The organism is Paraburkholderia lebeckiae (assembly GCF_014201005.1).
GTDB lineage: Bacteria > Pseudomonadota > Gammaproteobacteria > Burkholderiales > Burkholderiaceae > Paraburkholderia > Paraburkholderia tuberum.
On record NZ_JACHDK010000029.1, the window covers coordinates 1 to 57671 of the forward strand.

General features: G+C 61.9%; 40 protein-coding genes and 9 pseudogenes (1 of these 49 running past the window's edge). 32 read left to right on the top strand and 17 right to left on the bottom strand.

The window, feature by feature from the left end; translation table 11 throughout:
• Positions 1-583 precede the first annotated feature (583 nt).
• Positions 584-1327: an EAL domain-containing protein gene (locus HDG39_RS30895; RefSeq protein ID WP_184011527.1), complete on the top strand. Its 744-nt coding sequence runs from the start codon at positions 584-586 to the stop codon at positions 1325-1327.
• 109 nt (positions 1328-1436) lie between these two features.
• A pseudogene (locus HDG39_RS35960) lies at positions 1437-4697 on the top strand (ESPR-type extended signal peptide-containing protein); the annotation flags it as partial.
• A gap of 8 nt (positions 4698-4705) precedes the next feature.
• Here HDG39_RS35960 and HDG39_RS30925 read toward each other — a convergent pair.
• Complete coding sequence (locus tag HDG39_RS30925) at positions 4706-5137, bottom strand: hypothetical protein (protein WP_184011529.1); 432 nt, start codon at positions 5135-5137, stop codon at positions 4706-4708.
• Positions 5138-5333: 196 nt separating this feature from the next.
• On the opposite strand from HDG39_RS30925, the pseudogene HDG39_RS36075 reads away from it, so the two are divergent.
• Positions 5334-7247 (top strand): annotated as a pseudogene (locus HDG39_RS36075) (YadA family autotransporter adhesin); the annotation flags it as partial.
• Here the strand turns inward: HDG39_RS36075 and HDG39_RS36080 are convergent.
• Positions 7199-7888 carry a hypothetical protein gene (locus HDG39_RS36080; protein WP_184011533.1) on the bottom strand — a complete coding sequence of 230 codons (690 nt, stop codon included), beginning with the start codon at positions 7886-7888 and terminating at the stop codon, positions 7199-7201. The pseudogene HDG39_RS36075 and the gene HDG39_RS36080 overlap by 49 nt on opposite strands.
• Positions 7889-8048: 160 nt before the next feature.
• Between HDG39_RS36080 and HDG39_RS36085 the strand changes: the two are divergent.
• From HDG39_RS36085 to HDG39_RS31035, 15 genes and pseudogenes are all read left to right on the top strand, one after another.
• Positions 8049-11339 (top strand): annotated as a pseudogene (locus HDG39_RS36085) (beta strand repeat-containing protein); the annotation flags it as partial.
• A gap of 36 nt (positions 11340-11375) precedes the next feature.
• Positions 11376-11696: pseudogene (locus tag HDG39_RS36090) on the top strand (YadA-like family protein); the annotation flags it as partial.
• Positions 11697-11878: 182 nt separating this feature from the next.
• A complete protein-coding gene (locus HDG39_RS30975; protein WP_260328388.1) occupies positions 11879-12481 on the top strand; it encodes an OmpA family protein in 603 nt (200 codons plus the stop codon).
• 138 nt (positions 12482-12619) lie between these two features.
• Positions 12620-13759 (top strand): DUF2827 family protein, encoded by a 1140-nt coding sequence (locus HDG39_RS30980; RefSeq protein WP_184011539.1) that lies wholly within the window; start codon positions 12620-12622, stop codon positions 13757-13759.
• Complete coding sequence (locus HDG39_RS30985) at positions 13756-14859, top strand: DUF2827 domain-containing protein (protein WP_184011541.1); 1104 nt, start codon at positions 13756-13758, stop codon at positions 14857-14859. The genes HDG39_RS30980 and HDG39_RS30985 overlap by 4 nt, the downstream gene beginning before the upstream one ends.
• 33 nt (positions 14860-14892) lie before the next feature.
• Positions 14893-16011, top strand: a complete 1119-nt coding sequence (locus HDG39_RS30990; protein ID WP_184011543.1) for a DUF2827 domain-containing protein — start codon at positions 14893-14895, stop codon at positions 16009-16011.
• Between the two features lie 14 nt (positions 16012-16025).
• A complete protein-coding gene (locus tag HDG39_RS30995) occupies positions 16026-16910 on the top strand; it encodes a peptidylprolyl isomerase (RefSeq protein ID WP_311667820.1) in 885 nt (294 codons plus the stop codon).
• On the top strand, positions 16907-18775 hold the full coding sequence (locus HDG39_RS31000) for a tetratricopeptide repeat protein (protein ID WP_260328389.1): 1869 nt from the start codon (positions 16907-16909) through the stop codon (positions 18773-18775). The genes HDG39_RS30995 and HDG39_RS31000 overlap by 4 nt, the downstream gene beginning before the upstream one ends.
• 293 nt (positions 18776-19068) lie before the next feature.
• Positions 19069-19782: a hypothetical protein gene (locus HDG39_RS31005; RefSeq protein WP_260328390.1), complete on the top strand. Its 714-nt coding sequence runs from the start codon at positions 19069-19071 to the stop codon at positions 19780-19782.
• 355 nt (positions 19783-20137) lie between these two features.
• The gene (locus tag HDG39_RS31010; protein WP_221305928.1) at positions 20138-20680 is read left to right on the top strand and encodes a (2Fe-2S)-binding protein; all 543 of its coding nucleotides are present in this window, start codon (positions 20138-20140) and stop codon (positions 20678-20680) included.
• Complete coding sequence (locus tag HDG39_RS31015) at positions 20677-21687, top strand: FAD binding domain-containing protein (protein WP_184011547.1); 1011 nt, start codon at positions 20677-20679, stop codon at positions 21685-21687. Before HDG39_RS31010 ends, HDG39_RS31015 begins: the two co-directional genes overlap by 4 nt.
• A complete protein-coding gene (locus tag HDG39_RS31020; RefSeq protein ID WP_184011549.1) occupies positions 21684-23825 on the top strand; it encodes a xanthine dehydrogenase family protein molybdopterin-binding subunit in 2142 nt (713 codons plus the stop codon). Before HDG39_RS31015 ends, HDG39_RS31020 begins: the two co-directional genes overlap by 4 nt.
• A 196-nt stretch (positions 23826-24021) precedes the next feature.
• Entirely contained in the window at positions 24022-26316 is a 2295-nt protein-coding gene (metE, locus tag HDG39_RS31025) for a 5-methyltetrahydropteroyltriglutamate--homocysteine S-methyltransferase (RefSeq protein ID WP_184011551.1), read from the top strand.
• A 495-nt stretch (positions 26317-26811) separates the two neighbouring features.
• Positions 26812-27423, top strand: a complete 612-nt coding sequence (locus tag HDG39_RS31030; RefSeq protein WP_184011553.1) for a recombinase family protein — start codon at positions 26812-26814, stop codon at positions 27421-27423.
• A gap of 247 nt (positions 27424-27670) precedes the next feature.
• Positions 27671-27874, top strand: a pseudogene (locus HDG39_RS31035) (SDR family oxidoreductase); the annotation flags it as partial.
• 47 nt (positions 27875-27921) lie between these two features.
• Here the strand turns inward: HDG39_RS31035 and HDG39_RS31040 are convergent.
• Positions 27922-28938, bottom strand: coding sequence for a UDP-glucuronic acid decarboxylase family protein (locus HDG39_RS31040; protein ID WP_184011555.1), 1017 nt, complete (start codon positions 28936-28938; stop codon positions 27922-27924).
• 51 nt (positions 28939-28989) lie between these two features.
• Positions 28990-29648 (bottom strand): annotated as a pseudogene (locus HDG39_RS31045) (glycosyltransferase); the annotation flags it as partial.
• Here HDG39_RS31045 and HDG39_RS31050 point away from each other — a divergent pair.
• Positions 29647-29781: pseudogene (locus HDG39_RS31050) on the top strand (phophatidylserine decarboxylase associated domain-containing protein); the annotation flags it as partial. The pseudogenes HDG39_RS31045 and HDG39_RS31050 sit on opposite strands and share 2 nt — an antisense overlap.
• 205 nt (positions 29782-29986) lie before the next feature.
• Here the strand turns inward: HDG39_RS31050 and HDG39_RS31055 are convergent.
• Together HDG39_RS31055 and HDG39_RS31060 are read right to left on the bottom strand one after the other, a co-directional pair.
• On the bottom strand, positions 29987-34069 hold the full coding sequence (locus tag HDG39_RS31055) for a CheR family methyltransferase (protein ID WP_184011557.1): 4083 nt from the start codon (positions 34067-34069) through the stop codon (positions 29987-29989).
• 104 nt (positions 34070-34173) lie between these two features.
• Positions 34174-35163, bottom strand: a complete 990-nt coding sequence (locus HDG39_RS31060) for a chemotaxis protein CheB (RefSeq protein ID WP_184011559.1) — start codon at positions 35161-35163, stop codon at positions 34174-34176.
• A 191-nt stretch (positions 35164-35354) separates the two neighbouring features.
• Between HDG39_RS31060 and HDG39_RS35400 the strand changes: the two genes are divergently transcribed.
• Positions 35355-35480, top strand: coding sequence for a hypothetical protein (locus HDG39_RS35400; RefSeq protein WP_260328391.1), 126 nt, complete (start codon positions 35355-35357; stop codon positions 35478-35480).
• 5 nt (positions 35481-35485) lie between these two features.
• Here the strand turns inward: HDG39_RS35400 and HDG39_RS31065 are convergent, their stop codons facing one another.
• Entirely contained in the window at positions 35486-36565 is a 1080-nt protein-coding gene (locus HDG39_RS31065) for a glycosyltransferase family 4 protein (RefSeq protein WP_184011561.1), read from the bottom strand.
• 139 nt (positions 36566-36704) lie between these two features.
• Between HDG39_RS31065 and HDG39_RS31070 the strand changes: the two genes are divergently transcribed.
• The 3 genes and pseudogenes from HDG39_RS31070 to HDG39_RS31080 all read left to right on the top strand — a co-directional run bounded on the left by HDG39_RS31070 (position 36705) and on the right by HDG39_RS31080 (position 38010).
• A complete protein-coding gene (locus tag HDG39_RS31070; RefSeq protein WP_184011563.1) occupies positions 36705-37268 on the top strand; it encodes a hemerythrin domain-containing protein in 564 nt (187 codons plus the stop codon).
• Positions 37269-37303: 35 nt separating this feature from the next.
• A pseudogene (locus HDG39_RS31075) lies at positions 37304-37522 on the top strand (alcohol dehydrogenase catalytic domain-containing protein); the annotation flags it as partial.
• A 215-nt stretch (positions 37523-37737) separates the two neighbouring features.
• Positions 37738-38010, top strand: coding sequence for a DUF6723 family protein (locus tag HDG39_RS31080; protein WP_184011565.1), 273 nt, complete (start codon positions 37738-37740; stop codon positions 38008-38010).
• 20 nt (positions 38011-38030) lie between these two features.
• On the opposite strand, the gene HDG39_RS31085 is transcribed toward HDG39_RS31080, so the two are convergent.
• A complete protein-coding gene (locus HDG39_RS31085; protein WP_184011567.1) occupies positions 38031-38258 on the bottom strand; it encodes a hypothetical protein in 228 nt (75 codons plus the stop codon).
• Between the two features lie 88 nt (positions 38259-38346).
• Between HDG39_RS31085 and HDG39_RS31090 the strand changes: the two are divergent.
• Together HDG39_RS31090 and HDG39_RS31095 are read left to right on the top strand one after the other, a co-directional pair.
• A pseudogene (locus tag HDG39_RS31090) lies at positions 38347-39108 on the top strand (cytochrome c oxidase subunit II); the annotation flags it as partial.
• 204 nt (positions 39109-39312) lie between these two features.
• On the top strand, positions 39313-39591 hold the full coding sequence (locus HDG39_RS31095; RefSeq protein WP_184011569.1) for a DUF2934 domain-containing protein: 279 nt from the start codon (positions 39313-39315) through the stop codon (positions 39589-39591).
• A 15-nt stretch (positions 39592-39606) separates the two neighbouring features.
• Here HDG39_RS31095 and nadE read toward each other — a convergent pair whose 3' ends face one another.
• Entirely contained in the window at positions 39607-40467 is an 861-nt protein-coding gene (gene nadE / locus HDG39_RS31100; RefSeq protein WP_184011578.1) for an NAD(+) synthase, read from the bottom strand.
• Positions 40468-40481: 14 nt separating this feature from the next.
• On the bottom strand, positions 40482-41006 hold the full coding sequence (locus HDG39_RS31105) for a CinA family protein (protein ID WP_184011580.1): 525 nt from the start codon (positions 41004-41006) through the stop codon (positions 40482-40484).
• A 331-nt stretch (positions 41007-41337) separates the two neighbouring features.
• Between HDG39_RS31105 and HDG39_RS31110 the strand changes: the two genes are divergently transcribed.
• The 3 genes from HDG39_RS31110 (at position 41338) to HDG39_RS31120 (ending at position 45139) form a co-directional block, all read left to right on the top strand.
• Positions 41338-43368, top strand: a complete 2031-nt coding sequence (locus HDG39_RS31110) for a protein-L-isoaspartate(D-aspartate) O-methyltransferase (RefSeq protein ID WP_184011582.1) — start codon at positions 41338-41340, stop codon at positions 43366-43368.
• Positions 43369-43462: 94 nt separating this feature from the next.
• Positions 43463-43783, top strand: coding sequence for a hypothetical protein (locus HDG39_RS31115; RefSeq protein ID WP_184011584.1), 321 nt, complete (start codon positions 43463-43465; stop codon positions 43781-43783).
• A gap of 51 nt (positions 43784-43834) precedes the next feature.
• On the top strand, positions 43835-45139 hold the full coding sequence (locus HDG39_RS31120; RefSeq protein ID WP_184011586.1) for a cation:proton antiporter domain-containing protein: 1305 nt from the start codon (positions 43835-43837) through the stop codon (positions 45137-45139).
• Positions 45140-45342: 203 nt separating this feature from the next.
• Here the strand turns inward: HDG39_RS31120 and HDG39_RS31125 are convergent, their stop codons facing one another.
• From HDG39_RS31125 to HDG39_RS31140, 4 genes are all read right to left on the bottom strand, one after another.
• A complete protein-coding gene (locus tag HDG39_RS31125; RefSeq protein WP_184011588.1) occupies positions 45343-46077 on the bottom strand; it encodes an ABC transporter substrate-binding protein in 735 nt (244 codons plus the stop codon).
• A gap of 217 nt (positions 46078-46294) precedes the next feature.
• The gene (locus HDG39_RS31130; protein ID WP_184011590.1) at positions 46295-47584 is read right to left on the bottom strand and encodes an MFS transporter; all 1290 of its coding nucleotides are present in this window, start codon (positions 47582-47584) and stop codon (positions 46295-46297) included.
• A gap of 52 nt (positions 47585-47636) precedes the next feature.
• Positions 47637-48965: an MFS transporter gene (locus HDG39_RS31135; protein WP_184011592.1), complete on the bottom strand. Its 1329-nt coding sequence runs from the start codon at positions 48963-48965 to the stop codon at positions 47637-47639.
• 72 nt (positions 48966-49037) lie between these two features.
• Complete coding sequence (locus HDG39_RS31140) at positions 49038-50312, bottom strand: glucarate dehydratase family protein (RefSeq protein WP_184011594.1); 1275 nt, start codon at positions 50310-50312, stop codon at positions 49038-49040.
• A 204-nt stretch (positions 50313-50516) separates the two neighbouring features.
• Between HDG39_RS31140 and HDG39_RS31145 the strand changes: the two genes are divergently transcribed.
• The 3 genes from HDG39_RS31145 (at position 50517) to HDG39_RS31150 (ending at position 52228) form a co-directional block, all read left to right on the top strand.
• On the top strand, positions 50517-51221 hold the full coding sequence (locus HDG39_RS31145; RefSeq protein ID WP_026226114.1) for a GntR family transcriptional regulator: 705 nt from the start codon (positions 50517-50519) through the stop codon (positions 51219-51221).
• A gap of 256 nt (positions 51222-51477) precedes the next feature.
• Complete coding sequence (locus tag HDG39_RS35725; protein WP_311667807.1) at positions 51478-51735, top strand: hypothetical protein; 258 nt, start codon at positions 51478-51480, stop codon at positions 51733-51735.
• A 145-nt stretch (positions 51736-51880) separates the two neighbouring features.
• Positions 51881-52228, top strand: coding sequence for a hypothetical protein (locus HDG39_RS31150; RefSeq protein WP_084754269.1), 348 nt, complete (start codon positions 51881-51883; stop codon positions 52226-52228).
• A gap of 97 nt (positions 52229-52325) precedes the next feature.
• Here the strand turns inward: HDG39_RS31150 and HDG39_RS31155 are convergent, their stop codons facing one another.
• Entirely contained in the window at positions 52326-53339 is a 1014-nt protein-coding gene (locus HDG39_RS31155) for a Gfo/Idh/MocA family protein (protein ID WP_184011596.1), read from the bottom strand.
• Positions 53340-53515: 176 nt separating this feature from the next.
• The gene (locus tag HDG39_RS31160) at positions 53516-55180 is read right to left on the bottom strand and encodes an alpha-amylase family protein (RefSeq protein ID WP_184011598.1); all 1665 of its coding nucleotides are present in this window, start codon (positions 55178-55180) and stop codon (positions 53516-53518) included.
• 48 nt (positions 55181-55228) lie between these two features.
• On the opposite strand from HDG39_RS31160, the gene HDG39_RS31165 reads away from it, so the two are divergent.
• Complete coding sequence (locus tag HDG39_RS31165; protein ID WP_184011600.1) at positions 55229-56860, top strand: alpha-amylase family glycosyl hydrolase; 1632 nt, start codon at positions 55229-55231, stop codon at positions 56858-56860.
• 104 nt (positions 56861-56964) lie between these two features.
• Here the strand turns inward: HDG39_RS31165 and HDG39_RS31170 are convergent, their stop codons facing one another.
• Positions 56965-57671, bottom strand: the 3' portion of a protein-coding gene (locus HDG39_RS31170; RefSeq protein WP_184011602.1) for a helix-turn-helix transcriptional regulator. Its footprint extends 151 nt past the window's final position; only the last 707 of its 858 coding nucleotides appear in the window; its start codon lies beyond the right edge, outside the window; it ends in the stop codon at positions 56965-56967.

The window sequence follows — 57671 nt, forward strand, 5'->3', positions numbered from 1 at the left end:
TCTACTTGTCGTTTCCCGGCCATTCTGCTCGCGCGCTCGTCATGACGCACGCCAGGTTACCAGGATTCATTGTAGAAATGTGGGTAATTGAAAGAGCGAAAAAAAGGCGTACTTCATCCATCTGTCAGTCAATAAGAAATCCACAAAGCTTTTGGTGCGAGCGCACAGCTTTGCCATCGCGGTTGCTCTGTACTTGTCTATGTTCGCGTGAGCCGCAGAAGTGTCAGACATTGCAAGATCTGAACGCATTCTACTGGACAAAAAGGAACCATTCTGTCCGCCCCATTTTGGCTGCTTGTAGTCCTCGCCTGACGTGCCTGTAAGGCTTACCTGACGCCGCCGTAGGGAAGCTAGAAGAACTTTTTTAGCAATTTGGCACAAAGGTTCCTTTTTGACCGCCTCTAGACGAAGGGTTGACAGTGTTTCGTAAATTGAAGTCGACGACCGTCACCGATAGATCGGGGCGATCTGTGCGTGCGGGGTCCGCCCGAAAAAGAATCAGAATTTTTGACACTTAAACCTGTGATTCGAGTGCTGTCCGCTCAAAAAAAGAAGTACGGAATTGACCGGTCCGGAGAAGAAGATGGACGACAAGGGTTTGGCGGGGGAAGTGTTTAGCGCGATGATCGACTCGCGTGTGAAGTTGCACCGTGAACCGGTGTGCAACGTCACAGGCAGCGAAAACGTGCTCTATCACGAGTGTTCCGCGACAGCGACTGATGCCCGCGGCAACGAATTGAATCCGGCTCTTTTCATGTCGGCGCTTGAGCGCATGTCGCTCGTCCGTCTGTTCGACCGGTACGTCGTCAAACAAGCCATCGCGGCCTTGCGCGGTTCTGCCACTCTGAGGCTCGGCATCAACATTTCCGTTCAGAGCGCGGTCGCAGATGTCGTGTGGCATGCGATTTTTCATCTGCTCGAAGAGGCGCCCGAAGTGGCGCAACGGCTGGTGATCGAATTTCCGGAGCCCGCCTGGTTCGACGCCCATGACAACGCACAGCATTTCGCATATCGCCTCAAACAGGCCGGTTGCAGGATCGCGATAGACAACTTCGGAATCGAAACCGCTATCGGCATCCGTACGCCTGACATCATCAAAATCGATGCGTCCTTCGTCGCCGCTGCCCGCCACGGCGAAAAACACGTTGCCCGCCTCGCGCGATTAGTACGCCTCGCAGCAGAGCAGGCTGACGATGTAGTGATCCAGGGCGTTGATGAGCCGATGGATTTACTGCACGTCCACGAGTGCAGGACGAAATGGGCCCAGGGTCATTTCGTCAAGGCACCTGACGCCCTGAATTGGGTTGCCAGTAACTTGCAATTGTAGTTTTCGATTTAACAACTGGAACTACTAATCGCCTTGGCGAGGGATGTCCATGCGGAGATGTGCCTGTGTCGATGTTTAAAGAAAAACCTTTGAAAGAGGCGGGCTGAAGATGAACATAAGTTATCGAACGATCTGGAATGAATCGTTAGGGGCTTTCGTCGCGGTGTCTGAGCTAGACACCGCGCACGGGAAGGGGAATGGTGGGGTCACGAGCAGCGTGGTGAAGGACGTGCCATATAGAGTGAATGGCGTGCCGCTCACCATCATGGCCGTTGCAATGACGGTTATGTTTGGCGGCTCGTTGATGAATGCAGATGACGCCGAAGCGCAAACCGTCAATATTCCTGGTACGGGATGTACTGACGCGACGACAACCGGAGCGTTTCTGACTGTCGGAGTTGGCTGCGGCGTAACCGCTTCGGCATCTGGTGCGACTGCTGTCGGTGCAGACTCCACGGCATCAGGCACGAACGCTACAGCGGTCGGTATTTTTTCGACAGCTTCAACACAAGGTTCCGCAGCTTTCGGTACAGCGTCACGGGCAACAGGTCTGAACGCCGTTGCGTTCGGCTCGGGTTCGCGGTCAAGCGGAACTGCCAGTTCGGCTATTGGTATGGCGTCGAACGCCTCGGGCGACGCTAGCGCGGCCATCGGCCCGAGTTCGAATGCTATCGGCAACAACTCGCTCGCGGTCGGCTCTATTGCCACAGCATCCCAGACGCAAGCGGTTGCGCTGGGAATGCAGTCGTTGGCTTCTGGAGTCGGAAGCATGGCGCTTGGCGCAACTGCGACCGCGAGCGGAGCAAATGCAGTCGGAATCGGGTCTACAGCTACCGCTTCAGGCAATCGGGCCGTTGCGCTTGGTTACGGTTCGACAGCTTCAGGTATCAATTCTTTTGCGTTCCTGGGAACTGCATCGGGCACCGGCTCTATGGCTTTCGGCAATAGTTCTACAGCGTCCGGCACAATGGCAGCACTGTCGTTGGGTAATTTCTCTACGGCATCCAACACCAATGCGTCTGCTTTCGGCGTGTTCTCCATCGCAGCGGGCGCAGCCTCGACCGTCGCAGGGTCGGGTGCATACGCAAAAGGCGACTTCTCAACGTCAGTAGGCGCTAATGCAGGGGCTGACGGATTAAATAGCACTGCCGTTGGCAGAACAGCAAGAAGTGTCGGCGATGATTCAACAGCTTTGGGCGAAAAGGCCACGGCTTCAGGTGCCGGTTCGATGGCATCCGGTTTCGGCGCAATAGCTAACGGGGCGAATTCATTTGCGGGTGGCACAAACGCAATTGCGGGCGTAGCCGGTAGCACAACAATCGCTAACGATGTCGCGCTTGGCAACGGTGCTTCGGCTGTCGGAGGAAATTCGGTTGCAGTCGGCACGTCGTCTACGGCAAGCGGTGTCGGTGCGATGGCAATCGGTCAGGGCGCAATCAGCAGCAACACGAATTCCGTCGCTATTTCCAATGGCGGGGCGGCGACTGGAATCAATGCGGTGGTCATCGGCACGAATTCCACGGCAGCAGGCACGAACGCCACGGCAATCGGCGCGGCGGCGGTTTCGGCGGCCGCGCGGGCAGTGACTATCGGTTCGGGAGCTAAAGCGAACGGCACGGATTCCTTTGCAGCAGGAACCAATTCGGTCGCGGGCATAGATAGCAACACAACGATTATCAATGACCTTGCGCTCGGAAACACCGCATCGGCTGTCGGCGGAAATTCCGTAGCAATTGGCACGGCGTCGGTCGCTTCAGGTGCTAGTGCAATGGCACTCGGTCAGAGCGCAACCGCTGCGAACGCCAACAGCGTTGCATTGGGAACCGGTTCGGTTACGGCTGCTGCGAACCCCACGCCGAGTGCATTAATCGGCGGCAAGTCGTATGCGTTTGCCGGACCTGCGCCGACGAGCGTCGTTAGCGTTGGCGCAAAAGGCGCTGAGCGTCAAATCACGAACGTGGCCGCAGGTCGCGTTACAGGCGCGAGCACGGATGCAATTAACGGCTCGCAGCTTTTCGCAACGAATTCGGCAATTGAAACTCTCTCGACTTCTACATCGACGGCTGTATCGAGCCTGAGCACAGGCGTTTCGTCGCTGAGCACTTCTGCATCAACTGGCATTTCTTCACTCAGCGCTTCGGCTTCGACCGGTTTGTCTACGGTCGCGAGCGGCGTAGGCTCTCTTTCGACCGGGCTGTCCACTACAAATAGCAATGTGTCGTCGCTTAGCACGGTCGTGTCCACAACGCGCACGCACTACGTCAGCATCAACGACAACGGCACGCAGCAAGGTAACTACGCGAACGACGGCGCGAGCGGCGTAAATGCAATTGCCATAGGTACAAATACCACGGCAGCGGGCGCAAGCGCGGTGGCTCTCGGCGATGCAGCGAACGGCGCAGCATCAAATTCGGTCGCGATTGGTCAGAAGGCGACGGCAACAAATCCGGGCGATGTGGCTTTGGGTTCGGGTTCAGTAACTGCGGCAGCGAATCCGACTTCGAGCGCAACTATCGGCGGAAAATCGTACAGCTTTGCGGGCGCAGCCCCGAAAAGCGTCGTCAGCGTTGGCGATAAAGGTGCTGAACGGCAAATCACGAACGTTGCGGCAGCCCAACTGAACGCAAATTCGACGGATGCCGTCAACGGTTCGCAGCTTGACGCGACGAACCAGGCAGTTGAATCGCTTTCGACAAGCACCTCGACCGGAATTTCGAGCCTCAGTACTGGCGTGTCGTCGCTTTCAACGGGCGTGAGTTCCTTATCGACTGGCGTGTCGTCGTTGAGCACGGGTCTTTCTTCGTTGAGCACTTCCGCGAGCACGGGCCTTAGCTCTTTGAGCGCGTCCACTTCGACGGGTTTATCTACCGTGACGAGCGGCATCGGTTCGCTTTCGACCGGCTTGTCCACGACAAACAGTAATGTGTCGTCGCTCAGCACTATCGTTTCGGCGAGCAAATCACACTACGTCAGCATCAACGATAACGGCACGCAGCAAGGCAATTACGCGAACGACGGCGCAAGCGGCGTAAATGCAATTGCTGTCGGCACGAACGCTACAGCGGCAGGCGCAAGCGGTGTAGCGTTGGGCGACGCAGCAAATAGCAGGGGCGCGAATTCGGTCGCGGTGGGCGCAAAAGCAGTTGCGACAAATGACGGCGATGTCGCCCTGGGTTCGGGTTCGATCACTGCCGCAGCGAATCCGACAGCGAACGCCACCATCGGCGGAAACACTTACGCGTTCGCAGGCGCAAAACCAGCGAGCGTCGTGAGCGTCGGCGCAAAGGACGCGGAGCGTCAGATCACGAATGTTGCAGCGGGGCGGCTTGCCACAGACAGCACGGACGCCGTGAACGGTTCGCAATTGAACGCAACGAATCAAGCTGTTGATTCGCTCAGCACGTCCGCGAGTACCGGAATTTCTAGTCTGAGCACGGGCGTATCGTCACTTTCGACCGGTGTTAGCTCACTGAGTACTGGCCTGTCTTCCCTGAGCACTTCGACTTCCACGGCAGTTTCTAGCCTGAGCACGGGCGTGTCGTCGTTAAGCACGGGCGTTTCTTCATTGAGTACCGGCCTGTCGTCGCTCTCGACCTCCGCGTCGACGGGAATTTCATCGCTCAGTACCGGCGCGTCGCAATTGTCGGGTTCGATTTCGACCGTCGCTAGCGGGCTCAATTCGTTGAGCACTTCGACATCCACGGTGAGCAGTTCGCTGTCTACCGGCCTTTCGTCGTTGAGCACTTCCGCATCGACGGGAATTTCGAGCCTCAGCACGAGCGCATCGACCGGCATCGGCAGTTTGTCCACGGGTCTGTCAACAACGAATAGCAATGTCGCTTCGTTGAGCACCGTTGTTGATGCCAATAAAACGCACTACTACAGCGTGAACGACAACGGCGTTCAGGGAGCAAATTACGACAACAAGGGCGCAACCGGCGTAAATGCAATTGCCGCAGGTGTCGCTGCATCGGCAGGCGGTGCAGGTACAACGGCAGTCGGTTACAACTCGCAGGCGCTGGCGGATTCGAGTGTGGCAGTCGGCGATAGCAACACGGTCGCAGCGACTGGCGGTCCTGGTTCCGTAGCGATTGGTTATAAATCCCAGGCGCTCAACGGTAGTGCAGTCGCAATCGGAAATCAGCAAACCGCAAGTGGTGATGGCGCAGTTGCAATCGGCGATCCGGGTTCGTCGTCAGGTACTGGCGCAGTGACGGTCGGCGCAAACAATAACGCGAACGGAACGGGCGCAGTCGCAGTCGGCAATTCAAACAGTGCGACGGGTACGGGTTCACTTGCCATCGGCAGCACTTCGACTGCTGCGGCGGATGGCGGGATTGCATTGGGCTCGGCTGCTGTCGCGACGAATGCAGGGGACGTTGCACTCGGCAGCGGCTCTGTTACGACGGCTGCAAATCCGACTCCGAACGCAACGATTGGCGGAAACTCCTATAACTTTGCAGGCCAAAATCCAACGAGTGTAGTCAGCGTCGGCGCGAAAAATGCGGAACGTCAAATCACGAACGTTGCAGCGGGTCAACTCAATACGGACAGCACGGATGCCGTAAATGGTTCGCAGCTTAATGCGACGAACCTCGCGCTTGATTCGGTTTCGACAAGTACCTCGACGGGAATTTCTTCGTTGAGCACCGGTGTTTCTTCATTGAGCACGGGCGTTTCTAGCCTCAGTACTGGCGTGTCGTCACTGAGCACAGGCGTATCGTCTTTGTCCACATCGACTTCGACCGGCATCAGTTCCTTGTCGAATTCGGTTTCGACGGTCGCAAGCAATGTGGCTTCGCTCTCGACGGGCGTATCGTCATTGAGCACGTCCGCATCGACTGGCCTTAGCTCTTTGAGCACGTCCACATCGACTACCGCGAGTTCGCTTTCGACCGGTTTGTCCGGAGCGGTCAGCAACATCAGTTCGCTTTCGACGGGCGTGTCGTCATTGAGCACGGGCGTTTCGTCGTTGAGTACGTCCACGTCCACGGCAAATAGCTCGCTGTCTACCGGCTTGTCCGGTGCCGTCAGCAACATCAGTTCGTTGAGCACTTCGACATCGACGGCAAATAGTTCGCTTTCGACGGGCCTGTCCGGCGCTGTGAGCAATATCGCATCCCTCAGCACGAGCGCATCGACCGGCATCGGCTCACTTTCGACGGGCGTCGGTAGTCTCAGCACGGGCGTTTCGTCGCTGAGCACTTCGGCTTCGACAGCAGCAAGCTCGCTCTCGACGGCAATTTCCGCAAGCAAAACGCATTACTACAGCGTGAACGACAATGGCGTTCAGGGAGGGAATTACAACAACGACGGTGCGAGCGGCGTAAATGCAATCGCTGCGGGCGTCGGTGCTGTAGCACAAGGAAATGCATCGGCGGCAATCGGTTACAACACAAGCGCGCTTGGTGATGGCGCAGTTGCAGTCGGAAACAGTGCACAAGCAAACGGAACCGGTGGCGTTGCAATCGGACAGAATTCGGTTTCGAGCGGCAACGACTCGACCGCGTTGGGCCATGGCGCGACAGCATCCGGCGATGGCGATGCAGCCTTCGGAAATAACGCATCGACATCCGGAAACAATTCGGTTGCAGTCGGCAGCGGCGCGGTTGCTTCGACCGATGGCGCAATAGCGTTTGGCGGCAACGCGCAGGCAAAGACGCAAAATTCAATTGCTATCGGAAATGGCGCAACCGCATCGACTGCAAATTCTGTTGCGCTCGGCAACGGAGCTTTGACGAAAAATGCCGTTGCGACTTCGAGCGGCACAATCGGCGGCACGACGTACCAATACGCGGGCACGAATCCGACAGGCGTTTTCAGCGTGGGGACGAAGGACGCAGAACGTCAGGTGACGAACGTTGCAGCCGGTCAGGTGAACGCGAGCAGCACAGACGCGATTAACGGCTCGCAATTGGACGCGACGAACCTCGCTGTAGATGCACTTTCGACAAGTACCTCGACGGGAATTTCTTCGTTGAGCACCGGCGTGTCGTCGCTGTCCACGAGCACGAGCACGGCAGTTTCTAGTCTCAGCACCGGCGTTTCCTCGTTGAGCACGGGCGTATCTTCACTCTCGACCGGTTTGTCGTCGCTTAGCACTTCTGCATCGACGGGGATTTCTAGCCTCAGCACTAGCGTGTCGTCGCTTTCGACGGGTGTTTCTTCGTTGAGCACAGGCGTGTCGTCCCTTTCGACCGGCGTGTCCTCGCTCTCGACTTCTGCAAGCACCGGTATTTCCTCGTTGAGCGCTTCGACAAGCACTGGTCTTTCGACGGTCGCGAGCAATGTGGCCTCGTTGAGCACAGGCGTAAGCTCACTTTCGACTGGCGTGTCGTCGCTCAGTACCGGCGTTTCGAGTTTGAGCACTTCGGCTTCGACCGGCCTGTCGTCACTGAGCACTGCAACTTCGGCCAGCCTGTCGACGATCACGAGCGGCATCGGTTCCGTGTCGGTATCGACTTCGACGGGCCTGTCTACCGTGACGAGCGGCATCGGTTCGCTTTCGACCGGCCTGTCCAGTGCAACGAGTTCGCTGTCTACAGCGATTTCGGCAAGCAAGACGCACTATTACAGCGTCAACGACAACGGCGTCCAGGGCGCGAATTATGAAAATGACGGCGCAACGGGTGTAAATGCACTCGCGGCAGGCGTAGGCGCAACCGCAGCTGGTGCAGCAGGCGTTGCAGTCGGAAATACTGCGAATGCGACGGGCGCAAACTCAGTGGCCGTTGGTTCGGGCGCTGTTGCGAAAAATACCGGCGATGTAGCTTTGGGTTCGGGTTCCATCACTGACGTTTCGCATCCGACTGCAAGCGGTACGGTCGGCGGTGCAACGTATCAATATGCAGGTGCAAATCCTTCGAGTGTCGTTAGCGTCGGCGCTCCGAATGCGGAACGTCAGATTACCAACGTTGCGGCAGGCCAGGTCACGCAAAACAGCACGGACGCAATTAATGGTTCGCAACTGTACGCGACGAACACGGCAATCGATGCGGTCAGCACGTCCACGAGCACTGCGGTTTCTTCGCTGAGCACGGGTATTTCGTCGCTTTCGACTTCCACCAGTACCGGTTTGTCCACGGTAACGAGCGGCATCGGCTCACTCAGCACGGGCATTTCTTCGTTGAGCACGTCCGCTTCGACAGGTCTGTCAACGGTGGCGAGCAATGTCGGTTCGCTTTCGACTTCGACTTCGGCGGCGGTATCGAGTTTGAGCACCGGAATTTCGGGCGCCACGAGCAGCATCGGTTCGCTGAGCACGGGTATTTCGTCGCTCTCGACCTCGGCATCGACCGGAATTTCGAGCGTCAGCGCAAGTGTCTCCACCGTCGCGAGTGCAGTTGATTCGTTGAGCACGTCCACGAGTACCGGTTTGTCCACGGTAACGAGCGGCATCGGTTCGTTGAGCACGGGCGTAAGTTCCCTTTCGACCGGTATGTCATCGTTGAGCACGTCGGCATCGACGGGAATTTCGTCGCTCTCGACTTCGGCCTCGACTGTCGCAAGTTCGCTTTCGACAGGCGTAAGTTCGTTATCGACGGGTCTTTCGACTGCGGTCAGTGACATTTCTTCGTTGAGCAGTTCGACTTCGACGGGGCTCAGCACTGTGACAAGCAGTGTCGGTTCGTTGAGTACCGGCGTGTCGTCGTTGAGCACGTCTGCATCGACGGGCATGAGTTCCTTGTCCACATCGACTTCGACTGCAATCGAAGCCGCAAAGACGCATTACTACAGCGTCAACGATAACGGCGTGCAGCAAGGCAATTACGCGAACGATGGCGCGACAGGTCTGAACGCAATTGCGGCAGGTACGAACGCCACAGCCGCGGGCGCAAGCAGCGTTGCAATTGGCGACGGCGCAAATGCTGCAAACGATAATTCGGTTGCAGTTGGCGCAGGCTCGATTACCGACGTTTCGCATCCGACTCCGAGCGCAGTTATCGGCGGCGCGACGTATCAGTTCGCCGGTGCAAATCCTGTCGGCGTAGTGAGTGTTGGTGCGCCGGGTTCGGAACGTCAAATCACGAACGTCGCGGCGGGTCAAATCAACGCGAACAGCACGGATGCAATCAATGGTTCGCAGCTTTATCAAACGAACCAGGCGATTGATTCGCTGAGCACGTCCACGAGCACGGGAATTATTTCGCTCTCGACAAGCACATCGACGGCTGTATCGAGCCTGAGCACGGGCGTATCGTCGCTGTCCACCTCGACTTCGACGGGCTTGTCCAGTTTGAGCACCGGTCTTTCGACTGTCGTCAGTGACGTAAATTCGTTGAGCACTTCGACTTCGACAGGCTTGTCGTCGCTCTCGACATCCACGAGCACGGGACTTTCGTCGTTGAGCACGTCCACGAGTACGGGCCTCAGTTCGTTGAGCACGGGTCTTTCGACGGTCGTCAGCAACGTCGATTCCCTCAGCACGTCCACGAGCACGGCAATCGGTTCGCTCTCGACCTCGACTTCGACGGGACTGTCTTCGCTCAGCACTTCGACTTCGACGGGTCTGAGTTCGCTCAGCACCGGCGTTTCGTCACTGAGCACGGGTCTTTCAACTGTGACGAGCAGCGTCGATTCCCTGAGCACTTCCACGTCGAGCGGCATCAGCAGCTTGAGCACCGGGGTGTCGTCGCTTTCAACGGGTCTTTCGACTGTGACGAGTAACGTCGATTCGCTTTCGACCTCAACTTCGACTGCCATTTCGTCGTTGAGCACATCGACTTCGACGGGCCTGTCCAGTTTGAGCACGGGCGTTTCGAGCCTTTCGACTTCGACATCGACAGGCATCAGCAGCCTGAGCACGGGCGTTTCGTCGCTGAGCACTTCGACTAGCACCGGAATTTCGAGCCTCAGTACGGGCCTGTCTACCGTTGTTAGCAATGTCGATTCGCTTTCGACATCGACTTCGACGGCTGTATCTAGTCTGAGCACGGGCGTTTCGTCACTGTCTACTTCGACTTCGACCGGAATTAGCAGTCTTAGCACGGGCATTTCGTCGCTAAGCACTTCGACTTCGACGGGTCTCTCGACTGTGACAAGCAGCGTCGATTCGCTCAGTACGTCTACGTCAACCGGCATCGGCTCTCTGTCAACCGGTCTGAGTTCGCTCTCGACAGGTCTGTCCACCGTGACAAGTGGAATCGATTCGTTGAGCACTTCGACTTCGACGGGAATTTCGTCGCTCTCGAGTTCGACTTCGTCCGGAATCAGCAGCTTGAGCACCGGTGTGTCGTCGCTTTCGACGGGTCTTTCGACTGTAACGAGCAACGTGGATTCGTTGAGCACGTCCACGAGCACGGCAATCGGTTCGCTCTCGACGTCCACGAGCACGGGCATTTCGAGCTTGAGTACCGGTATTTCGTCGCTGTCCACTTCGACTTCGACAGGTATTTCGAGCTTGAGCACTGGACTTTCGACGGTCACGAGCAATGTGGATTCGCTTTCGACTTCGACTTCGACTGCAACGAGTTCGCTCTCTACTGCAACGAGTTCGCTTTCGACTGGCGTGTCGTCGCTCAGCACGTCCACGAGCACCGGTTTGTCGTCGTTGAGCACTTCGACTTCGAGCGGACTTTCGACTGTGACGAGCAGCGTCAATTCGCTTTCGACGGGCCTGTCCACGACGAACAGCAATGTGTCTTCGCTGTCCACGGTGATTTCGACCCTGAAACCGTCGCACTACTTGAGCATCAACGATGACGGTGTGCAAGGCGGGAACTACAACAACGATGGTGCAACAGGCACAAATGCTATCGCTGTTGGCGTGAACGCGACTGCCGGGGGTACGAACTCTTCGGCTTATGGCAACAAGGCAAATGCTGCCGGAAACGCCGCGACGGCGGTCGGCTACAACGCGAATGCCACCGGCGTGAATTCGAGCGCTATGGGTGTCGGTTCGACTGCATCCGGAGATAACGCAACTGCGGTTGGTGCGGGTGCCATCGCGAGCGGGCGCAATTCCGTTTCGCTTGGCAAGGATTCGGTTGCGGATGAGGACAACACCGTTTCCCTCGGTTCGGCTGGTAACGAACGTCGCCTGACGAACGTCGCGCCGGGTATCAATCCGACCGATGGCGTGAACATGTCCCAACTGCAAGGCGTGCAGAACAGCCTGAACAACAGCATCAATTCCGTTGCTCGCAAGGCATACGGCGGCGTTGCTGCGGCTACGGCTCTCACGATGATTCCGGATGTCGATCAAGGCAAGACGCTGTCGGTCGGAATTGGTGGGGCGAGCTATCAGGGCTACGGTGCGACCGCAATCGGCTTCACCGCACGCATTACGAGCAACTTGAAGGTTCGGGGCGGTGTGGGCATCAGCAGCGCAGGTAGTTCGTATGGCGTAGGCGCGTCGTATCAGTGGTAACGCCTGGTTGATGCGTTGAAAAGTGCGCGGGACGGATCTCACAAGGTCTGTCCCGCGCAGAAAAAAGCCGATCAAAAAACGAGGAAAAAATGTCAGCAAAAATTCTATTTGTTGCTTTCGCCGCCGCATTGCTCGCGGCGTGTTCGTCGCAAGGTCCGACCTGGAATGCGTATCGGGTCAGCATGCCGAACGGTCAGCAGGCGTACCGCGTCGATTGTCATGGTCTTTTCGAAGGTCAGGCCGCGTGCTTTTCTCAGGCGAAAGAAATCTGCGGCAAAAAGCAGATGCAGCCTATCGAGCAGGTTGCGCCTTTGGGCGACGATCAAAACCCGCGTGACGTGCGCATTCTCACTTTCCAATGCGCGACGCCGCCGCAACCTGCGCAACCCGTTGTAGCGAAGCCTGCGCCTGTTCCTGCGCCTATTGTTGCACCGGTTGCTCCACCGAAACGCATCACGCTCGACAGTGACGCGAATTTCGACACGGATAAATCGACGCTGAAAGCGGAGGCGCGCGAAAAACTTGACGTTCTCATTGAAGCTGCGAACGGGACGGTTTTCAGGGCGATCACCATTAACGGCTACACGGATTCGACTGGCTCCGTTGAACACAACCAGGACCTATCCGAACGGCGCGCGCAGTCGGTAGAGAAGTATCTGCGCGATCACGGCTTGAGGGCGGAGAAATTCAACGTGCACGGCTACGGCGAAAGCAGTCCGGTCGCGAGCAATGCGACAACCGCAGGCCGTGCGAAAAATCGGCGGGTGGACATCACGCTCGAATGAAAAAATGCTGCACAGGTACTACCGCAAATGCGCTGTTCGCGCGAGCGTTCGAATGAACAACGACGCTCGCGCATAAAAAGAAATGAGCACGCTTTAGCGCGAAAGGACCAACAGACTAAAAAAGAGGGAAAACGGGAAATGAAGATCGGGATTTCTGTGCTCACGCACGCGGGGCAGAGCATATGGGAAAACGGGTTAGGGCAGAACATCTTTTACTTTGTGCAACTGCTGCGCGAGTTGCCTTTTGTGACAGATATTGTGCTTCTGAACTGCGGCGATCAGCCGTGTTTGCCGCCAGAAGCCGAAGCACTTGCAAGCGGCGTGCCGCTCGTCGCCCCGCGTGAGCTGGCCGAACTGCCGGATGTGATTTTCGAAATGGGCGGGGGCCTCGATGTCGAATGGCTCGACTACGCTCGCGCGCGCGGTTCGAAAGTTGTCTTTTTCTGCTGCGGTCAGCCGTATGTGGGCCTGATCGAACCAAGCGTTTTCAAACGTGACGGCTATTTCTCGCGCGCCACACGTTGCGATGAAATCTGGATTCTCGGCAAGGATCGTGCGTTGATTCCGATGATGCGCACGCTGCATCGCTGTCCGGTTGTCGAAGTGCCGTTTCTGTGGGACAGCACATTTATCGAGCAGCGAATCACGGCCGTCGAAAAAGCCGGACTCAAGTTCGGCTACGAATCGCGACCTGCCCTTGGCGAGCCGATACGTCGCAGTCTGAGCGTGGCCGTGTTTGAGCCGAACATTTCAGTCGTCAAATGCTGCGTGATTCCAATGTTGATCGCTGAAGCAGCCTTCCGCGCGGAACCGGATGCCGTCACATCCCTGCACGTCTTGAACAGCGTGCAGATGCAGGAACATCCATCGTTCTCCTTTCTGCTCGGCTCGATGGATTTGAACCGGCAGGAGCGTGTGCGGCTCGATGGGCGGCACGATTTCGCTGGCTTCATGAGTCAGCACGCCGATGCCGTCATCGCGCATCAATGGCAGAACGACCAGAACATTTTGTACCTCGATGCGCTGTACGGTGGGTATCCGCTTATCCACAATTCGCCGTGGCTCGAAAGATACGGCTACTACTATCCGGATTCAGACATCGAAGCCGGGGCGGCGCAGCTTCTTCGCGCCCGCTCACACGACGCGCACCACAAATATTACTTGCAGCGTTCGCGCAGCTTCCTCGCGTCGCTGTCACCACATGCACCGCCCAACGCTTCAGCGTACGCGCGGCTGCTGCTCGCCCTGACTGCCAGAAAGGCGGGGGTGGCAGTATGAAAAAGCTAAAGGTCGGCGTGACCATTTATCTGCGTCAAGGCCAGCAGTCCATTTGGGAAAACGGCATTTTTCAGAACTGCTATTTCCTGGCGATGCTGCTCAAGCATTCGCCCAACGTCGAAGCCGCGTACCTGGTCAACGGCGGCGACGGCGATCCGGCAGCAGCAGCGCAATTTCTCGAATTCGCACCTGTGCCCGTAATCGACCTCGATACGGCGCGAGAAAAGCTCGACGTGATCGTCGAACTGAGCGCGCAGCTTAATCCGGATTGGGCGCGCAGTTTCTGCGAAAAAGGTCGTCATGTCATCGGCATGCGCGTAGCAAATGATTACGTGATCGACATAGAGCGAATGATGTTCGGTCTGCCGCATGGAATGCTCGTGTCAGGCACCCCCTACAGTGCAATCTGGACGTTGCCTGCGTTCGAAAGAACCTGCGCGAGCTATTACGAAACGGCACTGCGTGCGCCAGTGAAGGCGATGCAACACCTGTGGAGCCCTGCGCTTGTTGAGCGTGCGGCAAATGGTGCGTTCGGATACAAGCCGGGTCGGTCGAATTGGCGGCTCGCCGTGCTCGAACCGAATATCTGCATGGTGAAAACGTCGCATATTCCGATGCTGCTCGCAGACCTTGCGCATCGGCAGCAACCGGGCCTGATCGACTACGCGCGTTTCTTCAACACGATGCATCTGAAAAATGATGCGCAGTTCGTCGGTTTTGCTCGCAGCCTCGATCTCGTCACGCAGGGCCGCGCGACATTCGAGCCGCGTTTGCCGGTCCACGAAATTCTCACGCAGCAAGCGGACGCCATCGTTTCGCACACGTGGGAGAACACACAGAACTACGTCTATTACGAAGCGCTGCACGGCGGTTATCCGCTGATTCACAACTCGGATTTGTTGGGCGGCTGCGGCTATCGGTACGGGGATTTCGATTGCGAAGGGGGAGCCCTCGCGCTGCGTGAAGCGTTCGCCGTTCACGACGCAAGCCTCGATGACTACAGGGCAAAAGCACAGGCATTTCTCGCGACGCTCGATCCGCTTGCGCCCGCAAATATCGAACAGTACAGCGCGGCAATCGCGGCGGTCGTCACTGCCTGAACCGTTTGACCTTATAAAAAGTAGGAGGGAAGTATGAATCGAAAATTACGAATCGGTATCACGATTGGGCTTCACCACGAAGCTGAAAGTCTGTGGGTCAACGGCATCAAGCAGAACGCGCTGTATCTGGCGAAGCTGTTTCAGCATTCGCCGCTGCGTCACGAGGTAACGCTCGTCAACACAACGAACGTGGCCGTTACTTCCGCGCTGCCGTGGGATTTGAACCGCTTCCCCACACGTGCGTTCGCGGATGCAAAAGACAGGCTCGATGTGTTGATCGAGCTGGGCGGCCAGATCAGCAACGAGCAGACGGCCTATCTCAAAACACGTGGTACGAAGATCGTCAGCTACTGCTGCGGGCCTGAATACGTGCAGATGACTGAGGCAATGATTTTCGGGCGGCGTCTGACCGATCACGTTTTCATCAACCAGAACTATGACCAGGTTTGGGTGATTCCCCAGGTGATGGGGACAAGCGCAGGCTTTCTCGGCGTGCTGCGGCGTCATAAAGTCGTCCCTGTGCCTTTCGTGTGGGACTCGATGTGCCTCAACATGCGTACAGAAGAAATGCCGTTCGCAGGCGAATACAGGCCGGGTAAGGGGCCTGCACGCATATCGATCATGGAACCGAATATCGACGTGCTGAAGTTCTGCCTGAATCCGCTGCTGATTGCAGAAAGTGCGTATCGGCAGGTTGGCGAAAAACTCGGCTACGTGCACGTGACGAACGCAGAACATCTGGCGCGCTCGTGTCCTGAATTTGTCGGCATCGCGCATTACCTGGAGCTGGTGCGCGACAGCAAGGTCAGCTTCGTTGGCCGTCATGACACGCCGCAATTTCTGGCTGAGCATACGGATATCGTCGTGTCGCATCAATGGGGCCTCGCGCTGAACTATTTCTATTTCGATGTGGCCTGGAACGGATATGCGCTCGTCCATAACGCGCATCTGTGCAAGGAAGTCGGATACTTCTATCCGGAAAGCGATCTGGATGCAGGTACGCAGCAGCTTGTGGACGCGATAAAAAACCATAACGGCAATTGGGAAACGTATCGCGCCCGTCAGCGCGCAGCGATCAAACCTTTCCTTGCCACGCACGAACCGCTTATTGCCCGTTACGACGAATTGCTCGCGGCGCTAGTCGCGGCCTAACCAGAAAACCACACGTGAGAAAAACACAGATGAGGAAAACACAGATGAGGAAAACACACATGCAAAACGTACGTACCCCGCGCGTGATGGGTTTGATGGTTCTGGCAATCGTCGCGGCTGGACTTCACGTGCCGACGGCGCTCGCAGCTTCTGATGATGCCGTGGCGACGGTCAACGGCGTGGCCGTGCATCGCGTCGAATTAGAGGAAGCGATGACAGGCCGTCCCGAAACGATGCGACCGGAAATTCTGCAAGGGCTCGTTGCGCGTGAATTGCTGCGTCAGGCAGCGGAGCGCGAAGGCTTGGGCAACACGGAAGCGGTTCGCGCCGCAATGCAGAAAGCGAAAATCGATACCGAAAATCGGCTGTACGTTGCGCGGCATCTGTCCGCTGAACCGGTCACGGATGCCGAGGTGCGCCAACGCTATAACGAAATCATCAGCGAACTTGGGCCGTATCAGTATCAGCAAAGCCAGATGGTGTTTGCCGATGAGCCGACAGCACGATTCGCGTTGATGCTGCTTCAGAACGGCAATTCGTTTGATCAGGTCGCCGCACGCACGCAGGCCAGTGCTGTGCAAACGGCATGGGTCAGCTTCAAAACTCCGATCACAGAAGGTCACACGCAAAGTGTGCCGGTGCCGCTCGCGCATGTTATCGCGACGTTGAAGACCGGGGAAATCACGCGCACGCCTGTTCGCGTCGGCGACAGCTTTATCGTTGCGCGCCTCAACGATCGACGCGCTACGGTGGTTCCGTCTTATGACGAAGCACGCGAACCGATGCGCAAAGCGATGCAGGGCAAAAAGAACGATGACGCTTTTGCAGGGCTGATTGGTCGGCTTGCGGAGAAATCGGCCATCCGTCCGCAACAGACTTTCCGGAGCGCATCGAAATGACGCTGACACAAGTGACGGGGAAGCAAGTGACGGACGCGCAAATGAAATGGCTCGGTGATGTCGAAAATAAAATCACGCGCAGCGATCTGATTGGCGCGTCACGACTGCTCGATGCGCAGCGCGCGATGGAGTCAGATGAGCCGATAGTGTTGATCGCGTGCAGCCGCTTGATGATTCTGCGCGGGCGGCTCGTGCAAGCACAGCAACTGCTCGATCAGGCGCTCAGCATCAAACCGGACAACGTAGATGCGCTTGTCGAACGTGCGCGCGTGGCGATCAGGTTCGGCAACGATGCCGATGCGCAGGAATGGTTTCAGCGTGCGTGGAGCACCGGCGCGCGTGGCGATGTGTGGCTCATCGACTGGTTTGATTCTTTATCGCGCATGGGGCGCGGCGATGACGCGATAAATATCGCGATCATTCTTTGTGAGCATTTCGGCGCCGATGCCGGGAACTGGTTTCGCCTCGGGCTCGCGTATCAGCAGACGCGACGCCATGCGCAGGCGCTCGATGCATACCAGAAGGCCCTCAGCCTGGACACGAAATTGCCGATGCTGCGCAACAACCTCGGCGCTGCCTATCTCGAATTGAACCGGTACGAGGAGGCGCGTCAGCTTTTCGAAGCGACGCTTGCTGAAGACCCGGATCACGCCTTTGCGTGGACAAATCTCGCGTCTGTGCTGCTCAAAACCGGCAAGCTCAATGACAGCCTGGTCGCAGCCGAACGGGCGTGCGCGCTCGCGCCGAATCTCGTCAGCGCATTGCAGACATATTCGTACGTGCTGCGCGAGTTGCAACAGTTTTCCGCTGCACTCGAAATCGCGCAGCGGGCGTTGACCTTCAATCCGGAAAATCCTTCACTGATCTGGACTATCGCCATGCTGCAATTGCTGCTCGGCGACTACGAAAACGGCTGGCGAAATCACGAGGCGCGCTGGAGCGGTTCGCCGGAACTGCGTGATGTCGTGCCGAATATCCCCGCGCCACGTTTGAACGGCGAAGCGCTGAAGGGTAAAACGATTTTCGTTTGGGGCGAGCAGGGGCACGGCGATGCATTGCAGTTTGTGCGTTTTGTCCCGGCTGTCGCTGAATTCGTGGAACAGCAGGGCGGCAAGCTGGTTTATTGCTGTTTCAGCAGTCTGCAAACGCTTTTTGCACGCAGCCTCGGTGATGAAGTGCCGACAATCATTCCGCACGATCAGCGTCCGCTGCCGCATTTCGATTTTCATTTGCCCGTGGGCAGTCTGCCTTTTCTACTCGGTGTGACGCTCAACGATTTGCCCGACGAACCGTATCTGAAAGCCGATCCGCAGAAGGTTCAGACGTGGAGCAAGTATCTGCCGAACGACCGGAAATTGCGTGTTGGCCTCGCGTGGAGCGGCAGCAAAACGCATCAGCGCAACGGACTGCGTTCGGTCGATCCGCTGAATTACGCACGCGCCTTTGCAGGCATGAGCAATGTCACGTTCGTGAATCTGCAGATGGACGCGGAAACGGACGTGCAGCATCTGCGCGGCGCGGGCCTGACTGTCGCCAATCCGGCTGCGGAATTCTCATCGTTTGACGACACAGCGGCAGTCGTCAGCGGCCTCGATCTCGTCATCACTGTGTGCACGTCGATTGCGCATCTGGCGGGCGGCCTGGGCGTGCCTACGTGGGTCCTGCTCGACGTTAATCCGCATTGGGTCTGGATGACGGACCGCACGGATAGTCCGTGGTACGCAAACACGCGCCTTTACCGGCAATCCACATACGGCGACTGGACGCCTGTCTTCGAAGCGCTGACGCGCGATCTTGCTGTGCTCGCGCTCAGTCACGAAACGCAGGTTGAGCAAACGGAAAATGCAATGGGGAGCCTGCATTGAAACGGATCGATCTTTCCGCCGCACTGAGCGCGTGCGCTGACGACCTCGTTCGTCAAAAAATCGCGATGAAAATCGGACTGCCTGCGCTGACCATCGCGGACGTTTTCAGCCGTGCCGGATCGATTCTGATTGCCGCGCTCGCGGCGCGATCATCGGAAGGGCGCGAGGAAACCGTCATGGTATTCGGCGCGTTGATGTCGCGCGATATCAACCCGCGCATTGACGACGAGTGCGCAAAGCTGGTCGATACGACCGGTCAACTGAAAGAGCTTGAACACGCGGGCTTCACGTTCGTGGCTCACGCGACCGGCAGAGATGCGAGCGTGCTGAGTGATCACGTCGCCACGCAAATTGGCGTACCGGAGCAGGCTACGTGCGCATTGACATGCATTTGCGCCGCGATTCTCGGCGGATTAATCAAGCATCACCTGCTGATCGAGCAGGCCGATATTTCGGAATTGCCGGGGCTGTTCGCGTCGCAGCTTGCGACGATTGCGGACCATCTGAATGAAGGATCGATAGATGCGCTCGGCTACCTTCAACCAGATGTGCAGGTTTTTCTCGACAGGGTATCTGCGCGACTCGCGGTTGTAGCTGCGGACTTCGAACCGCAGCGGCCACGCGTGAGCGCTGAACGCGTGAGCGCATCAAGCGCCAATGAAGAAGCAAAACCGGCGCAGCAGCCGCAAGTTCCGCCGCACAACCGTTTCGAAGCCGGGAAAGTGTTCGTGAACGACATCCGCTTCACGAGCACGATCAAACCGTCTTCATCAATTGCCGCAGCACTCGCTGCTGCGAAAGACGAAAAACCGCGATCAAGGCGCGCGTGGAAAGTGTTCGCGCTGACTACAGCGTCCGTGCTGATCGCGGCTTTCGTGTGGATGAAATGCTATCACTGGCCGGAAGTCGTTTCCTTCGTGAATCAGCTGGCAAATTCGACGCAGCACGGTAGTTCAGGGGTATCCGGTCCTGTCTCGTCAGGCGTGCGCGTCGTGAGCAGCAAGTAATTTTTTAATCAAGGTTTGGCCCTCCTGTCCCGGCGACCCTCGTAAAGCCGGGGCATTTTCGGTCGGCGAGGTTTGTTCGCCTCGCCGACTCTTTTTTGGATCAATCGTCAGGCGTCTGTTCTTCAGGCTCCTGCAATGTTTTTGGTGCTCCGCTCGGTCGCACCACAGGCTTCAAATGCGGCCCGATGCGCGCAAGTGTCGAGCGAGTGCATGCGAGCAGCTCGGCGTTGCAGTTCGAGCCGGATCGATTCTTTGGGAGACGTTGCGGAAGCAGGAGGGATATCGTCCCTTGATATCGACTCCATATGGTCTATATACAAGCAGAGTGATTGTTGAAACCGGCAAGGAATTGGCAATGGACGACGCTACTTTCGGGGAGCAATCAGGTCCAGATGGAGACGCCGGGCTGCATTGGTCAAGCAGCGTCACGGTGACGATGCGTGTGAACGGCCAGCCGCGGGTCGCAATGGTGAACCCGCGCGTCACGCTGCTGGACTGGTTGCGCGAAGACTCGGGTCTCAGCGGCGCCAAGAAGGGCTGTAATGAAGGCGCATGCGGTACCTGCACCGTGCTGGTCGACGGCAAGCGGATGAACAGCTGTCTGACGCTCGTCGTGCAATGTGACGGCTGCGAGGTCATCACTGTCGAAGGTCTGGCCGCCTCCGACGGGACGCTGCATCCGGTACAGCAGGCATTTATCGAGCACGATGCCTTTCAGTGCGGCTATTGCACGCCCGGGCAAATCGTCTCCGCGGTCGCCTGCATCGCTGAAGGGCACGCGACCGATGAGGCGAGCGTTCGCGAATGGATGAGCGGCAATCTGTGCCGCTGCTCTTGCTATCCGCAGATCGTGGCGGCCGTGCTCGATGCCGCCGGCGCGGCCGGGGACGAACGATGAAAAACTTCGAGTACGCGCGTGGCGCAACCGCGCAACAGGTAGTCGCGTCGTTGGCGGCGGGCAACGTGGCGATCATCGCGGGCGGTACGGAGCTGCTCAACTGGATGCGGCTCGGCATCGCAGCGCCCGATCGCGTCATCGATGTCGGTGGACTCACAGGTCTCGTTCGTATTGTGCGCGAGCGTGACGATCTGGTGATCGGCGCGCTGACGGACCTGAACGTGATCGGTGAAGACGCGCTCGTCGGCGCCCACGCGAGCGCGCTGGCTCAAGCCTGTCTGCTCGCCGCCTCGGCGCAGGTGCGCAACCGCGCGACGCTCGGCGGCAATGTGATGCAAAAGACGCGATGCGCTTATTTTCGTTCGGAAACGCCGTTGCCATGGGGCTGCAACAAGCGCAATCCCGGGTCGGGCTGCCCCGCGCGCAACGGCATCAACGAACGGCATGCAATTTTTGGCTGGACCGATGCATGCGTCGCGGTTCAACCGTCCGATCCGGCGGTGGCACTGGCTTGTCTGGATGCGACAGCTGAGGTCATCGGGCCGAACGGCGTTCGAATGATCAAGATGACGGAGTTCCACCTGACGCAGCAGGAAGCGGCCGGCATGGGCGGCGATGCCGCCCGGCTCGAGACGAGACTGGCTGCCGACGAAGTGATCGTCTCCTTTCACATACCCATCCGCGCGGACGCACGATCCGCCTACGTAAAAGTCCGCGAGCGCGCCAGCTACGAATATGCGCTGGTCTCGGCAGCCGCATCCGTGGAGCTCGATCGGGATCGCATCGTGTCGGCGCGCATTGCACTTGGCTCGGTGGCGCAACGCGCGTGGCGCCTTCCAGCCGCGGAGGTGTCGCTGGCCGGGCAGGCGCCGAGCAAGGAAGTGGTCACGCCGATTGTCGACGCGGCAATGAGCGACGCCCGGCCGCTCGCTCACAATGGCTACAAGGTGACGATGGCGCGCAATGCCGCGGTGCGTGCGTTACTGACGGCAGCAGGGCGAACATGAGCATCGGCACGGCGGTCTCCCGCGTGGAAGGCCTGGCGAAGGTCACGGGACAGGCGAAATTCGCGGCTGACAATACGCCGCCCGGCACGCTTCATGCGGCGTTGGTCGGCGCGCCCGTCGCGTCGGGCCGGCTGCTCGACGTGGATGCCACCGCGGCACTTGCCTTACCGGGTGTGGTGCGGGTGCTTACCGCGCACGATATGCCGCGATTCGGTGCGGTGCAGCCGCCAGCGGCGGTGCTCGCACTGCCGTTGCAAAACGACGCGATTCGGTACGAAGGCGAGCCGGTCGCAATCGTGCTTGCGGAATCCATCGAGGCGGCGGAAGCCGGCCGCGATGCCGTGCTTGTCCGTTGCGAGCGCGACGACCCCATCCTTCCCGGCACCGCGACGCGCGAGCCGCCGCCCGAGCCACGCATGCTCGGCGACGATCTGGAAATGGGCGACGTCGATGCGATTCTCGGAACCGCACAGGCAAGCGTGGCGGCGACGTATATTCAAGCCGCGCGTCACCACAATGCGATGGAGACATCGGGCACCGTTGCGCGATTCGAGCACGGCAAGCTCACGCTGTGGGATGCGGTTCAGGCGAGCGAGAATGTGCCGCTTGTCGTAGCCGCGGCACTCGGCATGAGGCCGGACGACATTCACGTGATCGCACCGCACACGGGCGGCGGGTTCGGCTCGAAGGGATATGTGTGGCCGCACCAGATTCTTGCCGCCGCCGCGGCACGCGTCGCGGGGCGGCCCGTGAAGCTTCATCTGCGGCGTCACGATCAGTTCGTCTGCGTCGGCTATCAGCCGTGGATGAAACAGGACATCAAGCTTGCGGCAACGGCGGACGGCCGGCTCAGCGCCATCGATCACGAAATCGTCAATTCGAGCGCGATTGCGGACACGCACCTGGAGCCCGCAAGCGAAGCAAGCAAGACGCTTTATGCGTCGCCCGCCATTCGCACCAAGCAGTGGCTGGAGCGGCGCAACATCAACGTGCCCACGCCAATGCGCGCGCCGGTGGAAGGTCCGGGGCTATGGGCGCTCGAAAGCGCGATGGACGAACTCGCCGTGGCGCTGAAGATCGATCCGCTCGATCTACGACTGGCGAATTACGCCGAGGTCGATCCGCATACGAACAAGCCTTGGTCCTCAAAAAAGCTTCGCGAGGCGTATGAGGAAGGCGCGCGGCTTTATGGCTGGCGCACGCGCGGCGAGGCGCCACGACGAGACGGAGATTGGCGCATCGGACATGGGATGGCGACGAGCTCAATGGGCAATTTCCGCTTTCCCGGCGGGGCGCGCGTGCGCCTGAGGTCCGACGGCACGGCGCTGATCGAGGCGAACACGCACGATATCGGCACCGGCACGCAGACGGTCTTTTGCCAGATCGCGGCCGAAGAGCTGGGCTTGCCGATCGAGAAAGTGTCGATTGTGTGGGGCGATACCAACCTTCACCCGGCGAGTCCCGTCTATGGATCGAGCGCCACGGGCAGCACGGGAAGCGCGATCGCACTGGCTTGCCGGGAAATCAACGCGAAGCTCGATGCGCTCGGCGGGAAAGACGTTCGCGCGAGCCTGCGGCAGGCTAATCTACCGGAGATGGTCGCGGACGGCGCGTTCACGCTTCCGGGTGGCGCCAGCTTCAGCGCGGACGGCGACGGTACGCCATACGCGATGCGGACGTGGGGTGCGATCTTTGTCGAAGTAGGCGTCGATCCCGAGCTTGGCCTCGTGCGCTTGCGCCGGGCGGTGGGTGCCTATTCCGCGGGCCGGATTATCAATCCGAAAACGGCGCGAAGCCAGATGACGGGCGCGATCATCTGGGGTTGGGGCAAGGCGACGATGGAAGAAAGCGTGCAGGAGCCCAATACCGGTGGCTGGCTCGCGAAGAATCTGTCGAACGTGGCGGTCCCGGTGAATGCGGACATTCCGCTCGATATCAAGATCCACTTCGTCAGTGAGTATGATCCGCATGCAAGTGCGATCGGTACCCGCGGCATCGGAGAACTCGGCGCGACCGGCGTGGATGCCGCAGTGGCCGCAGCCGTCTACGACGCCATTGGCTTGCGTGTGCGCGACCTGCCCATTTTGCCGGGCAAGATACTGGCAGGCCTTTCGAGTCAGCACGCCGCTGCGGGATAGCAATGCGGCTCGGTCGTGAGTTGAGTGCTCGTCGCGGTTAGCGATGACGCCGCGCGCAGGAAGTGCACGGCTACCTCGAATGAAGAAAAATAATGGATAAATGAAATAATGCCATTTTTCTTCATGGAACGAAAACCCTATCATCGCTGCCAGTCCTTGCATCGTTCCTCGCACTTTTCATCGGAAGGCAGCCCCAATGGTCACGACACATAATCTCGGCTTCCCGCGCATCGGCGCACAACGGGAACTCAAGTTCGGCATCGAACGCTACTGGAAGGGCGAATCGTCGCGCGACGAACTGAAGGCGCTCGGCGCGCAACTGCGTGCGCGTCACTGGAATGATCAACGCGAGCTCGACCTCGCGCCGGTCGGCGATTTCGCGTTCTACGACCAGGTGCTCGACATGAGCTTCACGCTCGGCAATCTGCCAGCACGCGTGCAGGGCTTTCATGGCGACAAGCTCGACAATTACTTCCGCGTCGCGCGCGGCCGCTCGGCGCAGGGTGCCGAGGAGCACGCCGCGTGTCGCGGCGGCGTCGCGGCCGGCGAAATGACGAAGTGGTTCGATACGAACTACCACTACATCGTCCCCGAATTCACGGCCGATACGAAGTTCAACCTCGACACGTCCGGCTTCCTCGAACAGCTGCGTGAAGCGCGCGAGCAGGGCGTGAAGGCGAAGCCGGTGATCATCGGTCCGATCACGTATCTCTGGCTCGGCAAGGCGAAGGACGACTCCGACAAACTTGCGCTGTTGGCTCGCATCATGCCCGTCTATTGCGCGCTGCTCGACTATTTCAAGGTGATGGACGTCGAGTGGGTGCAGATCGACGAACCGGTGCTCGTCACCGAACTCGATCCTGCATGGCGCGACGCGTTCGTGACCGCGTATCGAGGCTTCGAGGAACGCGGCGTCAAGCTGCTGCTGACGACGTACTTCGGGCAACTGAAAGAGAACCTCGAACTTGCCTGCGGCTTGCCCGTCGACGGTCTGCACATCGACGCGATCAACGCACGCGACGAAGTGGCGGTGGCCGCGCGAAAGCTGCCGGCGCATAGCGTGCTGTCGATTGGCGCGATCAACGGCCGCAACATCTGGAAGACCGATCTGAACGCCACGCTCGAATGGCTCACGCCGCTCGCGCGGCAGCTCGGCGAGCGCCTGTGGCTCGCGCCATCGTGCTCGCTGCTGCACGTGCCGGTCGATCTCGCGAGCGAAGCAAAGCTCGATCCGGAAATCCGCTCATGGCTCGCGTTCGCGCTGCAAAAGCTCGACGAATTGAAAGTGCTCGCCACCGCACTCAATGGCGGCCGCGACAAGGTCGCGAATCAACTCGCCGCCAATGCCGCCGCGATTGCCACGCGCCGCGAGTCGCCGCGCGTGAACAACCCGACGGTGAAGGCCGCGCTGGCGCGCATGGACGCGAATGTCGGCAATCGCCAGCACGCCTACGCCGAGCGCGCGGCGAAGCAGGCCGCGCTGCTCGAACTGCCCGCATACCCGACCACGACGATCGGCTCGTTCCCGCAGACGGCGGAAATTCGCCATGCTCGCAGCCAGTTCAGGCGCGGCGCGCTCGACGAGGCCGGCTATCGGCACGCGATGCGCGAGGAAATCGAGCGCAGCGTGCGCGAACAGGAAGCGTTGGGTCTCGACGTGCTCGTGCACGGCGAAGCCGAACGCAACGACATGGTCGAGTACTTCGGCGAGCAACTCGACGGCTACGCGTTCAGCCAGTTCGGCTGGGTCCAGTCGTATGGTTCGCGCTGCGTGAAGCCGCCTGTCCTGTTTGGCGACATCAGCCGTCCGCGGGCGATGACGGTCGAGTGGATCACCTACGCGCAGTCACTGACGAACAAGCCGATGAAGGGCATGCTCACGGGTCCCGTGACGATCCTGAACTGGTCGTTCGTGCGCGACGACCAGCCGCGTTCGGTGTCGTGCTACCAGCTCGCGCTCGCCATCCGCGAAGAAGTGCTCGACCTTGAAAAAGCCGGCGTGCGCGTCGTGCAGATCGACGAAGCCGCGCTGCGCGAGGGTCTGCCGCTGCGTCGCGCGCAGTGGGGCGAGTATCTGCGCTGGGCGGTGGAATCGTTCCGTATCGCCGCGAACGGCGTGCGGGACGAAACGCAGATCCACACGCATATGTGCTATTCGGAGTTCAACGACATCATCGCGTCGATCGCCGACATGGATGCGGACGTGATCACGATCGAGACCTCGCGCTCGGACATGGAGTTGCTCGACGCGTTCGACGACTTCAGCTACCCGAACGGGATCGGCCCGGGCGTCTATGACATCCACTCGCCGAACATTCCGACCCAGCAACACATCGTGCAATTGATGCAAAAGGCGGCGGAGCGCATTCCGGCGCAGCGTCTGTGGGTGAACCCGGACTGCGGTCTGAAAACGCGTCAGTGGGCTGAAGTGATTCCCGCGCTCACGAACATGGTCGCCGCCGCGAAGATGCTGCGCAGCCGGCTTCAGTAAAGAGCGAGCGAGCCGTCGATTGCTCCGCGGCGGCTACATGCCGCCTCCACCGCTCACGTAACCACAGTTCAATCGCGCCAATACCGACGCCAACCGTATTGGGCGTTCAACGTGGTTGATACACTTTGAAAATTCCTCCGCCCGGCTGCTTGCATCGCCAGTGCAAGCGTCACAGCGAGGCGCCTGCTTGCCCGCCACGCAACGGTCTCGCGCGGGCTGGACCCGGGAACGCTGATTGCGTGTTGACCATGATGGCCGCGGTTAACCACGGTCACCCGCAATCTCACATAGGAGAACGTCATGTCTTCGGACAAGAATTCGAATCGTCAGCCATCGAATCCAGCGCAGCCCGGCCGCGACAGCGGACAGCAGCAACAGAACCAGACTCCTCCGACGCATCAGGGCGGCCAGCGGCAGCCCTGAGCGCGATGAGTGACGGCGTGCCCAGGCGTCGTCGCTCGAAAAAAAGGACTTCCCGGAGTAATAGCGCCGCTAATGGCGGATCGTGACTACGAAGGCGACGTGGAAAAACTACACATCTATCTGTTCGGCGCGCACGATGCGGTTCGGCACGAGCAGGCGCTGATCCGGCTCGACAAGGCCGGCTACATGGTCACGCTCGCGCGGGTCGTGGTCGAGGATCTGCCGACCTATGCGCAGGCGCGCGAACGCCCCGAGCTTCAAAGTCTGATTCGACGAATCGCGCCGCGCGACACGCTCGTCGTGCTCGAGGTGGCCGCGCTCGGCTGCAACGCGCGCGACATTCTCGCCACCGTGATGCAGTGCCGGAAGGCTGGCATCGCTCTGCGTTGCGTCGAAGTCGGCCATACCGACCTGGCCGGGCGTCCCGAGCCTTCGGCACTGAAGGCGTTGCGCGCGCTAGTGCGGCTCGACGCCGCGTGCCGCAGCCTGCGCAGCCGTGACAGTCTCGCGGCCGTTCGCGCGAGCGGGAAGCACACAGGCAGACCGCCGTCGCTTTCCGAGCAGCAGCGCCAACGCGTGCTGCAATCGCTCGGCAGAGGACAGTCGGTCAGCGAGGTCGCGCGGCGCTTCGGCACTTCGCGTCAGACCGTGATGCGCATTCGCGCGGACACAGCAGTCGTGTAGAAATGAACAACGCGGGCGGACGCGAGTCGCTGAGCGTCGATCTGGTCGATTGCCCGGCGGATCGCCTCGCCACCATCTCGGCCGCGTTGAGTTGAAGGGTATAAGCCTTGCTCGATCGTCGGCACCTTGATGGAGGAGAAGCCGATGTCCAACGATCGCTTGACGGGCGCGCCGGGCCGCGACTCGCAAGAGGAAAACGACACGTCCGCGGAGCCCGTGTCGCAAACGCGCCGCAAGGTGGTGCAAAGCGCCGGGTCCTTTCTGGACGCCGTTGCAAGTCAGCGGCGGGCAGACGATGAAGAACCTCGAAAATTTCGGCGCCAACACGCCGATGGGACGTCCGGGCCAGCCGGCCGAAATCGCGCCAATTTATGTGGCGCTGGCGATGTCGCGCGCGAGCTACGTGACCGCACAGGTGTATGGCGCGACGGGCGGCGAGGGGCCGCCGTGATCGCGTGAAGAGCGGCGCCGCGACGGCGGCATCGCTGCGCCGCTGGCTCAATGAAGGCAAGCGGACGTGACTGCGGCGCCGTCCATGCCCGCAGACGGCGGCGTCTGCTGACTCGCCTCGATGCGCGCGCGAAAATAACGCGCGGTGCGCGGCAGCCCTTCGTCAAGCGACGTGCTCGGCTGCCAGCCGAGCAGTTTGGTCGCCAACGAGATGTCCGGCTGTCGATGCCACGGATCGTCGGCCGGCAGCGGCCGTGTTTCGAGCGGCGACGCGGAGCCGGTCACCGCGACGATGCGCTGCGCGATCTCGCGCATCGACACTTCGTGCGGATTGCCCAGGTTGACCGGGCCGCCTGGATCGTCGGCGCAGTTCATCAGCAGGATGAAGGCGTCGATCATGTCGTCGACATAGCAGAACGAACGCGTCTGCGAGCCGTCGCCATAGATGGTCAGCGGCTCGCCGCGCAGCGCCTGCATCATGAAGTTCGACATCACCCGGCCGACGGCCGGATGCATGCGCGGGCCGTAGGTGTTGAAGATGCGCGCGATGCGGATCGACAGACCATGCTGACGGCGATAGTCCATGAACAGCGTTTCAGCGCAGCGCTTGCCTTCGTCGTAGCACGAGCGCGGACCGATGGGATTCACGTGGCCCCAGTAGTCTTCTTTCTGCGGATGGACGAGCGCGTCGCCATACACCTCGCTCGTCGACGCCTGGAAAATCCGCGCTTTCACCCGTTTGGCGAGCCCGAGCATATTGATCGCGCCATGCACGCTGGTCTTCGTAGTCTGCACCGGATCGTGCTGGTAGTGGATCGGTGACGCGGGGCACGCGAGGTTATAAATTTCATCGACTTCCACGTACAACGGGAACGTTACGTCGTGACGCATCAGTTCGAAGTTCGCGCAGTCGAGTAGATGCGCGATGTTGTCCTTCGTACCGGTATAGAAATTGTCGACGCATAGCACGTCGTGTCCCTGCGCGACGAGCCGTTCGCACAGGTGCGAGCCGAGAAAGCCGGCGCCGCCGGTGACCAGAATGCGCTTGCGGGTAAGTTCTTTCATGGTGCGTGATCCTGTGGTCGGACCGCATGAACGTCGAAAAGCAGCGTGGCATCACGCCGTGACGTGCAGCAGCGCGTCGTGCCAGTCCTGCGCGAATCGGTCGATATGAAAGCGTTCGAGCGCCGTGCGCCGCGCGTCTTCGCCGAGCCGCCGCGCTTCGCCGGGATCGCGCAGCAGCCCGAGCATCGCGTCGACGAGCGCGTCGACGTCGGTATGCACGAAGCCGTTCTCGCCGTTGCGGATCACGGTGGCGAGCTCGGTCGTGGCGAGACCGACGATCGGCAGGCCGATCGTCATCGCCTCGACGATCGCGAGGCCGAGGCTGGTCCAGCGGATCGGATTGAAAAAGAAGCGGTAGCGCGCGCTGAACGCGGCCAGATCGAGGTTGCCGATCTCACCGATGCCGTTTAGCCGCTGTGCGTCCATCCCGACGAGATCGAGCGGCACGCGCGTGCGCGTTTCGCCGAAGACATCCGCGCCGAGCCGCCGGCCGCGCTGCGCCAGATGTGATTGACGACCACGATGCCGCGCTGCAGTTCGCCGTTGTAGCGCACGCCGTCGGGCACCACGACGCCATGCTCGATCACGCGCGTCGGCGTGACGCCGCTGTCCCACATCAACCGGTTGAAGTGCGTGACGTGGACCAGCAGCGTGCCGGGATCGTCGACCCAATGCCATTGCTCGAACGGGTTCTCCTGCGGCGGGTCGTGCATGCCGTCCGGCGATGCGCTGTTTCCCGACCCGGCGCTCAACGCGCAACGCAAGCACGTGCTGAACCGCTGGTGTGGCTTCCTGAGCGGCCCGCATTCACGCGAGCATTTAAATACGTCGTCGCCCGACGGCTAGTTCAGCCCCGAGGCCGACAAACGGATCGGCCTCGCCCAATTTGTTTGACGATCCGGCGGTGGGGCAGGTGGCGTGCGTGTTTGCCGGCATGGCGGACGTGTCGTCGTGCATGATCGAGGCGCTGCCGCGAGCGTCGCGTCGCGCAACGCGTCGTCGTCGCAAAGCAACGGCTAGACCCGTTGCGTCCCGCCAAGCCGCTAGTTCAGCCGCGCAGTCGCGCGCAAATGCTCAGCAGGTCTTCGAGAACCACCGGCTTTTTCAGGTGCGCGTCGAAGCCCGCGTGTTCGGCCGCACTGACGTCCGCTTGCTGTCCAAAGCCGCTCACCGCGACGCAGATCACGGACTTCATCGTCGGCATGCCGCGCAGCTTGCCGATGAACTCCATACCGTCCATGCCCGGCATCCCGATGTCGGAAAGAATGATATCGGGCGCGTTGCCGTTGATCATCGTCAACGCTTCCTCGCCGCTCGTCGCGGTCCGCACTTCGGCGCCCTCGCTTTCCAGCAGCAGCCTGAAGGTTTCGACGGTCGCGGCGTCGTCGTCGACCATCAGGATGCGCGTGCCTTTCAGCGGCTCGGCGACGACTTCGATACCCGCACCCGTGCGGGTGGCGAGCCGATGGGTGGGCAGCGTCACCGTGAACGTCGCGCCGCGGCCGACGCCGTCCGACTCCGCGCGCACCGCGCCGCCGTGCAGGTTGACCAGATCACGCACCAGCGCGAGGCCGATGCCGAGGCCCCCGCGGCGCGAGCCCGGATCGCGGCTCTGCTGGAACATCTCGAAGATATGCGGCAGCAGCGACGCCTCGATGCCGATGCCGGTATCGCTGACGCGCAGCACGGCCTCGGCGTGATCGTTGACCTGCAACGACACCCGGATCGAACCGCGCTGCGTGAATTTCAGCGCATTACTGATCAGATTCCACACGATCTGCTCGATACGCGTGAGGTCCGCGTGAACGATCACAGGCGCATCGGTGATGTCGACGCTCAACGCGACGCCGCGCTGCGCCGTATCGTGCTGCACCGCGCTGCACACGCGCTGCACGATCTCGCGCATGTCGACCACGGTGCGCACGACCGACAGCTTGCCGGTGCGCACGCGCGAAATGTCGAGCAGATCGTCGATGATTTGCGCCTGGCCGATCACGGTGCGGCGAATCGTATCGGTCGCGCGCGACACGTTCAGGTTCTGCCGCGTTTCCGGCGCACGCGCGATCAGTTCGGCGCTCGCCGAAATCAGGTTCAGCGGATGCTTGAGCTCGTGCGATACGACCGCGAGAAATTCGTCGCGGCGCCGCTGCGCGTCGCGCTCGCTTGCCGCGCGCAGCGTTTCGACATGGGTGCCGCGTCCCGAGGTCGGTTCATTCACATATTCGCCGAGATCGCGCGTGATCTGCGCAAAGCCGCTGATGCCCGGTTCGTCGAGACGGGACAGCACGCCGCTCGCGAAAAAGCGCGTGCCGTCCTTGCGCAAATGCCAGCGCTCCTCTTCGGCGCGGCCATTCAGACGCGCTTCGGCGAATTCGCGTTGCGCGACGTTGTCGGCGCGGTCCTCTTCGGTGTACAGGATGTCGGCGGACTGGCCGATCATATCGGCTTCCGTATAGCCGAAAATCCGTTCCGCGCCCGCGTTCCAGCTGTTGATCACGCCGTTGTCGTCGAACGTGATGATCGCGTAGTCGCGCGTGCTTTCCGCGACGATGCGCATGCGCCGCTCGCCTTCGCGCAGCCGGTCTTCCGCCTGACGCCGCCCGGTGATGTCGATGAACGACAGCACCGCGCCGTCGATGCGGTCTTCGGTCGTGCGGTAAGGCACGAAACGCGCGAGATACCAGCGCCCGTCGTTGCTCTTCAACTCGCGTTCGATCAGGCGCAGCGAGTCGAATGCCTCGGCCGCGTCGTCGGCGAGCTTGTCGTATTCGAGGCGGTGCGTGATGTCGAGCAGCGAGCGGCCGATGTCCGACGGAATGATGCTGAAGACGTCGGTTGCACGCGGCGTATAGCGCTTGATGCAGATGTTGCGGTCGACGAAGATCGTGCCGATGTCGTTCGCGGCGATCAGATTGTGCAAGTCGTCGTTGATCTTGCCGGTTTCCTCGACCTTCGACTTCAGCTCCGCGTTGACCGTGGTCAACTCCTCGTTGATCGATTGCAGCTCTTCCTTGCTGGTTTCGAGTTCCTCGGTCGCCGAGCGCAGTTCCTCGTTGATCGCCTGCAATTCCTCGTTCGATGCCTTCAGCTCCTCGGTCGAGGTTTCCGACTGCTCGATGGTGGACTGCAACTGTTCCTTCGTGCGTTGCAGTTCCCGTTCGAGCTGACTGATGATCGGGTCTTTCTGCACGTCGGCCGGCGCCGTTTCGGCGTTCGCCACGCTGTCCTCGACCTCGTCGAACAGCACCAGCACGAAGTCCGCGTTCGCTTCCGGATCGTGCACGGGCCGCGCGGTCATGTTGACGAAGTACGACCGGCCATCGCGCTCGATGCGCACGCGGCGCGCTTCGACGCTGCGGTTCGTGTGCAAGGCCTGATAGATCGCGGTGCGCAGTTCCAGCCGCAGTTCCGGACGCACGACCGCCACGATGTTGTGCGACGGCTCGCCGCCGGAATACTGCAGAAAACGCCCGGCGCGATCGGACAGATGAACGATTTCGGATTCGCGGCTCACCAGCACGCTGGGCGGCGCATATTGCTCGACGAGCCGCTGATGCAGATCGCCGAACGAAAAGCGCCGGCGCCCCGGCGGCTGCACCGTGGTCACGACAGGCCGCGAGCTCATCGTGCCGGAAATCGCGATCGGCACCGGCGTATCACTGCGCACCGCCATGTTCGCGCGATAGATGCGGTTGCGCTTGTCGACCACGGTGAACATCGAGCTCACGCCGTCGGCCGACTCCGAGCTGCCGAGGAACAGCACGCCGCCGGGACGCAGCGCGAAGTGGAACATCTTCAGGATTTCGATCTGCGCTTCGCGGTCGAGGTAGATCAGCAGGTTGCGGCAGCAGATCATGTCGAGCCGCGAGAACGGCGGGTCGCTCAGCACGTTATGGTGGGCGAACAGCATGTGTTCGCGCAGCTCTTTCTTGATCCGGAAATGCGCGGCGTCCCTCGTGAAGAACTGGCGGATGCGCGCCGGCGTCAGGTCGGCGGAGATCGAGTCCGGGTACACACCGGTGCGCGCGAGAGAAATGGCGCGCTCGTCGATGTCGGTCGCGAATACCTGAAAAGACACGCCCTCGGGCGACTTCAGCGAGCGTTCCTGCAGCAGTATCGCCAGCGAATAGGCTTCTTCGCCCGTCGCGCAGCCCACCGACCACACGCGGATGCGGTCCTGTTCGCCGCGGTTTTCGAACAGGGGCGGCAACACTTCACGTTCGAGCACGTCGAACGCTTCCTTGTCGCGGAAGAAATTGGTGACGCTGATCAGCATGTCCTGCAACAGCGCCTGGGTTTCTTCAGCGTGCAGATGCAGATAATCGCGATACGCCTGCAGATCGGTAATGCCGTTGACTTGCAGGCGGCGTTCGATACGCCGCAGAACCGTGGCCCGTTTGTAATGTCGGAAATCGTGTGCGGTGCGGGTGCGCAGAATCACCATGATTTCGCGCAGCGCGCGCTCGGCCGACTCGTTGACCGTGTCTTCCTCGGGCTCGTCCGCCTCCGCGGCCGGCAGATGGATTTCCCGCGCGGTGGACCACAGATCCATCAGCCGTTGCGGCATCTCGGCCGCGGTCATCACGAAGTCGGCCATGCCGGTCGCGATTGCGCTGCGCGGCATGCTGTCGTGTTCCGCCTCGGAAGGGTCCTGCACGAGCGTGATGCCGCCCATTTCCTTGATGCGCGACAAGCCGACCGAGCCGTCCGAGCCCGCACCCGACATCACGATGCCTATCGCGCGCTCGCGGTGCGCCTCGGCGAGCGTGCGGAAAAACAGATCGATGCTCGCGCGGCGTCCTTCCTCGGGCAGCTTCCGCGTGACGCGCAGGTAGCCGTCGACCATGATCATCTCGAACGAGGGCGCGACCAGATAGACGTGGTCCGATTCGATCGGCGTGGGGCCTGTGACCTGCTGCACGGACATGCTGGTGACTTTCTGCAGCAGTGAGGCCAGATTGCTTTCGTGATCCGGCAACAGGTGAACGACCACGACGAAGGCCATCGACGTGTGCGCGGGCAGCGCCTCGAAGAATTCCGTCAGCGCGTTAAGCCCCCCCGCCGATGCGCCGATACCGACGATCGGATAGAGTGCCTGGCTAGGCAGAGTTTGCCCTCGCTTCTTTGACATGGCTGCGTGTCCCTTCATGGAAAGGATAGTGTCCAGCGGTGGATTTTTATAGGGCGACGAGCCCATTTCTTGCTGGCTCGGACGGCTATTATCCCGCAATGCACTCATTTTTCCATCAGCATCGACTGCAGCAGTTCGGCCGCGTGCCTCGCGCGCAGCACATTTTCCTCCTCGCGCTGTTGCGCGGCGGTATCTCCGCTTTTGGCGAAATGGTCGCGCAACTCGCGGCTAAACATTTCGCGCTCGCGCAGCGCACGCAGCGCCTTGCGCAATGAGTCCTCGGCATCCGTCATGCGGCCGTCGCCGAGCGACGCGGCCGAATACGCATGACCGGTATGACAGCGATAACGCATCACCCGCGATCCGGTGATGCGCCACAGCGTGCCGTTGCATTCGGGGCATGTGAAAGTCGATGGCGTGGCGAGTCCCCTGATTGCTTCGAATGCCGTGGTGCCGGCCAGCCACGCGTCTTGTTCGAGAACGATGCGATCGGTCGCCTCGCGCCGCGCACGGCCGTTTTTTCCCGTCGCGCTGGCGTTGCCGCCGGTCAGTTTTACCAGACATTGCCCCATTTGATCGAGCGGCAGCACGTGGTCGGCAAACGGCGATGCATGTCGCGGCATCTCGCTTGCGAACGCGTCGACCGGGTCCTGGACGAGCGTCGCGCCGCCGCACGCCTGGATTGCTTCGAGGCCCGCGGTGCCGTCGTCGAGCAGGCCGGTCAGGATCACGCCGATCGCGCGTGGCCCTATCTGCGCGGCCGCACTGCGAAATAGGGGGTCGATCGCCGGGCGCGCGAAATTCTCTTTCGCGCCGTGCAGAAGCCGCAGTAGCCCATCCTCGACGACGAGGTGCCGATCGGGCGGCGCCACGTAAATTCTGCCGGGCGCGTAATGTTCGCCATCCTGTGCGTGCTTGGCGGGTAGCGGTCCGGCCTGGTTCAGCAGCGCGGGCAGCATGCTGCCATGCGCGCCGATATGCAACACGACGGCGATACTGGCGGGCATATCGACGGGAAGCTGCGAGGCAAGCGAACGCAGCGCATCGACCCCGCCCGAGGACGTGCCGATTACGATGAAGTCGCGTTGGGTCAAGTGGGCTCCGGGACGTGGAAGCGGGGCTGAAAGCGGACCTTTCTTGTTAGTCAAAACAAACAAGCAAGCGATATGCCGTCTCTGCATTTTTTGGGGCGTTGCAGGTAGAAACGTTCTGTCGGCGACGGCGGTTTTCAGCCTCCGCGACAATCCAGGCACGCGGGCCGAAAGCGACGCGCGAAGCTCGCACAATGCATATGACGAATGTCGTGCAACATCAGCTGCCGGGCGAATCGACCCAGTTCGTGAATCTGGTCCGCAAGTGGGACGATCTCACGATGCGCTTCGCCGATGCGCTGCGCGGGCGGTCCGGTTAACGCAATTACACCGGCGCGGGCTGACTGCCCGTCGCTCGCGGGCGGCCGCTCGTGTCGAGCGCGAGCAGCGCGTCGTAGATCGTCAGATAGTCGTCGGTCATGCGCGTTGCCGTGAAGCGGCGCTCGAACGCGCGGCGGCACGCGCCGCGCTCGATACCGTCGATGCGCTCAACCGCTTGCACGGCCTCGTCCACGTTATCGACGACCAGGCCGCTCACGCCGTCTTCGAGTAACTCGGGCACCGCGCCGCGGCGAAACGCGATCACCGGCGTGCCGCATGCCATCGCCTCGATCATCACCATGCCGAACGGCTCGTCCCATTCGATGGGCAGCAGCAACGCGCGCGCGTTCTCGAGCAAGTGCCGGCGCGCGAGGCCGCCGACTTCGCCAAGGTATTCGGTGAACGCGCTCGAGCGGCGCAACAGCGGATCGATGCGTTCGCGGAAATAGTCGCGTTCGCCGGGATGAATCTTCGCGGCGATTTTCAATGGCAAGCCGCTGCGGCGGGCGATGTCGATCGCGAGATCGGGACGTTTCTCCGGCATCATGCGGCCGAGGAAAAGCAGGTAGGAACCTGCCGTCGGTTGAAACGCGAACTCGTCGAGCGGCAGGCTGTGATGCACCGTGCCCTGCCAGTTCGCCCACGGCACGGGCCGGCGCTGACTGGCGGAAATCGACACCACCGGCACGCGCGCGAATTCGCGAAACAGCGGACCATGATCGTGCAGCAGCAGACGGCCGTGCAGCGTCGTCAGCGTACGGCACGGCAGGCGCTCGGCCCACGCGAAATGCAGCGGCTCGCCGTGAAAATGAACGACGTCGAAGCGGTCCGCGTCGCGAATCACGCGCGCGAGCTGCCTGACGTGATGGGTTTGCGTGTCCCACACGTTCGCGTCGCGCCAGAGTCCATGCGGGCAGATCGGCACGAGCCGCGCGGCGCTCGTCGAATCGGCGCTCGCATAGAGCGTCACGTCGTGGCCGCGCGCGACCAGTTCTTCGGTCAGATACGACACGACGCGTTCGGTGGCGCCGTACGCGAACGGCGGCACGCTTTCGTAAAGCGGAGCGATTTGGGCGATTCTCATCGGTCGTTGAAAAGAGGAAAGAGAGGTTAGCGCGCAACACGCGGCGCCGCACCACTGCAGCAATCGACGTACCTCCGCGGGACCGGTGGCGGTATGGTGTTTGCTCGATCAGGGCACTTGACCGATTGAAGGAGCCGCCATGAAAGACCGCGCAACGCAGTCCGCTTCCGACGACACCAAGCCCACCGCCTCACGCGAAACCGCGAACACGCCCGACGCGCTCGCGCTGCTCGAAGCCGATCATCGCGCCGTCGAAAAACTGTTCGACGCTTTCGGCAAATCGCGCGGCGACGAGCGCGACACGCTCGAAGCCAAAGCCGCGCTGGCGCAGCGCGCGTGCGAAGAGCTGACGATGCACTCGATCATCGAGGAAGAGCTGTTGTACCCGGCGGCGCAACAGGCGCTGCCCGACGAAGACAAGCTGGACGTCGATGAAGCCTACGTCGAACATTTTCTGGTGAAGACGCTGATCGCGAAGTTCGAGACGCTGAAGCCGGGCGACCAAGGCTTCGACGCGACGTTCAAGGTTATGTCCGAGCTCGTGCGTCATCACGTCGAGGAGGAGGAAGGGGAGCTCTTTCCGGCCTTGCGGCGCACCGGCTGCGATCTCGCCGCGCTCGGTGAAAAGATCGCGGCGCGCAAGCAAACGCTGCAAGCCAGGCTGGATCAGGCGGGCAGTCGCGCGGTCGGCGACAAGACCTGATGGGCGCAAGCGCCATCGAACATCGGAGGTGAATGATGAAGGCAGTGGTATTTCACGGCATCGGCGATATCCGGCTCGACGACGTGCCGGACCCGCAGTTGCAGCAGCCGGCCGACGCGCTCGTGCGGTTCACGTCGAGCGCGATTTGCGGAACGGACCTGCACATGGTGCGCGGCACGCTCGGCGAGATGGAGTCCGACACGATTCTCGGGCACGAACGCGCCGGCTACATCGCGCGATGCGATACCGCGAATGCCTACCGCGAGTTCGACCGGCGCGAGCCGGGGTAGATCAAGGTCAAGCTGGAGCCTTGAAATACGCGCGGCAGTCGCGCTGATCCGTTTGAAGCGGCGCCGCGACAGGGAAGTCCATAAGTCGACGCTTATGGACGAACGCATCCTTTTATACCTCCATTAACATCGGTTTCAGAAGGGCATAACAGGATCGCCTAACGCAGGCAGGGAGTGATATGTCCAGGAGAAAGCTGAAACTGATCCAATACTCGCCGGCGACGATCCTGTCGCGCGACGACTTTTCGATCTTCGTCACCGCGCGACGCAGCGCCGATGGACGATTCTATGCCGACCTGCTGGTCAGCCGTAAAGTGGACGGCCGCCGACTGTTCCCTTTCGATGGCGCACCCGATGTCGGTCCGTTCGACAGTATCGAGGAAGCGCGGCTCGCCGCCGAGGAATACGGCGCGCGGATCGTCGCGGCCGACCTTGCCTGTCCCGAGATGTAAGCGCGCGGCCCGTGCCGCGCTCAGCGATCCGGCCGCGATGGCGACCGGATCGCGTCGATCGTCGACGACACGCCGGCATCGGCGCGCCTCGCGCTATCGCCTGGCGACTGCATCCCCGCCTGACGCGTGTGCCAGTCCGCGACCGGCACACGGCGGACCTGCGTGTCCGCCGTTTTCCTTCTGACGTCGTCATCCCGGCTCCCCTCGAATGTCCACAGATGGCCAGGATTGGCCACCCGGTCGAGCATCGGCCGTTGCTTTGCAGCTGTCGTCGTTGGAACGGTGCTTGCTGTGCTGCACGCGAACCACTGGCCTACCTGCCTTCGACGTCGCGCAATGATCGATCTTGCTGGACCTATCGGACCTACGGCTTCCCATCGCACGCCGCGCCTCGCGCGGCGCGGCGTGCGGATACTGCTCGCCTGCGTGGCACGCGGCGCTTGCGCACAGCAACCGCCGCAGGATGCGCTGCATCCGGCCGGCGTGCAGGCCGCGCACATTCTGCGGCTGTGGCACCTGTCGTTGATCGTGTGCGGCGCGGTGTTCGCGGCAGTGCTGTTCGCGACACTGATTGCGCTGGTTCGCCGCACCGATAGGAGCGGCGATACTGGCGACACTGCGCAAGGTGTCGAGCACGCGTCACTCGCGCAGCCGCGCGAACGCGGAACGCAGCGCGTGGTCGCCGTCGTCAGCGTCGCGTCGGTGGCGCTGCTGTCGGGGCTGATCGTCGCCGACGTATTGACGGATCGTGCGCTGTCACGCTTGCCGGTCGACGACGCGTTGCATCTCGAAGTCACCGGCGAGCAGTGGTGGTGGAAAGTCGACTATCCTGGCGATCCGCAACAGCCGGGCTTCTCGACCGCGAATGAATTTCACGTGCCCGCAGGGCGGCCAGTCGTCATCGCGCTGAAGGCGAGCGATGTGATCCACAGCTTCTGGATGCCCAATCTGCACGGCAAGAAGGACATGCTGCCGGGCATCGATTCGACGATCGAATTCCGCGTCGACAAACCCGGCGTCTATCGCGGCCAGTGCGCCGAATATTGCGGTGCCGAGCACGCATGGATGGCGATGTTCGTGACCGCCGACACGCCCGAACATTAGGTGTTGACGCATATCCGCAGCGCCTGGGGCAACAACGCGCAGTCCGTCACCGCCAACGACGTTGCGACGCTGCGAAACGAGCTGCACAAATAGCAGCACACGCCGCGCGGAACAACGCTTGCTCGCCTGTCGCTCGCCGTCATTCGGGCACGGCGCGCGTGGCGCCGTATTGCATCGCTCACGTTCACGGAGAGACACATGGACAAGGAACTCGAAGCCCGCATCCGCACGCGGGCGTATCACATCTGGGAAAACGATCCGTCGCCGGAAGGCAGGGCCGACGACCATTGGGAAGAAGCGCGCCGGCAGATCGAGGCGGAAGGCGCGGTCGATGAGGCTGCCGCGCCGCAGGAGCCGACCGATCAGTCCGCCGATCGCGACCGCGGCTCGCGCATCGCGCCCGAACAGCAACTGCAGGAAATGCCCGGCGAGGACATCGAACCGTCGAAGCGCGCCAAACGTCCGCGCGCCGGATGAGCGGGCGCCGCGCTTTCACACCGACGCCGACGATGGCGTCGGAGCCACCGGCAGCGCGCGCTTGTGGCGCGTCGCCATGTAAAAGCGGCGGATCGTGGTCACGACTTCTTCACTGACGGGCTTGCCTTCGAGGAAGTCGTCGATGTCCTGGTAGCTGATGCCGTAGCTGTCCTCGTCCGGCTTCTGCGGCGTCAGCGATTCGAGGTCCGCGGTCGGCACCTTGTTGACGAGCCGCTCCGATGCGCCGAGCGCATGCGCGAGCGCGCGCACGCGGCGCTTCGTCAGGCCGGCGAGCGGCAGGATATCGGCGCCGCCGTCGCCGAACTTCGTGAAGAAGCCCATCAGCGATTCGGCCGCGTGGTCGGTGCCTATCACCACGCCGACCCGCGCACCCGCAATCGCGTATTGCGCGATCATGCGTTGCCGCGCCTTGATGTTGCCGAGCACGAAGTCTTCCTGAAAGTCGTCGACGTACTGCACGTTGCCGCGTTTGAGCGAAGACAGCATCGCGTCGGCGGGCTCCTTGATATTGACCGTCAGCGTTTCGTCCGGACGGATGAACGCGAGTGCGGCCGCGGCGTCCTCTTCGTCGCGCTGGCTGCCGAACGGCAGACGCACCGCGACGAAACGGGCTTCATAGCCGCCGGCGCGCAGACGTTCGACGGCAAGCTGCGCGAGGCGCCCCGCGGCCGACGAATCGACGCCGCCGCTAATGCCCAGCACGTAGGTGCGCAGGCCTTGCGACGCCAGATAGTCGCCGAGGAACGCGACACGTCGCTCGCGTTCGCGGGCCACGTCGAAATCACGCTCGACGCCGAGTTCGTCAATCACTGCCTGTTGCCAGGCGTTGGCGTCGAAGGAAGATTGCAGATTCATCGTTCGGTCTCTCTTCAGTGGTCCCGCTGGATGCGCGGGAGTTGATCGAAGTAATGCTCGACGCGCGACAGCGCATACAGCGCGGCGGCCGAACGCACGTCGTTGCGGTCGCCCAGAAAGCGCCGCGTCTCGGCGAACGTGACGAACTGATCGCCCGGACGCCGGAACGCCCAGGCGAAGCATTGCGTGCCCTGCGGCGGATCGTCACCCGAGCCGCCATGCGCGCCGCCATCGGCGAGCCCCGTGTTCGATACCGCGATGTCCGCACAGCAGCCTTCCTGGCGCAACGCGCCCTCAGCCATTTCGCGCGCGACCGCTTCGCTGGTGAGTCCGTATTGCTTCATCGTGCTTTGCCGCACGCCGAGAAACCCTGCTTTGCCCGACGGCGAGTAGCTGACGAAGCCGACGTCGAGACATGCGCCGCTGCCCGGCACGCTCGCCAGATATGACGCGATCTGGCCGCCGGTGCAGGATTCGGCGGTCGCGAGCTTCAGACCTCGCGAGTTGAGGAAGGATACGACCTGCATGGGAATGTTCATGATTTTCGCCCTTGTCGTGCGATGGAATCGGACCGGCGTTTTGTTCGCTCAAGCGCTCGCGCCGGAACCGCAGCAAATATCGGTCCGCGCTCGGACCGCGGACGCGTGACGGCGGCACGTGCGTTGCTCGGGCGATGACGGCCGCGAGAAGGAGGATGGCTGCATCAAGGTCGTGATGAAGCCGTAGCGCGCACTTCACGTTTCGCGCACCGCCACCGGTCCCCGCTGGCGGTATGCTCGTTGCTGAAGCGTGGAACAGCAGTGCACTCGCGCGCGGCCCCGTGGCAAGTGCGGAGCGCGCAGAGCGCCGCGCATTCGCGAGGAGGCGGCGATGAGCGATTTCGACGAAGCGCGCGCATGGATGGTCGAACGGCAGATCGTGCAACGCGGCGTGCGCGACGACTACGTGATCGAGGCGATGCGGCGCGTGCCGCGCGAGGCGTTCGTGCCCTCCGATCTGCGCGAATTCGCGTATGACGATACGCCGCTGCCGATCGGCGGCGAGCAGTCGATCTCGCAGCCGTACATCGTCGCGAAGATGCTCGCGGCCGCCGAGTTGCAGCCCGGCGATCGCGTGCTCGACATTGGCACGGGCTCCGGCTATGCGGCCGCGATCGCCGCGGAGATCGCGGGCCGGGTGGATTCGATCGAACGAGACGCGAGCCTCGCCGAGGGCGCGCGCGAGCGCTTGCAGCAGCTCGGCTACGAGAACGTCGAAGTGCATGTCGGCGACGGCACGGCAGGTCTTGCCGAGCATGCGCCCTATAACGCGATCATTGCGGCGGCGGGCGGACCGCGTGTGCCGCGAGCGCTGCGCATGCAACTCGCCGTTGGCGGACGGCTCGTGATGCCGGTCGGCAGCAGTCCGAGCCGTCAGCGGCTCGTGAAGATCGTGCGGCGCGACGAACACGACTACGACGAACATGCGTTCGGTGAAGTGCGCTTCGTGCCGCTCGTCGGCGACGATGGCTGGCCGGAGCCGGGCGGCGCGCCGCGCACGGATTTGCGGCCCACGCCCACGCCCGCCCCGCTCGCGCCTCTGCCGGCCGCGCCTAAGCCGGCCGCGCTCGAAGTCGCGCTTCGCAACGCGGCCGAACCGTTGCCCGACATCGATTCAGCGGAATTCGCGGCGTATTTCGACCGCTTCGCCGGGCGGCGCGTCGTGCTGCTCGGCGAGGCCAGTCACGGCACGTCGGAGTTCTATCGCGCGCGCGCCGCAATCACGCGACGCCTCGTCGAGCAGCACGGCTTTTCGATGATCGCGGTCGAGGCCGACTGGCCCGACGCCGCGATCATCGACCGGCATGTGCGCGATCGGCCGATGCCCGGCGAGCGGTCCCGACCGTTTCGCCGCTTTCCGACATGGATGTGGCGCAACACCGACTTCATGGGCTTCGTCGCGTGGTTGCGCTCGCACAACGCCGCGCACCGCGAGCGCGAAACGCGCTTTTACGGGCTCGATATCTACAGCCTGTCCGAATCGATCGACGCGGTATTGCGCTATCTCGACAGCGTCGACCCGGCCGCGGCGCGCATCGCTCGCGAGCGTTATGGGTGCCTCAGTCCGTGGCAGAAAGATCCGGCCGTGTACGGACGCGCGGCGTTGAGCGGCGGCTACGCGCAGTGCGAAGAGCACGTGGTCGCGCAGCTCGGCGATCTGCTGAAAAGTCGGCTCGACTATGCGCGCGAAGACGGTGAGCGCTTCCTCGACGCGGCGCAGAATGCGCGGCTCGTGGCGGTCGCCGAGCACTACTATCGCGCGATGTACTACGGCGGGCCGCAAAGCTGGAATCTGCGCGACACGCATATGTTCGACACGCTGCGTCATACGATCGACAGCCACGGGCCGCAGGCGCGTCTGGTCGTGTGGGCGCACAACTCGCATATCGGCGACGCGAGCGCCACGCAGATGGGCCGCGTGCAGGACGAGATCAATCTCGGCCAGCTGTGTCGCGCGCAGTTCGGCGACGCGGCGGCGCTGATCGGGTTTGGCACGCACAGCGGCACGGTCGCCGCGGCGAGCGACTGGGGCGGACCGATGGAGGTCAAAACCGTGCAGCCATCGCTCGAGGGCAGCGTCGAATTCAGCATGCACGGCACGGGTCTCACGCGCTTCCTGCTCGACCTGCGGCCCGGCGTGCACGACGCGCTGCGCGAACGGCTGCGCGCGCCGCTGCTCGAGCGCTTCATCGGCGTCCTCTATCGGCCCGACACCGAGCGCTATAGCCACTATGCGGAGGCGTCGCTGGCCGAGCAGTTCGATGCGTTCGTGTGGTTCGATCGCACGAGCGCGGTGAGCGCGCTGCCCGTTTCCGCCGACGAGAAAAACCACGCGGCGGAGACTTTTCCATTCGGTGTATGAGGGCGCTCGGCACGCTCGCGCCTCAGGCGAGGAACGCGGCTTGCAACGGAACGGACACTGCAAATCCAGCTTGTCCGAACCGAGGGGGTCGCTTATGAACAAGGTTGTACAGCGCTTTACCATCGCCGCGATGTTGGGTGTGGCCAGTGGCGTCGTCTGCGCGCAAGCCGGCGAGCGGGCCGCGACGCCGCCGGCTGGCGCTGCGCAACCCTTGCTGTTCGCGCAGGCCGGCAAAGACGCGGGCACCGAAGGCGGAGCGGGCGCGGCGGGCCAGTCGGGTACGCCGCCCGCCGGGTTGAGCCGCGACCAGGCGAACCGTGAACAGGCGGGGCGCGCGAACCAGCCCGCGGCTCAGCACGGCCAGCACCGCCGGCAAGGCGCGAGCGCGCCCCACGGTGCGAGCAGCGCGCGCTAGCGGCGACGCGGCCCGGCCGCCGCCGTCGTCGCGCGTGCTCGCGATTCCGTTATGAAAAACGAACCGGTCTGGTTCCTGCTGATCGGTGCGCTGCTCACGTTCATGGCCGTCGCGCGCGGGCCGATCCGCCGCTTGCCGCTGACCGGCGCGATGATCTATCTGCTGGTCGGCGTGGCGATCGGGCCGGCCGTGTCCGGACTCGTCGGTGTCGATCTGCTTGGCAATACCGCGTTGCTCGCGACGCTCGCTGAAGTCGGGCTCGTCGTGTCGTTGTTTTCGATCGGCATGCATCTGCGCGTGCGGCTGCGCAATCCGTTGTGGCTGTTGCCGCTGCGGCTCGGCGGCCCGGCGATGCTCGTCACCGTTGCCTTGATGTTCGGCTTCACCGCCTGGGTGACCGGACGCGCGGACGGCGCGGCGTTGTTCCTCGCGGCCGCGCTCGCGCCGACCGACCCGGTGCTCGCCAACGAGCTGCGCGTGACGCAAGCCGGCGACGACGAGCCCGTACGGTTCGCGTTGTCGGGCGAAGGCGGCCTGAACGACGGTGCCGCCTATCCGTTTGCGGTGCTGGGTCTGACGCTTGCCGGCGCGCGGCTGTTCGGCTCCGGCAGCGGCGTACATTTCGTCGGCTCGGTGTTGTGGGGGATCGTCAGTGCGCTCGTGATCGGCTGCTTATTCGCGATCGTGTTCGCGCGCGCGATCTTCTTTCTGCGCACCCGCTACGGCGAAGCGATCGGTCTCGACGGGTTTCTCGCGCTAGGCCTGATGTCGACGTCGTACGGCGCGGCGCTGCTGCTGCACGCGTATGCGTTCGTCGCGGTGTTCGTGGCGGGCGTCGCCGTCCGTCACGAGGAGTTGCGCGCGACGGGCGACAAGAATCCGTCGGAAGTGCTCGACGAAGTGCAGCACGGCGAAAAGGCCGACGTCGCCAAGGACCCGGAAAAGGCCCATGCGATCCTCGCCGAATCGATGATGGGCTTCACGCGCGAAATGGAGCGGCTCGCGGAGTTGTCGCTGATGCTGATCATCGGCTGCGTCGTGTCCGCGCATTGGCGCGAGATGTTCGACCTGCGCGCCGTGTTGCCCGCGGTGTTTCTGTTTGTCGTCGCGCGGCCGCTGTCCGTCGTCGTCGCGATGATAGGTGCGCGCATCGACAACAGCCAGCGGCATCTGATGGCGTGGATGGGGATTCGCGGAGTCGGCGCGTTTTATTACCTGATGTTCGGCCTCGAATACGCGCGCGGCGAGATGACGCCGCTGCTGCCCGCCGTGCTCGATGCGATCGTGTTGTCGGTGCTGCTGCATGGCTCGACCGCGAACTATCTGTTGCGGCGGTATTTCGATCGGCGTCGCTGAATGAAGCGACGGTTTTGCCGCTGCTTGTATCGCAATGTACCTGCCCGTATTAAGGCGTTGCGCGGTAATGTGGATGCGCAGACTAAGCGCGTTTGAGCGTCGCTGAGGGTGTTGGCGGGGCCGCGCCGAAGCATCGCGCGGCTCCGCGTATCTGCTATGCCAGCAGCTTCGAAAGCTACGCGGTGTCGGGTTCGAGCGGCCAGCTACGCCGCAGGCGCAACCGACGCTCCCGCGATCTTGTGCCGCGCGAGCGATTGCGCCACAAAACCCGAGGCCTTCATCTCTTCGACAAACGAACACAGCGCGTGAGCCGCCGCTTCGCCGCGGCTCTTCGGCAGACCCATCGCCTGCCGGATCACCATGAAGCGTTCGTCGAGCAGCCGCAGGCCGGCGGTTTGCTTCGCATCGGCTTCGAGTTGCTGCTTCACGCCTGCCGCCACGTCCAGATGCTGCTCGATAAACGTCGGCACGACGCTCGGCGAGCTCGGCGCGCGCACGATTTGCGCGGATTTCAGCTCGCGCGTCAGAAACAGATCGTACGCACTGCCTTTGCCGACGACGACTCGGTTGTGCGCCTGATCCACATCCTGATTCGAGCGCACCGGCGAGTCGTCGCGCACCAGGTAGAAGCCTTCGATCAATACATACGGCGACGTGAACGCAATCGTCTCGCCGCGCAACGGATCGATCGCGAAGAAGCCGAAATCCGCGCGCTCGTCGCCGACGGCCTGCACCGATTTGCCGGCCGTATCGAAGACCACCAACTCCAGTTCGATGCCGAGTTTCGCGGCGAACGCGCGCGCGAGATCGACCGATACGCCGAACGGCTCGCCTGAGTCGGCGTGGTGATTGGCCAGGATTGGATTGCCGAGATTGATCGACGCGCGCAGCTTGCCCGTGGGCGTGAATGCGGCGACGACGGAGGGATTGATGGTCATAAGGCCTCTCGTGGCGACCGCGTTTGGCGCGAAGCGCAGTCTTAGGGTCCGAGGATCTCGCTGATGCGGGATAGCGCGTCGAGAGTATGCAGCAGATGCTCGCCGATTGCTTCTGACACTTCTTGGTTGCGCTCGCGCTCCAAGAGTTCGACAGATCGTCGGGGGACGCCAGTTATCCGTGCCACGTCCCCTCGCCGTTTCACCCGCCAGCGGCACTTCAATCGCGCAACTTGACCGCCGTCATCCGCGGCATCAACAGATGAATGATGCCCAACGCAACCAGATACGCCGACGCGCCGACCGTAAAGAGCGCCCAATACTGCCCGGTGCGCTGCAAGGTCTCGCCGATCACGCCGGAAAAGAAGAACGAACCGACCATCCCCGCCACGCCGCCGATACCGACCACCGTGCCGACCAGCCGCTTCGGAAACACGTCGCCGACAGTCGTGACGAGGTTCGCCGACCAGCCCTGGTGCGCCGCTGCCGCGAGACCAACGGCGAAGACCGCCCACCACAGGCTCTGGAAATACGACAACGTTGCGATCGGCACCACGCACAATGCACAAATGAGCATCGTGAGCTTGCGCGCGAAATTCGGCCGGTTGGTGCGCGCCATCAAACGCGACGACAGCCAGCCACCCGCCACGCTGCCGACCGATGACATCGTATAGATCGCGATCAGCGGCAGGCCCATGTGGCCGATGTCGATATGGCGCGACTCATTGAGCCACTTGGGCAGCCAGAACAGATAGAACCACCACACCGGATCGGTCAGCAGCTTGCCGAAGACAAACGCCCACGTTTCGCGGTACTTGAGCACCGACAACCAGCCGACTTTCTGCTCGACGACTTCCTCGCGATCCGCATTGATGTAGTCGAGTTCTTCCTTCGACACCGACGGATGCTCCGAAGGCTGCCGATAAACGAGCATCCACACCATCAGCCAGATGAAACCGGTCGCGCCGCCCGCGATGAACGTTGCGCGCCAGCCCCACGTCACGGCAGCGATCGGCACGAAGGCCGGCGCCACGATGCCGCCGATCGTCGCCCCCATGTTCCAGAAGCCCGTCGCTAGCGCGCGTTCCTTCTTCGGAAACCACGTGGCGGTAGTGCGGATCGCAACCGGAAAATTGGCCGCCTCGCCGAAGCCGAGCAGACCGCGCACGGCCGCGAAGCCCGGCACGGTCGATGCCACCGCGTGGAGCATCGCCGCGAGACTCCACAGCGCCATCGCGCTGCCGTAGACCTTCTTCGTGCTGACGCGATCCGCGATGCGGCCGAAGATCGCGAGACCCACCGCATAGGCGACCGTAAACACCATCACGGTCTGCGCGTACTGCACCTGGCTCCAGCCGATATCCTTTTGCAGCAGCGGCGCGAGCAGCCCGAGCATCTGACGATCCATGTAGTTGATCGTCGTCGCGGCGAAGATCATCGCGCAGATGGTCCATCGGTATCGTCCGACGGCCGTGCGTGCGGCGGCCGTCGTGGCTTCTATCGTTTTCATCGTGTCTCCTTAAGGTTTCTGGAAATAATGTCTATACGGTTGTTCGATGCAGTCAATGCGCGGAGGCGGGCATACCTTCGCGCGGGCTCGTGCGGGAGAAGAACACGACCCCGGCGGCTACCACCGACATCACCGCGAGTCCAGTGAGGCCGCCCTCGATCGAGCCGGTCTTCTGTTCGAGCAAGCCGAAGGTCGCTGGCGCGACGAAGCCGCCGAGGTTGCCGATCGAGTTGATCAGCGCCAGCACCGCGGCGGAAATCCGCGCGTCGAGATAGCCCTGCGGGATCACCCAGAACAGCGACGAGGCGGCCTTGAAGCCGATCGCCGCAAAGCAGATCGCGACGAACGAAAACACCGCGCCGCCCTGGCCGGCCGCATACATGCCGAGCGCGGCGATCAGCAGCACGCACGAGACCCACGCCTGCTGGAACTTGAAGCGCGCCGCGAGCATCGCGAACAGATACATCGCCGCGATCGAGATCAGCCACGGAATCGAGTTGTACAGGCCGACCTGGAAATCGTTGAAATGACCCATCTTGCGGATGATGCTGGGCAGCCAGAAAGTCGCGCCGTAGATGGTCAGCGATACCGCGAAGTAGATCAGGCAAAAGATCAGGATTTGCGGATCGCGCAGCAGCGCTCCTATCGATGGCTTGACCGGGTGCGCGGCGGCGCGCTGGCGTTGCTCCTCGTCGACCGCATCGAGCAAGGCGTCCTGCTCGGCGCGGGTGAGCCAGGCGGCGTCGCGCGGCTTCGAGTCGAGCCACAGCATGATGAAGCCCGCGAGCACGACCGAGAACATGCCTTCGATGATGAACATCCACTGCCAGCCGCGCAGCCCCGCGCCTTCGATCAGCATCAGCCCGCCGGAGATCGGCCCGGACAGCACCGACGCGAGCGCCGAGCCGCTCAGGAAGATCGCCATTGCCTTGCCGCGCTCGTTGCCCGGCAGCCATTGCGTGAAGTAGTAGATGACGCCGGGAAAGAAGCCCGCTTCGGCCGCGCCGAGCAGGAGCCGCATCGCGTAGAACGACGTCTCGCCGCGCACGAACGCCATGCCGGCCGCGGCCAGCCCCCACGTGAGCATGATGCGCGCGAGCCACAGCTTCGCGCCGTAGCGCTGCAGCAGGATGTTCGACGGCACTTCGAAGATCGCGTAGCTGATGAAGAAGAGCCCCGCGCCGAGCCCATAGGCCGCCGCCCCGATGCCCAGATCGGCGCTCAGATGCTGGCGCACGAAGCCGATGTTCACGCGGTCGATGTAGTTGACGATGAACATCACGACGAACAGCGGCAGCACGCGCCATTTGATCTTGCGCACCGCGCTCGCCAGCGCGCTGGCGCGCTCGGGCCGCGCCGTGTCGGCAATCGGGCTACTCATGGGGTTGTCTCCTTCGATGGCGAGGCGCGTTTGCGCGTCGCAGGGCTCGTAGGCGCGGATTGGAAGCGGGAGTTAAAAGCGCGGATTCTTGCCGGTGAAGCCCGGCTCGTACTTGCGCATCTGCGAGAGGTCATCGCGATTGCGCACGCCGCACGACAGATACTGCGCATGCAGTTCGGCGAGCCGCTCGCGGTCGAGCTCGACGCCGAGGCCCGGCGTGGTGGGCACGCGTACCGAACCGTTGTCGAACTTCACGCGGCCGCCCTTGATGACTTCTTCCTCCTGCCACGGGTAATGCGTGTCGCACGCATAGGTCAGGTTGGGGATGCTTGCCGCGACGTGCGTCATCGCCATCAGGCTGATCCCGAGGTGCGAGTTCGAATGCATCGACATGCCCAGATCCCACAGCTTGCACATACGCGCGAGTGTTTGCGTCGCGCGCAGGCCGCCCCAGTAGTGGTGATCCGACAGCAGGACCTTGACCGAACCCATCTCGGCGCCGCGCCGGAAATCTTCCATCGTCGTGATGACCATGTTGGTCGCGAGCGGCAGGCGCGTGTGCTTCGCCAGTTCGGCCATTCCTTCGAGACCCGGGCAGGGGTCTTCGTAGTACTCGAGCAGCTCGTCGAGTTCAGGGGCGGCGGCGATACTCGTTTCGAGCGTCCAGTTGGCGTTCGGGTCGAGACGCAGCGGCACGCCGGGGAACGCCTGATGCAGCGCGCGCATGCACGCGATTTCGTGTGCCGGCTCGAACACGCCGCCCTTCAGCTTGATGCTCTGGAAGCCATACAGCTCGATCATTCGCCGTGCCTGCACGACGATCTGCTCGGGGCTCAGGCCTTCGCCCCAGGCATCGGGCGCATAGGGCTTGTCGACGTGCTCGGCGTACTTGAAGAACAGATAGGCGCTGTAGGGCACGGCGTCGCGCACCTTGCCGCCGAGCAGATCGACGATCGGCGCGCCGACGATTTGCCCTTGCAAGTCGAGCATCGCGACTTCGAGCGTGCTGATGACTTTCGGCGCGTTCTTCGCCGAGTGCGAGCCGGGCGCGAGTTCGAATTCGACCGCGCCCGGGCTCGCCTTGATCGACGCTCGCACGCGCTCTTCCATGCGATTGAGGTCGAACGGCGACAGGCCGGTCACCAGCGACTTCGCCTGTTCGAGCACGCGCAGCATCGGTTCGTCGCCATAGGTCTCGGAGATCCCGACGCGGCCGTCGCTCGTCTCCAGCTCGACGATGGCGCGCAGCGCCCAAGGTTCGTGGATTCCGGCGGCGTTGAGCAGCGGGCCGTCGCGGAAGGCGATCGGGGTGATGCGCACCTGCGTGATGGTGATGTCGCGAGTCATGATGGCAATCGGCATAAGAGGACTTTGATGGGACGGATGGTAAAGCACTAATGTATTAGTGCGTTACTGGGGTAAATACCATGTGCACTTTTCGCGGAATTCCGCTCGCAAGCCCGCTGGAAGGGGCGCGCGTCGGCTATAGTACTAGTGCCTCAGCGGACCGCCATGCCGGGGTCACGCCTGCTTCCATGCTCAGTTTCTGCCATGAAAAACCACGCTCATTCGTCGACGGTAACCCGGCTCGACCGCTCCCGCCACGCCGCGCCGCAAGTATTCGAACGACTGCGCGAAATGATCCTTTCCCTCGAACTCACGCCGGGTACGGTGCTGTCGCGCACCGAGCTGGCGAACCGCTACGGGCTCAGCCAGACGCCCGTGCGCGACGCGCTGATGAAGCTCGGCGAGGAAGGTCTCGTCGACATCTATCCGCAGCACGCGACGGTCGTCAGTCAGATCAACGTGACGTCCGCGCTGCAGGCGCATTTCCTGCGCCGCTCGATTGAACTCGAAGTGGTGCGCACGCTCGCGGAGCAGCGCGACGCCGTGCTGATCGCTGAACTGCGCGTGACGATCGCGCGGCAAACGGAATGGCTCGACCTGAAGAACTACGAGCAGTTCTCGCTGCTCGATCAGGCGTTTCATCGGCAGATGTACGAGGCGGCCGGCGTGCCGCAGCTATGGGATCTGGTGCGTAGGTTGAGCGGCCATATCGACCGGCTGCGGCGCCTGAATCTGCCGGTGGAGGGCAAGACGATAGCGGTCGTGCGCGATCACACCGAGATCGTCGATGCGATCGACAAAGGCGATGTCGAGGCGGCGCAGGCGGCGCTACGCAAGCATCTCTCGGGGACGCTGAGTCAGATCGATCAGATCCGCACAAGTCATCCGAATTTTTTGGCGGACGAGTGAGCGTTCGCTGAATCGCTGGCTACGGCGGGTTCACGGTCATTCTGAATGGACCGCCGTTCGCGGCCGCGTGGGATACCGCTTCGTTGAGCGGACCGCAACATGCTCGTTTTCGTGTTCATCGAACCGGAGCGCGGCGGCTGGTGGATCGCGCAGGACGCGACGGCCCTAGGACCTTGGTCCGATTGACGCGACAGCCACGCGTGGCACCCTTGTACCAAGCCGGCATACTCGTATTCAACCTGTCAGGGAAGTCGCCATGTTTTCATGGAGCCGGGAGTTCGCGGTCGCGGTCATGGCTGTATCCGTGATGGCTTGCGCGGGAAGCTCCTGGGCAACCGAACAGGCTCAGCAGCGTCGCGCCGGACGTGACGTTCGCCAGGAGACACGCCAGGGTTCCCGCCACACGCAGCAGGAGTGCCGGCCCACGGACCAGAAGAGCAATTCGCAATGCCGGCAGGACAAGCGGCAAACCAAGCAGAACGGCCGTGAAGCGGCCAGGAATATCAAGTATTGAGCGTTTGCGTTTGCGTTTGCGTTCGCGTGCGCCAGCTGGGCATTGAACCAGCGACAGCACGGGATGGCAGACACCACGTCCACCAGATCAAGCGGGGAAGCTGATGCGAGCCTGCCGATACGTAGCGCTTTGCACCTTGCCGTTCATGATCGTTGGCTGTAACACGCCTCCGATCGCACCGGGCAAGCCGGTCGATATCCCGACTGCCCTCGAGCAGGTTCTCCAGGGCCTGTGCAATTTCCGCAAAGATCAGGCCGGCCGGAAGCAGGATCTGGGCGCTGCAATCGACTCGATCACCGTGGAACTCGACCTGACCGTCGACGGAGCGAGAAATCCCCCGGTGGCGGTGGCACCGGATATCCAGTTCATTCCCACGGTTAGCTATGGTCAGATCATGACGGCAAACAGAGGTAGCAGACTCGTGCTTACTTTGAAAAACACCGGCAGCGGTGCCCACGGCGGCGACTGCGATGTCACCGCGCCGGCCAGGTAGAGACCACTTTCGCTCGCCATAGCCTATGGCTTTGCGAAAGCGGACAACTGGGCACTTGCCGCGCCTTGAACAGCGCGGGTCGCGCCAGCGTTGCACTTCAACCTTGGGCGATGCTCTCCCACGCGCCCGATTGAGCCGAGCGGAACACGGCATCGATCACCCGCATATTCGCGCGCGCATCTTCTAGCGGAATAGCCTGCGGGCCACCACTCAGGATCGCCTCCGCGAACGTGGCGGCGGCTACGCCATATTGATCGCACACCGCAAGCTCCAGCCAGCGATCAGTCGCGACGCCGTCGCTATTGTGCTCACTGATTAGCAGGCGCGTCGGTCGATCGTTTGGTGCATTGAATGGAATTTCGACTTCGATTCGCCCCTTGGTACCGTGAAATTGCATCCGCTGGTACGGATAGGTCTGAGTCGAGTAAAAGAAACTCGCCTGCACGCCATCGAAGTCCATCAGCACGGAGCCGAGCCGGTCCACTTTGAAGGTGGGATCCCGCTCCACCAGCGCAACTACGCGCCGTGGCTCACGCCCGATAGTGAAGCGCGACGTCGTGATCGGATAACAACCAATATCGAGCAGACCGCCGCCACCTAGCTCGCTCTTGTTGCGGATATTGTGTTCGTTCGTGTTGTGATAGGTGAAACCGCCGGTCACTGCCCGCAATTCGCCGATCGCGCCTTCGTCGATCAAGGTCCGCACCTTCAACCATTGCGGATGCGTGCGAACCATGAACGCTTCCTGGATGTATCGGCCGTTCTTGTCGCGCGCGGCGATCAGCCTTTCAACCTGTTGAGCGTCCAGGCTGATCGGCTTCTCACACAGGACGTGCTTGCCCGCCTCGACCGATTTGATCGTCCATTCCACGTGGAGATGATTGGGTAATGGAATATAGACCGCGTCGATTTCCGGGTCCGCGAGGAGTGCCTCGTAACTATCGTATGCGACAGCCAGACCATACTTGGCCGCGGCTTCCCGCGCCTTCTCCGGAGAGCGTGACGCGATGCCTTTCACCCGACACTTCGGCGCGTTGTGCATGGGCACGACCACCTTGTCGTTGATCTTTGCGGCGCCCAAAATTCCCCAGACTATTTCATCCTTTGCCATGACATCCCTTTGTTCGATTGCATATCCGATGAGTCGAGCAGGCTGAACATTCGCGTGAGTCGGCAAGTCGCGTGAGTCCGCGAACGACCTGAACCACGCGATCGTATCAGTTTAACCGTGCCGACCCGCGATACCCGATACCCGGTCCGACCGAAGGCACGACCGCGACCCGTCAGCTAGACCTCGGTCCGCCTGAGCAGATAGTCGAGGCCGCCCACCCGATACCATCGGTATCCGAACGGCTCGAGCACCACCGCGTGGCGGCCGCCATCGTCGGACTCGCTGTGGTCGTCGGACAGAAGGTTGATCAACGACTGTCCACCCGGTTCGCCGGAGCTTGGGCGGAATTCGACGGTACACGCTTCGGCGCGGAAATTATGCAGAAACAGTACGGAGTTGTTACGCCACTGATAACTGAGCGCGAGCACATTGTTTCGCGAGGTAGGCAGCACTTCGAAGTCCCCCCAACTGATTTCCGGCACTTCCTTGCGCATGCGAATCATCCGCTCCGTCCAGTTGAGAAACGAATCGGGATCGCGTCGCTGCTTCGCAACGTTGACCCGCTCGAAGCCATAAGCCCCGCCGGAGATCGCGGGAACGGGCGGTTTCGAATGGCGGGTGAAGCCGCCTTGCGGCTCGCCCGACCATTGCATCGGCGTGCGCGCACACTCGCGCTCGGGCCGGCGCAGATCGTCGCCCATACCGATTTCATCGCCGTAGCGGAACACTGGCGTGCCGGGCAAACTCAACATCAGGCTGTAGGCAAGTTCAAGGCGGCGTCTGTCGTCCGACAGCATCGGCGCAAGTCTGCGGCGTATGCCGCGCCCATACAGCTGCATGTCCGGGTCCGGAGCGAACGCGGCGAACACTGCCGCGCGCTGAACGGGCGTCAGCCGGCCCAGATCGAGTTCGTCGTGATTGCGCAGAAACACCCCCCATTGCGCGCTCGGCGGCCGTGGCTTCGTCGCAAGGAGCGCGTCCTTCAACGGCTTCGTGTTGCCCGTCGCGAGCGTGTAGAACGTGTTTTGATTGACCCGGAAGTTGAACATCATCGGCAAGCGCTCGCCCTCGTCGCCGAAGTACTGGAGGTCCGTTTTGGGCTGCACGTTGGCTTCGGCCAGAATGATCGCGTCGCCCTCGCGCCACTGCAGAAACTCGCGAAACGTTCGCAACATGTCATATTGCTCGACGGGGCGGCGCACCTTCGGGCCCTTCGTCGCGATGACGAAGGGCACCGCGTCCATGCGGAATCCGGAAACCCCCAGCTGGATCCAGAAGCCCATGATCTTCAGCAATTCCGCCTGCACATGCGGATTCGACGTATTCAGGTCCGGTTGAAAATCATAGAAACGATGGAAGTACCAGCGTCTCGCCCGCTTGTCGAAACTCCAGGTCGACTTCTGCACGCCCGGAAACGCGACGCCACGTTGCGCATCGGGCGGTTTGTCGTCCGACCAGACATACCAGTCGCGATACTTCGAAGCGGGATCGCTGCGTGCTTCCAGGAACCACGGATGCTGGTCGGACGTGTGATTGACCACCAGATCGATGATGACGCGCAAGCCCCGCTCGGCGCACGCATGCGTAAACTCGGCGAAATCGCCGAGCGTGCCGTACTTCGGGTCGACGTTGTAATAGTCGCAAACGTCGTAACCGTTATCGCGTCCGGGCGAGGGGTGGAAGGGCATCAGCCAGATCGTCGTCATGCCAAGCCCTTGCAGGTAATCGAGCCTGCGCATCAGGCCCTGGAAGTCGCCGACGCCGTCGCCATTCGCATCCATGAAGGTGCCTACCGAGAGGCAATAAATGATCGCGTTCTTGTACCAGAGGTCATTGAGCATAGGTTCCGCGCGTAGCGCCAAAACGATCGATCGCCAAGAGGAATTGCAATGTCGGAGCTTGCGTGGTGGCAACGCGGCGTGATCTATCAAATCTATCCGCGCTCGTTTCAGGACAGTGACGGCGATGGCATCGGCGATCTACCCGGCATCAGCGCGCGGCTTGAATATGTCGCGGCGCTAGGCGTCGATGCGGTGTGGATCTCCCCGATCTACCCGTCGCCCATGGCCGACTTTGGCTATGACGTCGCGGACTACTGCAACATCGATCCGATATTCGGCACTCTGGACGGGTTCAAGCAATTGATGGGCCACGCACATCGGCTTGGGCTCAAGGTGCTGCTCGATTTCGTGCCGAACCATTCGTCGAGCCGGCATCCGTGGTTCGAGGAAAGCCGCTCGTCACGGGACAATCCGAAACGGGACTGGTATCTGTGGCGCGATCCCGCGCCCGATGGCGGGCCGCCGAACAACTGGTTGAGCCGCATGGGAGGCTCGGCGTGGGAGTGGGACGAGGTGACGGGACAGTACTACTATCACGCGTTTCTGCGCGAGCAGCCTGATCTGAACTGGAGAAACCCGCAAGTACGCCGCGCGATGGATCAGGTGCTGCGATTCTGGCTGGATCGCGGCGTGGACGGCTTCCGCGTGGACGTGCTGTGGCTGTTGATCAAGGACGCGCAGTTTCGCGACAATCCGCTCAATCCCGGCTATCGGCCCGGCGAGCCGGAACATCATCGGCTCTTGCAAAGTTACACGGAGGATCGGCCGGAAGTGCATGAAATCGTCCGCTCGATGCGAGCCACACTCGACGAGTACGGCGAGCGCGTGCTGATCGGCGAAATCTACCTGACTGTCCCGCAACTGGTGAAGTATTACGGCGTGAACGGCGATGGCGCGCACATGCCGTTCAATTTCCAGCTGCTCAACGCGAGATGGGACGCGGAGAATATCGCCCGCATGATCCGGGATTACGACATCGCGTTGCCCGAATACGGGTGGCCGAACTGGGTGCTGGGAAACCACGACAATCCGCGCGTTGCATCGCGCGTCGGCGCGGCGCAGGCACGAGTGGCCGCTGTGCTGCTGTTGACGCTACGAGGGACGCCGACGCTCTACTACGGCGATGAGATCGGCATGACGGATGGCCATATCGCGTCAGATGAGATCCGGGATCCGGCGGAACTCAGGCAGCCGGGCATTTGCCAGGGGCGCGATCCCGAGCGCACGCCTATGCAATGGGATGGCTCGCTGCCGAATGCGGGCTTTACCGACGGCAAACCGTGGTTGCCGATTGCGACGACGACGAGCGTGCGCGCACAGGACGGCGACATGTCGAGCATGTTGTCGCTCTATCGGCGCCTGCTGAGCCTGCGCCGCAGCAACGCCGCGCTCGTGCAGGGCACGATCGAGAATGTCGTTGCAGACGGCGACGTGCTGACCTATGAGCGGCGAAACGGCAATCAACGCCTTTTCATCGCGCTGAACATGGGCATCGAGGATGCCACCGTGCAATCGCGCCCGGGCACGGTGTTGCTATCGACGGTGAGTACGCGCATCGGCGAAACCTTCGTGCAGGGCGCCAATTTGCTTGCCGCCAGCGAGGCGGTCATCGTGATTCTTACGCGAAGCTCGTCCGATGCCGTGCGGCCAATTAACGGGCCGAACGATGCAGTTCGGTAGTCGTCCCCCAAGGTGCTTCAACCTTATTGGTTTCCACGAGCACTTGCGGAGTCGCCTGAGTGCGATCCGGCGGCCGCGCTCGCGCTCGAGAGCGTCAAAGCCGATCATGCAGCGGTCAAAGGCGCGGCGCTGGCATGCTCATCGATCGATGAAACGGTACTGCGGATGCGAGCGGCGATTCGCGCGTCGAGCGGCGTGTACACGAGCATGCTCAGGTCTGGCCGACCATCGACGGCGAACAGCGAATACTCCATTTCGATGGTCCCGAACGCAGGATGCAGCAGGCGCTTAACGTGCTGTCCTTCGCTGTGGCCGAATACCTGGTTTTCGCGCCACATGCGTTCGAAGTCCGGGCTCGCGCGACACAGATCGTCGACCAGATCGCCCACCTCGGAAGCGAGCCCCGCGCGAGCAACGTCCGCTCGGAACGTCCCCACGACGAAGCGCGCGACACTCTCCCAGTCGTGCTGTTTTGCCCGGACGGCCGGATCGCCGAACAGGAAGCGCAGGATGTTGCGCTGGCCCGGCGGCAGCGCGCTGTAGTCGGTCAGCACGACGGCTGCGGCGCGATTCCACGCGACGACGTCCCACGTCGCGGTCTTGATGATCGACGGGCTGGCATCGAGTGAATCGAGCACGCGCTGCAAGCGCGGGTCCACTGCGTCGGTGGACCGGTAGCGCACTTCCGGGGGGCGCCCGAGGCCCAGCATGAAAAGATGTTCGCGCTCGGTATTCGTCAGCATCAGCGCTGCGCAGATGCGCTCAAGCACCGCGGCGGACGGCGCGCCGCCGCGGCCCTGCTCGAGCCACG

Coding starts and splice junctions, on each gene's coding strand:
- HDG39_RS31160 (WP_184011598.1), bottom strand. CDS start 55,180: ATGCTCAATGACCTCTGGTACAAGAACGCGATCATTTATTGCCTCTCG.
- HDG39_RS31085 (WP_184011567.1), bottom strand. CDS start 38,258: ATGCTCGACCGGGTGGCCAATCCTGGCCATCTGTGGACATTCGAGGGG.
- metE (WP_184011551.1), top strand. CDS start 24,022: ATGGTCACGACACATAATCTCGGCTTCCCGCGCATCGGCGCACAACGG.
- HDG39_RS30980 (WP_184011539.1), top strand. CDS start 12,620: ATGAAGATCGGGATTTCTGTGCTCACGCACGCGGGGCAGAGCATATGG.
- HDG39_RS31115 (WP_184011584.1), top strand. CDS start 43,463: ATGAACAAGGTTGTACAGCGCTTTACCATCGCCGCGATGTTGGGTGTG.
- HDG39_RS31015 (WP_184011547.1), top strand. CDS start 20,677: ATGAAAAACTTCGAGTACGCGCGTGGCGCAACCGCGCAACAGGTAGTC.
- HDG39_RS31120 (WP_184011586.1), top strand. CDS start 43,835: ATGAAAAACGAACCGGTCTGGTTCCTGCTGATCGGTGCGCTGCTCACG.
- HDG39_RS35400 (WP_260328391.1), top strand. CDS start 35,355: ATGCATATGACGAATGTCGTGCAACATCAGCTGCCGGGCGAATCGACC.
- HDG39_RS31040 (WP_184011555.1), bottom strand. CDS start 28,938: ATGAAAGAACTTACCCGCAAGCGCATTCTGGTCACCGGCGGCGCCGGC.
- HDG39_RS31030 (WP_184011553.1), top strand. CDS start 26,812: ATGGCGGATCGTGACTACGAAGGCGACGTGGAAAAACTACACATCTAT.
- HDG39_RS31000 (WP_260328389.1), top strand. CDS start 16,907: ATGACGCTGACACAAGTGACGGGGAAGCAAGTGACGGACGCGCAAATG.
- HDG39_RS31165 (WP_184011600.1), top strand. CDS start 55,229: ATGTCGGAGCTTGCGTGGTGGCAACGCGGCGTGATCTATCAAATCTAT.
- HDG39_RS31125 (WP_184011588.1), bottom strand. CDS start 46,077: ATGACCATCAATCCCTCCGTCGTCGCCGCATTCACGCCCACGGGCAAG.
- HDG39_RS31155 (WP_184011596.1), bottom strand. CDS start 53,339: ATGGCAAAGGATGAAATAGTCTGGGGAATTTTGGGCGCCGCAAAGATC.
- HDG39_RS31150 (WP_084754269.1), top strand. CDS start 51,881: ATGATCGTTGGCTGTAACACGCCTCCGATCGCACCGGGCAAGCCGGTC.
- HDG39_RS31070 (WP_184011563.1), top strand. CDS start 36,705: ATGAAAGACCGCGCAACGCAGTCCGCTTCCGACGACACCAAGCCCACC.
- nadE (WP_184011578.1), bottom strand. CDS start 40,467: ATGAATCTGCAATCTTCCTTCGACGCCAACGCCTGGCAACAGGCAGTG.
- HDG39_RS31110 (WP_184011582.1), top strand. CDS start 41,338: ATGAGCGATTTCGACGAAGCGCGCGCATGGATGGTCGAACGGCAGATC.
- HDG39_RS31065 (WP_184011561.1), bottom strand. CDS start 36,565: ATGAGAATCGCCCAAATCGCTCCGCTTTACGAAAGCGTGCCGCCGTTC.
- HDG39_RS31145 (WP_026226114.1), top strand. CDS start 50,517: ATGAAAAACCACGCTCATTCGTCGACGGTAACCCGGCTCGACCGCTCC.
- HDG39_RS31095 (WP_184011569.1), top strand. CDS start 39,313: ATGGACAAGGAACTCGAAGCCCGCATCCGCACGCGGGCGTATCACATC.
- HDG39_RS30990 (WP_184011543.1), top strand. CDS start 14,893: ATGAATCGAAAATTACGAATCGGTATCACGATTGGGCTTCACCACGAA.
- HDG39_RS31130 (WP_184011590.1), bottom strand. CDS start 47,584: ATGAAAACGATAGAAGCCACGACGGCCGCCGCACGCACGGCCGTCGGA.
- HDG39_RS31055 (WP_184011557.1), bottom strand. CDS start 34,069: ATGTCAAAGAAGCGAGGGCAAACTCTGCCTAGCCAGGCACTCTATCCG.
- HDG39_RS31140 (WP_184011594.1), bottom strand. CDS start 50,312: ATGACTCGCGACATCACCATCACGCAGGTGCGCATCACCCCGATCGCC.
- HDG39_RS30895 (WP_184011527.1), top strand. CDS start 584: ATGGACGACAAGGGTTTGGCGGGGGAAGTGTTTAGCGCGATGATCGAC.
- HDG39_RS31080 (WP_184011565.1), top strand. CDS start 37,738: ATGTCCAGGAGAAAGCTGAAACTGATCCAATACTCGCCGGCGACGATC.
- HDG39_RS31135 (WP_184011592.1), bottom strand. CDS start 48,965: ATGAGTAGCCCGATTGCCGACACGGCGCGGCCCGAGCGCGCCAGCGCG.
- HDG39_RS31010 (WP_221305928.1), top strand. CDS start 20,138: ATGGACGACGCTACTTTCGGGGAGCAATCAGGTCCAGATGGAGACGCC.
- HDG39_RS31105 (WP_184011580.1), bottom strand. CDS start 41,006: ATGAACATTCCCATGCAGGTCGTATCCTTCCTCAACTCGCGAGGTCTG.
- HDG39_RS31020 (WP_184011549.1), top strand. CDS start 21,684: ATGAGCATCGGCACGGCGGTCTCCCGCGTGGAAGGCCTGGCGAAGGTC.
- HDG39_RS30975 (WP_260328388.1), top strand. CDS start 11,879: ATGCCGAACGGTCAGCAGGCGTACCGCGTCGATTGTCATGGTCTTTTC.
- HDG39_RS30985 (WP_184011541.1), top strand. CDS start 13,756: ATGAAAAAGCTAAAGGTCGGCGTGACCATTTATCTGCGTCAAGGCCAG.
- HDG39_RS35725 (WP_311667807.1), top strand. CDS start 51,478: ATGTTTTCATGGAGCCGGGAGTTCGCGGTCGCGGTCATGGCTGTATCC.